Genomic DNA, 55,925 nt, shown 5'->3' with positions numbered 1-55,925 from the left:
CGCGTGATGGCGAGCCAGCCGCCGACGAGGGTCGCGGCCGCGCCCGCCGAGAGCGCCCAGGAGGCGGTGCTCCCCTGGCCGAGGTTGGTCCAGGCCAGGAAGACCGCGGCGACGACCACGGTGAGCAGCCCCGCGCGGGTCGCCAGGCGGCGCGCACGCTCGCGGATACCCCCCTCCGTCTTCAGGGCGACGAAGACGACTCCGTGCGTGAAGAAGAGCAGGAGGGTCGTCGCTCCGCCCAGGAGCGCGTAGGGGTTCAGCAGGTCCAGGACGGTGCCGGTGAAGTTGTGGTCGGCGTCCATCGGGACGCCCTGCACGATGTTCGCGAAGGCCACGCCCCAGAGGAAGGCGGGCACCGCGGAGCCGACGACGATCATCGTGTCGAAGCGCCGCTTCCACTGCGCCTCCGGACGCTGGTGCCGGTACTCGAACGAGACGCCGCGGGCGATCAGCGCGAGCAGGATGAGCAGAAGCGGCAGGTAGAACCCGCTGAAGAGCGTGGCGTACCACTCCGGGAACGCGGCGAACAGGGCGGCGCCGGCGACGATCACCCACGTCTCGTTCAGGTCCCACACCGGGCCGATCGTGTTGATCAGCACGCGGCGGTCGGTGTCGTCGCGCCCGAGGAACGGGAGCGACATGCCGACGCCGAAGTCGAACCCGTCGAGGACGAAGTAGCCGATGAAGAAGAACGCGACGATCCAGAACCAGAGAACGGCGAGATCCATGAGGGGTGCCTCCTAGTAGACGGTGCCGACGAGCTGCGGGCGACCGCTCTCCTCGTCGACCTCGGGAGCGTCGTCGGGGCCGGCCTGCGCGGCCCGCTTGATCAGGCGGAACTCGACCACGGCGAGCGTGCCGTAGATCGCGGTGAAGGCGAGCAGCGAGATCAGGACCTCGAGGCCGCTCACTCCGGGCGAGACTCCGTCGGCGGTCTTCAGCAGTCCGAACACGAGCCACGGCTGGCGGCCCATCTCGGTGAAGACCCAGCCCACGATCATCGCCATCAACGGCAGCGGGGCGGCCCAGATCGCGACCTTCCACATCCACTGCTTCGGCTCGCGGCCCTTCCGGGTGAACCAGAGGCCGGCCGCGGCGATGCCGATGGCCAGGACGCCGAGGGCCATCATCCAGCGGAACGACCAGTAGGTGACCCAGATGATCGGCGTGTAGTCGCCGGGTCCGTAGACCTGGGTGTACTGCGCCTGGAGGTCGTTGATGCCTTCGACCGTGCCGGTGAAGGTGTGCGTCGAGAGGAAGGAGAGCAGGTAGGGGATGCGGATCGAGAACAGCTCGCTCGAGCCGTCCGGCGTGCCCCAGGTGAAGACGGAGAAGGAGGCGTCGACGCCCGTGGAGGTCCTGTAGAGCGCCTCCGCGGCCGCCATCTTCATCGGCTGCGTGTCGACCATCGCGAGGCCGAGCGAGTCGCCGGTGAACAGGGTCAGGCCGCCGCTGACGAGCATCATCCAGGCGCCGAACCTCAGCGCGGGGCGCATGGTCTCGAGGTGCTGGTTCCGCGAGAGGTGGTAGGCCGCGACGCTGATGATGACGGCGGCCGAGACCATGAAGCAGGCGAAGATCGTGTGCGGGAACGCGGCGAGAGCGACCTTGTTGGTGAGGAGCGCCCAGATGTCGGTGAGCTCCGCGCGGCCCTTGGTCTCGTTGATGCGGAAGCCGACCGGGTTCTGCATGAACGCGTTCGCGGCGATGATGAAGTAGGCCGAGAGCGTGGTGCCGAGCGTGGTCAGCCAGATGGTGGCCAGGTGCAGCTTCTCGGGCAGCTTGTCCCAGCCGAAGATCCAGAGGCCGATGAAGGTCGCCTCGAGGAAGAAGGCGAGCAGGCCCTCGAACGCCAGCGGGGCCCCGAAGACGTCGCCGACGAAGCGGGAGTAGTCGCTCCAGTTCATCCCGAACTGGAACTCCTGGACGATCCCGGTCACGACGCCCATCGCGAAATTGATCAGGAAGAGCTTCCCGAAGAACTTCGTCATCTGCAGGTAGTGCACCTTCCCGGTGCGCACCCAGCAGGTCTGGAAGATCGCGACGGTGAGCGCCATGCCGATCGTGAGCGGCACGAACAGGAAGTGGTAGATCGTCGTCAGACCGAACTGCCATCTCGACAGCAGGAGCGGGTCCAGGAGTTCGTTCACAGCTCCGAGAGTAGGTCGGCGGAAGGGGTCCGACGGCCTCCGATCCCAGTACTGGGGCGGATGTGCGGCCTTCCGCGAGCTCCTGGCGGCACCCTTTCCGGGGTGGCCCCGGACGCCCCTCCGAGCGCTCCCGCCGACCGGTCGCTCGACGTCGAGACAGTCCCTCTCGACGTCGAGGGAGTCCCCCGCGCGGCGACTGCGGAGCGGGGCTCGCCTCCGTCGGACCAGCCGCCGCCGGCCTCTCGACGCCGAGCGATCAGGCGGGGGACGGAGCGCTGAGACTTCCTCTCACGGGCCTTCAGCGGATTCCCAGGCGCACATCCGCGCGATCGGCTCTGGGAATCCGTTCACTGCGCGACGCCATCGACGGACTCGCCCGGTGAAGAGACTCCCGGAGCCGATGCCGATGTGCCGTCGGCGGGCGCCCCGCGGTCAGCCGGCGTCGACGCGCGAGCGGGAGCCGGAGAACCAGGCGGGCGCCTGGAAGCCGTACTTCAGCACGGGCAGGTCGCGGGTGAGGCGCCAGTAGCCCAGCGCCGCCGCGACGCCGATCCCGCAGACCAGGAGCGGCACGACCGGTCCGATGACGTCGAGCCAGCGCTCGCCGTCGAAGAGCAGCAGGGTGCTCGTGGCGAGCGAGACGAAGAGGACGTGCACCACGTACACCGGGAGCGTGTTGCGGCCGATGAAGGTGATCCAGCCCGCGCCGCGCCGGTTCGAGAGGAAGCGGGCGACCACGAGCCCGGCGAGGACCGCCAGCACGCTCACCAGGACCAGCCCGATCGTCAGCAGCGGGAAGCGGGCGCGGACGGCGAGGATCACGCCGGCGAGCACGAGGAACAGCACGCCGAAGCCGACTCCGCTGAGGATCCCGCGGCGCTCCACGAACGCGATCACCGCGTTCCGCAGGTAGAGGCCGAGCAGGAAGAACATCAGGTAGCGGGCCATGCCGTCCCAGGCGATGTTCCCGGTGCCCTCGGAGGTGCTGGAGCGGACGGCGTACCAGACCACGGCGATCGCGGTCGCGATGCCGATCTGCACCCGCCAGTCGATCCGGCCCTGCGCGAGCTTGGCGGCCACGAAGAAGATCGTGAGCGCGTAGAGGAACCAGAGCCCGTTGTGCGGCATCACCGGCTGGAGGAGCAGCGCGAGCGGATCGGACTCATCGGTGCCGCCCGGGTTGGGCACCACCAGGAAGAAGAGGAACCGCACCACGGACCAGAGCAGGAAGGCCCAGACCAGCAGGCTCAGCCGCGAACGCCAGAGCTCCGGCCACGACCGGGTGAGCACGGAGCCGGCGAACAGCCCCGAGGCGAGGAAGAACAGCGGCATCCGGAAGGTGATGAGGAGGAGGTTGATCTCGTTCCACGAGTCGGGGGCGATCCCGGCCGTCGTGGTCCACTGCACGGAGTGGGCCAGGGCGACCAGGATGATCGCGATGCCCTTCGCCGTGTCCACCCAGGTGATGCGTGCGCGTGCCATGAGTCCTCGTCGTGATCGTCCATCGGAAGTCGGCCGGCGGCGACGATGGCGATGGCGATGTGCAAGTGTTGCACGGCTGTGCATCCTCTGTGATGTTCTGCACGGATCCGATCACGGCGATCCGGTGACGGAGAGACGGCCACCGGGTGCGCGGGTCCTCGGACGGCCGCATCGTGGACGACGCGCCCCCGCCGATGCCCGAGGATCGAGCCATGACTCGAGCGACGCCCTCCGGCTCCGCCCCCGGCCCCCGCCGCATCCGCCTCCGCCTCCTGGTCGCGCTGCTGGTGCTCGCGCTGGTCCTCGCCGGCGCGGGCATCGCCCTCTCGCTCGCCTCGCGGAGCGGAGGCGCGGGCGCTCCGGCCGCGAGCTCCCCCGACCCCGGCCCGACCTCCTCCGTCGACATGGCCGAGCGCGTCGCCGGTCTCGAGAAGCGCTTCGCCGCCGGGTTCCCGCAGCACAGCATCGTCCTCACGGGCAGCTCCACGATCGGCCGCTGGACGACCTCCAAGGAGGACCTGCGTCCGCTCGAGACCTACAACATCGGGATCGGCGGCACGACCGTCGCCGATCACCTCGCGTGGCTGGACCGCATGGTCGCCCCCTTCGATCCCCGCGCCGTGATCGTGTACGTGGGAGCGAACGACATCAGCGGCGAGGAGGGCTCGCGCACCGGCGCCCAGACCGCCGGCGCCGTCGTCGAGTACCTCCAGCGCGTGGAGGAGGTCGCCCCCGACGCCGAGCTGTTCTACGTCGAGATCGCGGAGACGCCCGCCCGCGCCTCCGTCGGCGCCGAGGTCCGCGCCGCCAACACCGCGGTCAGCGCCTACGCCGAGACGGACGACCGCGTCACCTTCGTCCCCACCGCCGACGCGCTCGTCACTCCAGACGGCTCTGTCGACCCCTCCCTCTTCGTCGACGACGGCCTGCACTTCGACGAGGTCGGCTACGCCCGGTTCTCGGAGGCGGTCCGCGCGGTGGTCCTGCCCGCTCTGGAGTGAACCGGCGGGCCGACGCGCTGCAGCCCCGCTCGACGTGAGCGGCCCGGGGACACCGCGCCCGGAGCCCCCAGTGTTGACCCTGAAGGGGGACACGGCCCCTCCGCCGCGCGCGCCTATCCTGGCCCCGCGTCATCGCCGACAGCGCCCTCTGCACCGCCGCAGACCGCCGCTCGCTCAGCAGCGCCGACCGTCTCGGAGTCACCGATGCCCCGCTCGAGGATCCGCCCCCGCGGTCTCGCCCTGCTCACCGTCCTGGCGATCACGGCCGCCGCGCTCGTCGCCGGGCCCGCGGGTCCGGCGTCCGCCGCTCCCGTCGTGCCCGCCGGCTTCACCGACTCGCGGGTGGCGGCCGTCCCCGCGCCGACCGCCCTCGCCTTCACGACCGACGGGCGCACCCTCGTCTCCTCGCAGACCGGAGCGATCCGGGTGATCCGCGCCGGCGGCCTGGTCGCCACTCCGGCCCTCGACCTGCGCTCGAAGGTCTGCGCCAACGGCGAGCGCGGTGTGCTCGGCCTCGCGGTCGACCCGGCACCGGGCTCGCGCACCGTCGTCGTCTACTACACCGCGAAGGGCTCCGACTCCTCCTGCCCGACCAACGCCGGCGGCACGGTGAACCCCGCGGGAGCCCCGCGCAACCGCGTCTCCTCGTTCCAGCTCGGCACCGACGACCGCATCGACCCGGCCTCCGAGCGCGTCCTCCTCGACGGCATCTACTCTCCCGCGAGCAACCACAACGGCGGCGACCTCACCATCGGCAAGGACGGCCTGCTCTACGTCAGCGTCGGCGACGGCGGCTGCGACTACCGCGGCGGAGTCGGCTCGCCGGGCGGCAGCGGCTGCGGCGGCCGGAACGACGCCGCCCGCGACCCGAACATCCTGAACGGCAAGATCCTCCGGATCACCCTCACCGGCGGCGTCCCGGCCGGCAACCCCTACCTGGGCACCGGGACCGCCTCCTGCCGGCTCGCCCCGGCCGCCGAGGGCCTGCGCTGCCGCGAGACCTTCGCGAGCGGCCTGCGCAATCCGTTCCGGATGGCCTTCGACCCGAACGCGACCGGCACCGTCTTCCGCATCAACGACGTGGGCCAGGACGCCTGGGAGGAGATCGACCAGGGCGTCGCCGGCGCCGACTACGGCTGGAACACCCGTGAGGGCCACTGCGCGAAGACCGGCTCGGCCTCGAACTGCGGAGCCGCGGCGCCCGCCGGGCTCACCGACCCGGTCCACGACTACGCGCACAGCAGCGGCTGCGCCTCGATCACGGGCGGCGCCTACGTCCCCCGCGGCGTCTGGCCGGCCGCCTACGACGGCGCGTACCTCTTCGGCGACTACGTGTGCGGGAAGATCCGGACCCTCGGCCGCACCGGCGCGGCCGGCGACCTCGTGACCGGCCTCGGCGGCAGCAGCGCCGTCGCCATGGCCTTCGGTCCCTCGCGCGGGACCCAGGACCTCTTCTACACCAGCTACGCGAACGGCGGCGAGGTCCGGCGCCTCGCCTACACCGCCGCGGCGAACCGCGCCCCGACCGCGACCCTCACCGCCGCCCTCTCCTCCGGCGCGGCTCCTCTCGCCGCGCGGCTGAACGGCTCGGGCAGCAGCGACCCGGAGGGCGGTGCCCTGACCTACCTGTGGTCGTTCGGCGACGGCACCCCCGACCGCATCACGACCGGCCCGACCTTCACCCACAGCTACGCCGCCGGCAGCTGGACCGCGTCCCTCCGCGTCCGCGATCCGAAGGGAGCCGTCTCCGCACCCGCGACGACGAGGATCACCTCGGGCGACAGTGCCCCGACGGTGAGCATCACCGCACCCGCCGACGGAGGGGTGTTCGTGACGGGCCGGAGCTACGGCCTCCGCGCCACGGCGACCGACGCCGAGGACGGCGTCCTGCCCGCCTCGGCGCTCACCTGGACCGTCCAGCGCCGCCACGCTCAGCACACGCATCCCTTCCTCGGGCCGCTGACGGGGAACGACCTCTCCTTCGTCGCCCCCGGCCCGGAGGACCTCGCCGCCGCCGCGGACAGCGACCTCCTGATCAGCGTCACGGCGACGGACTCGAGCGGAGTGTCGACGACGGCGACGCGGACGTTCTCCCCGCAGAAGGTCTCCGTCACCCTGGCCACCGCTCCCGCCGGCCGGACGGTCGTCGTCAACGGCACCGAGGTCGCCGGAGGCACGACCGTCGTCTCGTGGGCGGGCTCGGCCCTCCAGCTGGAGGTCCCGGACCAGACCGACGCGTCGGGCACGGCCTACCGGTTCTCGTCCTGGTCGGACGGCGGCGCCGCCTCGCACAGCGTCGTCACTCCCGGGAGCAGCACCACGCTGACGGCGACCCTCGTCGCCGCCGGGCTCCCCGGCGCGCCGACCGCGGTCACCGCCACGGCGGGCTCGGACGGCACGGCGACGCTCGCGTGGTCGCCCCCCGCGGGGACCGGTGGCTCGGCGGTCACTGGCTACCGGGTGTCGCGCGACGGGTCCGACACGAGCGGAGCCGGAGCCTGGAGCGCCGTGGTCGCCGCGACCAAGCGCTCGCAGACCTTCACGAAGCTGGTCCCGGGCCGCAGCTACACCCTCTCGGTGCAGGCGGTCACGGCGAACGGCACCGGCCCGGCGGCCTCCGCGCTCGTCGCCGTCCCCTGACCGCCCGGCGTCCACCGGCCTCCCGGGCGCAGCCCTGCCGCCGCCCAGCCGTGCGCCCCTACGATCGAGCCATGCCGAGCATCCGGAGCCGCCGTCGGCCCCAGCCCCCGATCGAGTCCCCGGCGGGCGGGGGCGCCCGGTGAACGACACCCTCACCGGGATCCTGGACTTCGTCGTCAGCGTCCCCCCGGTCTGGCGGACGCTCCTCGCCGGACTCGCGATCTTCTTCGAGACCACGATCCTGGCGGGCCTCGTCGTCCCCGGCGACACGATCGTGATCGTCAGCGCGACCGGCGTGACCAGCCCGCTGCAGTTCGCGGCGCTGGCCGTCACGGTCGTCATCGGCGCCCTCTGCGGCGAGTCCGTCGGCTTCTACCTCGGCCGCTGGTTCGGGCCGCGGATCCGCGCGTCGCGCCTGGGACGCCGGCTCGGCGAGAAGAACTGGCTGAAGGCCGAGCGCTACCTCGCGCGGCGCGGCGGGTTCGCCGTGTTCCTCTCGCGATTCCTGCCGGTGCTGCACTCGCTGATCCCGCTGACGGTGGGGATGAGCGGGATGCGCTACCGGACCTTCATGGCCTGGACGATCCCGGCGTGCGTGCTCTGGTCGTCCGCCTACGTCGGCGTCGGCGCGGCCGCGGCCGGCAGCTACCGGGAGCTCTCGGAGAGCCTGCACGGCGCCGGCTACGTCTTCGTGGGCGTCATCGTCGTCTTCGCCCTGCTCGTGCTCCTCGGGAAGAAGCTCCTGAACAGAGCGGAGGCACGTCACCTCGACGAGTGACGCGCCTCCGGGCGTGGATCCGGGGAGGATCAGTCGACGAGACCCGCCGACTTCAGCCACTCGCCCGCGATCGCGGACGCGGACTTCTGCTCGTTGACGCTCTCGGAGTTGAGGGCGACGAGGTCGTCCGCCGTGAGCTTCGCGCTGACCGCGTTCAGCACCTCGGCCGCGTCGTCCGTGATCTTGCTCGAGACGATCGGCACGACGTTGTCGGCCACGAACAGTCCGTCCGGGTCCTCGAGAGCGACGAGGTCGTTCTTCTGGATGTTCGGGTCGGCCGTGTAGACGTTCGCCAGCTGGATCTGGTCGCTGGTGAGCGCGTCGACGGTGGTCGATCCGCCGCTGTCCTCGATCGCCTGGAAGGTGGTCGTGATGCCGTACTTCGACTGCAGGGTGTCGGGCCCGTAGGGCCGCGTCTGCAGCTCGGAGTTGCCGCCGACCACGATCGGGTCGGTGACGTTCTTGAGCGACGCGATGTCGGTCAGGTCCCACTTGTCGGCGAAGGCCTGGGTGACGGTGTACGAGTTCTGGTCGCTGGCCTCGGCGGCGTCGAGGGCGCGGAGGCCGTCGGGCAGCGCGTCGCCGAGCGCGGAGTACACGTCGTCGGCGGTGGTGGCCGTCGCGTCGGGCTCGAGCGCCTGCAGGAGGCTGCCGTCGTACTCCGGGAAGACGTCGATGGATCCGCTCTCGATCTCGGGCAGGTAGATCTCGCGCTGGCCGATGCGCAGCTGGCGGTCGACGGTGAAGCCGTCGTTCTCCAGCGCCTGCGCGTAGATCTCGGCGAGGATCTCGTTCGAGTAGTAGTCCTGCGAGCCGACCACGATGGTCTCGCTGCCCGCAGTCGCACCCGATCCCTCATCGAGCGGATCGCTCGAGGAACACCCTGCCAGTGCCACGACGGCACCGACCGCGAGTGCGCTGAGCGCGACACGGCCCTTCGTGAAATGTGCTGTGAACATTGCTATTTCCCTTCTTCGATGGGGATTCCCATCACCGCGCGTCGTCGGGGCGACGAGGCGCGGGAACCTGTGCGGCCGGCGGTGCCGGCCAGGCCGAGCACGACTCCGCGCGGCACGGCGAGCCGCTGGAGGAGGGCGAAGAGGATCTCGCTGAGGAGCGTCAGCACGATCACCAGGATCGAGCCGGCGAGCATCTGCGGGTAGTCCCCCGACTTCACTCCGCGGAAGATGTACTGCCCGAGGCCGCCGGCGCCGATGTAGTCCGCGAGCGTGGCGGTCGCGATGATCTGCAGCGCCGCCGAGCGGAGCCCGCCGATCAGCAGCGGCAGCCCCAGCGGGATCTCGACCTTCGTCAGGATCTGCCACTCGGTCATGCCCATCGAGCGCGCCGCGTCGACCGTGCGGCGGTCGACCGCCTCGAGCCCGGAGTACGCGCCGGCGAGCACCGACGGGATCGCGAGCACGACGAGGGCGATCACCGGAGCGCCGAGGCCGAGCCCCAGGCTCATCGCCGCGAGGACGAGCACGCCCAGCGTCGGCAGGGCGCGCAGGCCGCCTGCGACCGGCACGGCTATGCCCTTGCCGCGCCCGGTGTGCCCGATCAGGTAGCCGATCGGGATCGCGATAGCGGCCGCGATCACGAGCACCAGCAGGCTGATGCCGACGTGCTGGGCGACACGGGTCGGGATCGCGTAGACCCCGGTCCAGTGCGCGGGGTCGGCGATCCAGGCGAAGGCCTCGGCGATGAGGTTCACGACGTCACCGCCCTCTCGACCGCGACCGGTCTGCGCGAGCGGCGCGTGCGGTCCAGAGCCGTCCAGGGCATGAGGAGACGGCCGATCAGCACCAGCAGTCCGTCGAGCACCAGCGCGAGGACGATCGTGAGGACGATGCCCGTGACGATCTCACCGGTGATGCCGCGCTGGAAGCCGTCGGTGAAGAGCAGGCCGAGGCTCTGGATCCCGAGCACCGCGCCGACCGTCACCAGGCTGACCGTGCTGACCGTGACCACGCGCAGGCCCGAGAGCAGGACCGGACCGGCCAGCGGGAACTCGACCCGCCAGAAGCGCGCCCAGCCGGAGTAGCCCATCGCGGTCGCCGACTGGCGGACGTCGTCCGACACCGCGCCCAGTGCGTCCGAGGTGGTGCGGACCATCAGCGCGACGCCGTAGAGGGTGAGGCCCGTGATCACGTTGGCGGTCGAGCGGAGCGGGATGCCCAGCAGGACCGGCAGCAGGATGAACATGGCCAGCGAGGGGATGGCGTAGAGCACGCCGAGCCCTGTCAGCAGGGTGCCGCGGCTCCAGCGGTAGCGGTTCGCGAACCAGCCGAACGGCAGCGAGACGAGGAAGCTGAGCAGGATCGGCGGGACCGACAGGGCCAGGTGCGCCAGCAGGTTCGCGACGATCGCGTCCGTGTTGTTGACGACCCAGTTCACGCGGCGGGGCCGTCCTGCGCGCGCAGCACTCCGGTCGGGCGCCCGTCGCCGTCGACCACGATGCGGGCGCCGTCGCGCTTCTCGATCCGGAGCGAGCGCTTGCCGCGGTCGGCGCCGACGAAGCCGGCGACGAACTCGCTCGCGGGGTTCGCCAGGATCTCGGCGGGCGAGCCCTTCTGCGCGATCCGGCCGCCCTTCTCGAGGATGACGACTTGGTCGCCGAGGAGGAACGCCTCGTCGATGTCGTGGGTGACGAAGACCACGGTCTTGTCGAGCTCGTCCTGGAGCCGCAGGGTCTCGCGCTGCAGGTCGGCGCGCACGAGAGGGTCGACCGCGCCGAACGGCTCGTCCATCAGCAGGATGTTCGGGTCGACCGCCAGGCCGCGCGCCACCCCGACGCGCTGCTGCTGGCCGCCGGAGAGCTGGCTGGGGTACCGGGCGGCGAGCGCACGGTCCAGTCCGACCGTGTCCATCAGCTCGAGCGCGCGGGCGTGCGCCTGCTTCTTGGCGACCCCGTTCAGCCTCGGCACGGTCGCGATGTTGTCGATGACCTTGCGGTGCGGCAGGAGGCCGGAGTTCTGCATCACGTAGCCGATGCGGCGGCGGAGCGCGACGGCGGGCAGGGACGAGATGTCCTCGCCGTCGATCTCGATGGTGCCGGAGGTCGGCTCGATCATCCGGTTGATCATGCGGAGGATCGTGGTCTTCCCGCAGCCCGAGGAGCCGACGAAGACGGTCGTCTGCCGGGAGGGCAGCACGAGCGAGAAGTCGTCGACCGCCCGCGTGCCGTCCGGGTACTGCTTGCTGACGTTGCGGAACTCGATCACGAGGCCGCCCGCCGTCCGGCGGTGTGCGCGCCGATCTGTCCCTGGTCCACGACTGTGCCCGCTCTCGCTCCGCGCGTCCGGCCGTTGCACGGCCCGCGGCCCCGAACGGGGCCAGGCGGCAAGGAAAACACCAATAGCAGCCGCCTGCCAACCCGGACCGCGAAGTGTTGCGGGATGTTCCGGGAGCGACTAGGGCCTTGACAGTCCTAGCCGGTCAGGACTCCTCGACGGCTCCGTAGTGCGAGGTCATGTAGTGGCGCAGCAGCGAGCGGCTCTCGTCGATGAAGCGCTGGTCGCCGTTGGGGTCGATGAGGAACGCCCGCGTGAGCAGCGCGTCCGCGACCTCGATGGTCACCTCGAGGCGGAAGGACAGCTGCGCGCCGCCCGGGAGGCCGTACTCGGACGCGAGGATCTCGGCGAAGCGGCGGGCGAAGAAGCCGGCCTCGAACGCCTCGCCCGCGACCTCGGGGGCGTGGATCGTGTCCACGAAGCGGATGGAGCGGAAGCCCGGCTCGTTGCGGTGCATCTCGCAGAAGGCGTCGATCGCGCAGTCGACCGCGCCCCACCAGTTGCCCGGGTGGGTGTCGCGGATCTCGGTGATGACGCGGCGGCGGAAGCGCTCGAGGGCCCGCTCGCGCAGCGCCTGGAGGACGGCGATGCGGTCCGGGAAGTAGCGGTAGACCGTGCCGATCGCGGCTCCCGCGCGCTCGGCGACCATCGCCGTGGTCAGACGGTCGAAGCCGACCTCGTCGACGACGGCGGCCGCCGCGTCGAGCAGCGAGGCGAGACGGGCGGCGCTGCGCACCTGCACCGGCTCGTTGCGGACCTGGGACGATTCACCGAACGGTCGATCGACGAGGTTTCCAAGAGGCACGGCGGGCTCCTTCGGTCGTGGTTCCTACAATCGTACGCACGGCGACCGCCGGTCGGGGTCGTCTCATCGAAAGTCCCTCGTGTTTCGCGCCCCCGGAAGGGCGACGGCTCCGCGGGTCCGATCCACCCGGGAGAAACCATGTGCGGACGCTTCGTCCTCTCGCAGACCACCGCCGACCTGGTGGCGCTCTTCGACATCGACGAGCCGGGCGCCGACCTGCCGGAGCCGTCCTGGAACATCGCGCCGACCCAGCGGATCGCCGTCGTCGCGGAGTCGATGAAGGGGGTCGAGGAGGGCAGCCCGCCGCGGCGCCGGCTCGCCGGAGCCCGCTGGGGCCTGGTGCCCCGCTCCGCCGCCGACCCGTCCGCGGGGCCGCCGCTGTACAACGCGCGGATCGAGTCCGTCGCCGAGAAGCCGTCGTTCCGCGAGTCCTACGCCTCCCGGCGCGCGATCGTGCCCGCCTCGGGCTGGTACGAGTGGCGGGTCGGCGCGGACGGGGCGAAGGCACCCGTCTACGTCTCGCCGGGCGAGGGCTCGCTCCTCCTGTTCGCCGGTCTCTACGAGTGGTGGCGCTCGGCCCAGCCGGGCTCTCCGTGGCTGCTCTCGGCGACGGTCCTCACCCGCCCCTCCGCCGGGCCGCTCGCCGAGGTGCACGAGCGGATGCCCGTGCTGCTGCAGCCGGAGCTGATCGAGGACTGGCTGGACCCGGCGTCCCCCGGGGACGGCGAGCTGCTGCGCGCGGCCGCCGAGGGCGCGGCCGAGCTGGCCGAGGAGCTCGAGGTGCACGGCGTCGGCGCGGCCGTGGGCTCCGTCTCGGCGAACGGCCCCGAGCTGATCGAGCCCACCGGAGCCTGACGATCGCGTGAGAGCGCGATCCGCGGTCCGGCATCCGGTCTGACAGACTGGGCGGATGCCGCTGACGCCCGAGAGCAAGCCCCTGAGCGCAGGCAAGGCGGAGGTCATGCACCGCGCCGCCCGCCTCGAGGACCGACTCCACTCCTTCCGGATGAGGCGCGTGAAGCGCAAGGGCTACGTCCCGAGGGTCATCCCCTACACCGGCTACGGCTCGACGACGCAGCTGCGCGTCCTGGCCCGCGTCCTCTACACGCGGCCGACCCCTCCCGGGGTCGAGGAGGTCCGCCCCGTCGAGGGCGTGCGCGGCTGGCGGAGCTTCACCAGCGTCTTCGTGAGCGGGGCCGTCGTGACCGTCGAGGCCGACGGTCAGACCCACCGGGTGACGGCCGACCGCGGCGGAGTCGTCGACGCGGACCTCCCGATCACGCTCGAGCCCGGCTGGCACACCATCACCTTCTCGACCGCGGGCTCGAAGCCCGTCGAGGCGCCCGTCTTCATCGTGCGTCCGGAGTCGCGGCTCGGCGTCGTGTCGGACGTGGACGACACAGTCATGGTCACCGCGCTCCCCCGCCCCTTCGTCGCCGCCTGGAACACCTTCGTGCTCGACGAGCACGCCCGGATGCCCACGCCCGGCATGGCGGTCTTCCTCGACCGCTTCGCCCGGCAGTACGAGGGCTCCCCGGTCATCTACCTCTCCACCGGCGCGTGGAACGTCGCCCCGGCGCTCACCCGCTTCCTCTCGCGGCACCTGTACCCGGCCGGAGCGCTCCTCCTGACCGACTGGGGCCCGACGCACGACCGCTGGTTCCGCAGCGGCAAGCAGCACAAGGAGATGAACCTCCGCCGACTCGCGGCCGAGTTCCCGGACGTGCGCTGGCTGCTGGTCGGCGACGACGGGCAGCACGACGAGGAGATCTACTCCGACTTCGCGGACGAGCACCCCGACAAGGTCGCGGCGATCGCGATCCGCCAGCTCTCCACCGGCGAGGCGGTGCTCGCGGGAGGCCGCTCCAAGGCCGAGGACCGCTCCCTGACCAGCGGCACGACCTGGGTCTTCGCGCCCGACGGCGCGGGCATCTCCGAGCAGCTGACGGAGCTCGGCATCCTCTGATCCCGCACCGGCTCCGGGAACGACGGAGCCGTCCGCTCCCCGGGGGGAGGGACGGCTCCGGTCGATCGGCTCGGACTACGCCTGGTGGGCGGCCTGCAGGTCGAGGGTGATGGTGACCTTCTCGCCGATGAGCACGCCACCGGTCTCGAGGGCCGCGTTGTAGGTCAGACCGAAGTCGGTGCGGTCGATGGTGGCCTTGGCGGTGAGGCCGGCCTTGTAGTTGCCGTAGGGGTCGGTGCCGAAGCCGCCGAACTCCACCTCGAAGGTGACGGGCTTGGTGGTGCCCTTGATGGTGAGCTCGCCGTCGACGAGGAAGTCGTCGCCGTTCGGGCGGACGGCGGTCGAGACGAAGTGGATCTCCGGGTACTTCTCGGCCTCGAAGAAGTCGCCGGTGCGGAGGTGGCCGTCGCGGTTGGGCTCGTTGGTGTTGACGGAGGCGACCTCGGCGGTGGCCTCGACCTTGGAGTCGAGCGGGTTCTCGCCGGTGGTGAACGTGGCGGTGAAGCGCTCGAACTTGCCCTTGACCTTGCTGATCATCAGGTGGCGGACGCTGAACGCGACCTCGCTGTGGGTGGGGTCGATGACCCAGGTGCCGGCCTTGTAGCCGGGGATGGTGACGGTGTCGGTCATGGTTTCTCCTCGAGTGTGACGGTCGTCGCGGGGAGAGCGTCCCCGTCCGATGTATGCAAGCGCATCGACGTCGATCAGTATTCCATGTAGCGACAACTATTTCATCCACGTTCCGTCGAAGGATCGGCGGACACCGCGTGAACACGGAGCGCCGCACCCCGGACGGGGGTCGGAGACGCTCCCCGAGCAGTCGTCAGCGGTCGGCGGGAGCCGGGTTGCGGATGCCGAGGAGGGAGACGACGCCGCCGGCGACCAGGAGGGCGGAGGTCGCGACGGCGGCACGGGAGAAGCCCTCGACGTCGAGCGAGTCGCCGACCACGAGCGAGGTCGCGGCGATGGCGACCAGCCCGGCGATGCGCGAGACGGCGTTGTTCACGGCGGAGCCGACTCCGCTGTGCCCGTCCTCGACCGCGCCGAGGATCGTCGAGGTCAGCGGGGCGACCGTCACCGCGAGGCCGAAGCCGAAGAGGAGGATCCCCGGCAGCAGCTGCGTGGCGTAGTCGGCGCCCTCGTCGACGAAGGAGAGCAGGAGGAACCCGGCCGCGGCGATCAGCGGTCCGACGCCCATGAAGAGCCGCGGGCCGAACCGCGCCGACAGCGACCCGGAGACCTGCGAGAGCAGGAGCAGCAGGATCGTCGGCGGGAGCGTCGCGAGCCCGGCCAGGGTCGCCGAGAAGCCCAGGGTCTGCTGCAGGAACAGGCCCAGCGCGAAGAAGCCGAAGGAGAGCGCGCCGTAGACGAACGCCGTCGAGACGTTGCCGACGGTGAAGTTCCGCGACGCGAAGAGCGACAGCGGCAGCATCGGATGCGCCGCTCGCCGCTCCCACACGACGAACGCGACGAGGGCGGCGACTCCCGCGATCAGGGCGGTCAGCACGAGCGGATGCTGGATCCCGAGCCGCTCCTGCTCGATCAGCGCGAACACCGGCCCTCCCAGGCCGATCACCCCGAGCACCGCGCCGACGCCGTCGATCGGCACCCGGGTCCCCGAGTCGACCGCGCCGAGCCTGCGCAGCAGGACCAGCGTCACCGCGATCGGCAGCAGGTTGAGCGCGAAGACGTACCGCCACGAGCCCGCGTCCACCAGCAGGCCGCCGAGCACGGGCCCGGCGATCGTCGCCGTGCCGGTCCAGGCCGTCCACGCACCGATGGTCCGGGCCTGCGCGGCGCCGTGGACGGTCGCGATGATGAGGGCGAGCGAGCTGGGCACGAGGATCGCGCCGGCGGCACCCTGGAGCATCCGCGCCACGATGAGGACCTCGGCGGTGGGGGCCAGCGCGCACAGCAGCGAGGTGACGCCGAAGCCGATCAGGCCGATGGTCATGCTGCGGGCCCGGCCGATGCGGTCGGCGAGCGAGCCGGCCACGAGGATCAGCGCGCCGAGCGTGATCAGGTACCCGTCGACCACCCACTGCTGCACCGCGAGCCCGCCGCCGAGCTCGCGGGTGATGGCGGGCAGGGCGACGTTGACGACGGTGCCGTCGAGGAAGGCGACGAAGGAGGCGAGGACGGCCACCACGAGCACCGCGCGGCGGCGCGTCCCGGCGGGGTCGGCGGAGGCGGTCATGCTCGGGCTCTGGTCACCCGCTCACCGTACCGGCGGCCGCCGCCCCCGGGGCCGGGAGGGCGGGCATCCGGGCCCCCGAGCGCGGCCGCACGACGGATCCAGACTCGTCGCCTACTCTCGTAGCCATGTCTGCGCAAGGAACCGCCCGCGGCGGCGTGCTCGCCCGGGTCCTCGGGATCGTCGGAGCCAGCCTCGCCGGGGGCCTGCTGATCACGGTCGGGGTCACTCCCGCCCTCGCCGTCACCGGTCTCGCCGAGAACAACCCGATCGGGCTGTTCGAGACGGTGCCCGAGTACCTCGAGCTCGGCCAGCTGGCCCAGAAGACCGAGATCTACGCCAAGCGCACCGACGGCTCGGACGAGCTGCTCGCCTCCTTCTACGCGCAGAACCGCGAGGAGGTGGCCTTCGACCAGGTCAGCCAGTCCGTGAAGGACGCGGCGGTCTCGACCGAGGACCCGCGCTTCTACGACCACGGCGGCGTCGACCTGCAGGGCACGATCCGCGCGGTGCTCAGCAACATCGTCGGCGGTGACCTCCAGGGCGGATCCTCCATCACCCAGCAGTACGTCAAGAACGTCCTCGTGCAGAAGGCGGAGTCGCTGAGCGCGACCGACGAGGCCGCCTCGGAGGCCGCCTACGAGGAGGCGACCGCGACCACTCCGAGCCGCAAGCTCAAGGAGATGAAGCTCGCCGTCGACCTCGAGAAGAAGTACAGCAAGGACGACATCCTCCTCGGCTACCTCAACATCGCGGGCTTCGGCGGCCAGGTCTACGGCATCCAGGCGGCGGCCGAGTACTACTTCTCGACCAGCGCGGCCGACCTGAGCCTCGCGCAGGCCGCCAGCCTGATCGCCACGGTCAACAACCCCAACGGCCTCAGGATCGACCAGCCCGAGAACATTCCGGACAACAAGGTCCGCCGCGACTACGTCCTCGACCAGATGCTGCAGGAGGGGAAGATCTCGCAGGCCGACCACGACGCCGCCGTCGCCGAGGAGGTCGTCCCCGCGATCACGCAGACGCCCACCGGCTGCCAGACCGCCGGCAACGCGGCCTTCTTCTGCGACTACATCACCCGCGTCGTCCAGAACGACCCGGCGTTCGGCGACGACGCGGACACCCGCCTCGCGAACTTCCAGCGCGGCGGCTACAAGATCTACACGACGCTCGACCGCGACCTGCAGGACACCGCGGCCAACGCGACGAACAACGCCGTCCCCAAGGTCCCCACCCTCGACACCAACATCGGCAGCGCGACCGTCTCGATGGAGGTCGGCACCGGCCGGATCCTGGCGATGGTGCAGAACAAGGACTACGACGCGGCCGGCGCCGTCAACGGCGCGAACTTCTCCGCCGTCAACTTCAACACCGACACGGCCTACGGCGGCTCCGCCGGGTTCCAGGTCGGATCGACCTACAAGGTGTTCACGCTCGCGCAGTGGCTCGCGAGCGGACGCACCCTGAACGAGACGATCAACGGCCGCGAGCGCACCTTCTCGGGCTTCCCCGCCAGTTGCGCGCCCGGCGGCGAGCTCGACACCTCCTACGAGGTCAACAACGACGACAGCGAGAACGGCAGCTACAGCGTGCTGACCGGCACGATGCAGTCGATCAACACCGTCTACGTCTCGATGGCGCAGCAGCTCGACCTCTGCGCGATCCGCGACCGCGCGGTCGGCTTCGGCGTGAAGGCGGCCGACGGCGGCGAGGTCGACTACAAGCCGTCCGCCGTCCTCGGCTCGGACACGCTCATCTCCCCCCTCTCGATGGTCACCGCCTTCGCCGGCTTCGCCAACAACGGCACCGCCTGCTCCGCGATCGCCATCGACGCGATCACCGACGCGACCGGCGCCGCCGTCCAGCCGCCGACCTCCACCTGCAACCAGGCCCTCAGCCCCGAGCTGACGGCGGTCGCGAACTACGCCCTGCAGCGCGTCGTCACCGGCGGCACGGCCGCCCAGTCCGACCCGGACGACGGCATCGAGCACATCGGCAAGACGGGCACCACCGACAACGCGGAGTCGACCTGGATGGACGGGGCGAGCTCGCGCGTCGCGACCGTGGTCTGGGTGGGCAACATCGACGGCCACACCTCGATGCGCGAGGTCCGCTTCCCGAACTCGGAGCTCGAGAGCCGCCCGTACGCCTCCAACATCCGCCACTACATCTGGAACTCGGTGATGACCCGCGCCGACCAGAAGTACGGCGGAGACGACTTCGAGGAGCCCAGCAGCGCCCTGCTGAACGGCCGCCAGATCGCCGTGCCGACCGTCTCCGGCCGCTCGGTCGACGACGCCACGGAGGCGCTGGAGGACCTCGGCTTCGACGTCGAGGAGGGGGCGACCATCGACTCGTCGCTCCCGGCCGGCGTGGTGGCGGGCACCGACCCGGCCGCGGGCACGACCGTCGCGCGCTACTCCGACATCGCCCTGCTGATCAGCAACGGCTCGCAGGTCCCGGCTCCCGCCACCCAGGCACCGGCTCCGGCTCCGACCGGCACGGGAGTCCCCGCGACCGAGGCTCCCCCTGCGACTCCCACGGCGACCCCGACAGCGACAGCCACGGCGACTCCGACGGCGGAGGTCGAGGAGTGAGCTTCGACGCGGACTTCCTCGGCGTCCCCGCGGGTGCGCCGCGCCTGAGGGTCGAGCGCCCGGTGCGGCTCCTGCCGTACACGCACTTCGAGGTGCTGCTGGATCCGGAGCGGCGCCTGGCCGTCTCGACGGCCGTGAACATCGACGGCGCGCGCCTGGTCGAGCTCGGCCGAGGCGACGACTGGCACCTGGACGACCGCATCCCCGCCTCCGAGCAGACCGGGCCGGAGGTGTACGCCCGCAACGACCTCGACCGCGGCCACCTCGTCCGCCGCCGCGACCCCGTCTGGGGCGACCGGGACGAGGCCGCCGCGGCCAACCGCGACAGCTTCTGCTACACGAACGCCGCGCCCCAGGCGAGCGGCTTCAACCAGTCGCAGGAGCTGTGGCTCGGGCTCGAGACCCTGGTGCTCGAGTACGCGCAGACCTGGCGCACGCGCCTGAGCGTCTTCACCGGGCCCGTGCTCGCGGACGACGACCCAATCTACCGCGGTACGGGCATCCCCCGCCGCTTCTGGAAGATCGCGGCCTGGAGCCCGGACGGATCGACGCTCGCGACGAGCGCGTACCTGCTCGACCAGAGCGAGCTCGTGGAGCGCGTGCGCGAGGGCCTGGTGCCGCTCGGCGGCTTCAGGACGTTCCAGCTGCCGGTCGCCGCGATCGGCGAGCTGACAGGCCTCGACGTGGACCTCCTCGCCGGGGCCGACGTGCTCGGCTCGGCAGGACTCCGGCCGGAGCCGTGGCGCGAGATCGTCGAGCCGTCCGACGTGGCGAGCGGCCTCCTCCCCCGCTGAGGCTCCGCCGGGGGCAGGATGGGCGGATGAGCACCCCCGTCCTGGTCGAGATCACCTCCGGCGCCGTCGTCCTCCGCGACCCGGAGGGTCCGCTCGTCCGCGTCGACGAGGCGGGCTACCTCCGCGGCGACGGGGTCTTCGAGACCGTCGCGGTCCTCGACGGACGTCCCCGCGCGCTCGGCGAGCACCTCGCGCGGCTGGCCGGATCGGCCCGGGCCGTCGGGCTGACGATCCCGGAGGCGCCCCTCTGGTCCCGAGCGGTCGACCTCGCCGTGGCGGAGCACGACCGGGTCGACGACCTGACGGTCCGCTTCATCGCCGCCCACGGCTCGAGCGACTCCGCCCGGTGCACCGTGCGCGCGGCTCCGACTCCCGACTCGAGCGCGCTCCGGGAGAAGGGCGCGGCCGTCGTCGTGCTGGACCGCGGGTACGCGAGCGGTCCGCTCGCGCCGTGGCTGCTCCCGGGCGTCAAGACCACCTCGGGCGCCGTCACCCGGGCGGCGCTGCGCGAGGCGGCGTCCCGGGGCGCGGACGACGTGGTCTGGCGCACGAGCGACGGGCTTCTCCTCGAGGGGGCGACGTCGAGCCTGGTGCTCCTCGGCGACGGGGTGCTCGCGACGCCGCTCTCGGACAGCGTGCTCGCCGGCACGACGGTCGAGCGGGTCCTCGCGCTGGGCGAGCGCCGCGGGCTCGCGTCGTCGCGCCGCGAGCTGCCGGTCTCGGCGCTCACCGGTGCCGATGCGGCGTGGCTGGTGTCGAGCACCCGGCGGGCGATCCCCGTCCGCTCGGTCGACGGCGCACCGCTCGCGATCGACGCGGGCCTGACGGCGGCGTTCGAGGCGGGGCTGCTCGCCGGCTGATCGCGTCCGCGGCTCGGACTCCCTGCGCGTCAGGCCGCTGCGGCCAGCGCGCGGGAGGTGTGCGGGCCGACGCCGGCCTCCTCCGCGTCGCCGAGATCGGCGAGCGTGTCGACGTCCAGCCTCAGCGTCGACGAGCCTGGCAGCACGACGACGGCGCAGCCCGCGTCGCGGTGCCGGGCCAGAGAGCCCGGGCCGAACGCCGGAGCGACGAGGGCTCCGGCCGCCAGCAGGAGCGCCGTGGTGCCGCTCCCCTCGCGGTCCGGGACGACGGCCGGGAGCGACCGCGTCGCGAGCGCCTCGGAGAGGTCCGACGGCAGCAGGGCGGGCAGGTCCCCGGTCAGCACGATCACCGGGGCGCCCGGCCGGCGGTGGAGGGCGGCCTCGGCTCCCCCGGACACGGCGGCGTCGAGGGTCCCCGGGTCGGGCACCACCACCAGCTGCGGGTGCTCCGCCCGTGCGCGGTCGGCCGCACCGGCGTCGGAGGTGACCAGGAGAAGGCTCGCCACCGGCTCCGCGGCGGCCACGGCGGCGAGCGTGTCCAGGAGGAACGCCTCGGCCAGCGCCGCGCGGCCCGGCACGTCGAGGCGCGTCTTCGAGCCGCCGCGGCCCTTGAACACGACGACCGCGCTCCAGCCGGTCACGCGCGCTCCTCGCGCGAGGCTGCTCCGGCCGCGAAGCCCTCGGCGAAGGCCTCGTCGGCGCCGAGGCGGAACATGTCGTCGGGGCCCGTGCGGGTCAGCGTGCGGGCACCCGGGCTCTCGATCCCCGTCACCAGGCGGGCGAGCCCGCGGACGACGGCGACGGGGCGACCGCTCGCCTTGCCCTTCACCAGGTCGCCGAGTGCGGCGATCTCGTCCGCCACGGCCGGCATGGTCACTCCGAGCGTGCGCCCCAGGGCGTCGACTCCGCCGCGGAGGTCGTCGATCACGAGGACGCCGGCGGCCCCGATGGCCGCGTCGGTCTGCCCGACCCGCCACGCGCGGCCCAGGGTGTCGCTGACGAGCACGCCCACCTCCACGCCGAGCCGCTCCCGGAGGCCCGCGCAGAGGGCCCGCGCCGAGGCGTCGGGGTCGACGGGGAGGAGGAGGACCGTCCCCTCCGCGACGTTGCTGGCATCGACTCCGGCCGCCGCCTGCACGATCCCGAGGCGGTTCTCCACGATGCGGGTGACGCCGGAGCCGTGCGCCCGGGTGGCGACGACGCGGACGGTCTCGGCCGTGATCGCGTCCTCGCGGTCGGCCGCGGCGACGACGCGCCCCTCCGCCTTCGAGACGATCTTGCTCGTGACCACGAGGATGTCGCCGTCCGCGGGCCGGTCCTCCTCGGCGGCGGCGGCGACGGCCGCGAGGATCAGCTCGAGCAGGTCGTCACCGGGAGTCACCTCCGGGATGCCGTCGAGGGCCCAGGCCTGCACGCGCGTCTCGCTCACCGGTCCATTCTCCCGGCTGCCGCGGGCGCACGGGTCCACGGCCCGGGATCGCCCGGGTGGACGATCGGCGGCGCCTCAGCCGGCGGCGAGGTACGCGGCGACCGCGGGCGGCACGTAGGGGGCGACGTCGCCGCCGAGGGAGGAGACCTGCCGCACCAGCGAGCTCGACACATGGGCGTGCGCGGGATCGGGCAGGAGGAACACCGTCTCGACGTGCGCGAGGTTGCGGTTCACGATCGCCATGGGGGTCTCGTACGCCACGTCGACCTGCGAGCGGATGCCCTTCACCAGGATGCTCGCGCCGACGTCGGTGCAGTAGTCGACGAGCAGGCCCATGCTCCACGAGGCGACGACGATCCGCCCCTCGAGCCCGGCCTCCGCGATCGACTGCTCGATGAGCGAGACGCGCTGGGCGATCGGCAGCAGCGCCGTCTTGGCGGGGTTGTGCACCACCACGACGTGCAGCTCGTCGACCAGGCGCGCGGCCCGCTCGATCACGTCGAGATGACCGAGGGTCACGGGGTCGAAGGAGCCGGGGACGACGGCGATGCGGGCCATGCCGACAGAGTAGCGGGCGGGCACCGCCTAGCTCTTGGCGAGGAACTCCCGGTCGCGGTCCTGCACGCGGCGCTCGAGCGCGGCACGGAGCCGATTGTGCGAGGCGAGGGACGGGTCCTCCGCGAGGAGCCGCTCCGCCAGCGCCCGCGCCTCCACGATCACGTCCGCGTCCTGCACCACCCGCAGCAGGCGGAGCGACGAGCGCCCGCCGGACTGCGAGTCGCCCAGCACGTCGCCCTCGCGGCGCAGCTCCAGGTCGACCTCGGCGAGCGCGAAGCCGTCGAGCGTCGCGGCGACCGCCTCCACCCGCTCGCGCGCGACCGTCCCCGCCTCCGCCGCCGTCACGAACAGGCACACCCCCGCGACGCCGCCGCGCCCGATGCGCCCGCGGAGCTGGTGCAGCTGCGAGACCCCGAACCGCTCCGCGTCGAGCACGACCATCATCGAGGCGTTCGGCACGTCCACGCCGACCTCGATGACCGTCGTCGACACCAGGACGTCGATCTCCCCCGCGGCGAAGGAGCGCATCACGGCGTCCTTCTCCTCCGTCGTCATCCGCCCGTGCAGCGCGGCCGACCGCCGCTTCCCGAGCAGCGGATGCGCGCGCACGCCCTCCAGCGTGGCCGCGACGGTCGTGAGCGGCGCGGCGGCGTCCTCCTCGGGCGGCTGCGCGCCCTCGGCGGGCTCCCCCGGCTCGATCGCCGGGCAGACGAGGTAGACCTGGTGCCCCGAGCGGATCTCCTCCTCGGCGCGCTCCCACGCCCGCGCGATCCACGCGGGGTGGTCGGCGAGCGGGACCACGTGGCTCGTGATGCCGGGGCGCCCGGCGGGCAGCTCGCGGATGGTCGAGGTGTCGAGATCGCCGAAGACCGTCATGGCGACGGTCCGCGGGATGGGCGTGGCCGTCAGCACCAGCACGTGCGGCGGGGTGGCGCCCTTCCGGCGCAGGGCGTCCCGCTGGTCCACGCCGAAGCGGTGCTGCTCGTCGATCACGACGAGGCCCAGGTCGTAGAAGGAGACCGCGTCGCCGAGGAGGGCGTGCGTGCCGACGACGATCTTCGCCGTGCCCGAGACGATCCGGAGTAGGGCCGCGCGGCGCTGCGCCGCCCCCAGCCCGCCGGTGAGGAGGGTCGGCACCAGCTCGGCCGCGAGCTCCGGGCCGAGGGTCCTCGCGATCGAGCGGAGGTGCTGTCCCGCGAGCACCTCGGTGGGAGCGAGCAGCGCCGCCTGCCCGCCGCTCTCGGCCGTGGCGAGCATCGCCCGGAGCGCGACGAGGGTCTTGCCGGAGCCGACCTCGCCCTGCACCAGCCGGGTCATCGGGCTCTCGGCAGCCAGATCGGCGGCGATCTCGTGCCCCACCGCGGTCTGGTCGCCGGTGAGGGCGAAGGGCAGCGCGGCGTCGAAGCGCTCGAGCAGCCCGCCGGGGCCGGGCACGCGGGCGGTCGCGGGGCTGCTGCGCGCCGAGGCCCGGCGCTCGAGCAGGGCGAGCTGCAGGAGGAACGCCTCGTGGAAGCGGAGCGTCTCGCGCGCCTGCGCCTCCTCGCCCTCCCGCTGCGGGCGGTGGATCAGCTCCAGCGCCTCGCCGAGGCCCAGCAGCGAGCGGCCGGCGCGCACCTGCTCGGGCATCGGGTCGGGCACGTCGCGCAAGCCGTCCAGCAGCACGCCGATCGCGGCCTGGAGCTGCCAGCTCGAGATCGCGCTGGTCGCCGGGTAGATCGGGATCGGCCGCTCGGCCCAGTCCTTCGCGAGCTCACCGCCTCCCGTCTCCGTCGCGGCGGCCTCCTCGTCGTCGAACAGGCGGTAGTCGGGATGCGTGAGCTGCGGGGTGTCGCGGAACATCGAGACCGTGCCCGCGAAGATCCCGCGCACGCCGCGGTGGAGCTTCGCCGCGCGCCAGGGCTGTCCGAAGAACGTCAGCGAGAGCGTGCCCGAGCCGTCCGAGATGACGACCTCGAGCAGGGTGCCGCGCCGGTTGCGCATCGGCCGCTCGCGCACCTCGCGCACCTCCGCCACGATCGTCACGCTCTCTCCCACGGGGAGACGCGAGAGCGCCGTCAGCTCGCCCCGCTTCGCGTAGCGGCGCGGGTAGTGGCCCAGGAGCTCGCCGACCGTGCGGTACCCGAAGGCCTTCTCGACCGCGGTCGCCGTGCGCGGCCCGATCAGCGGCGCGAGCGAGGCGTCGAGGGGGTCCGGGATCACCTAGCGATCATAGGTCGGACCTCGGACGCGCGAGCCGGGCGACCGGGTCCAGCGCCGAGCGCGGCACGACCGACGCGAGCACCCGACGACCGGCACCCGCGGAGCCGCGGAGCGCGGCGGCCACGGCGGTCGCGTCGTCCCACGCCTCCGACTCGCTCGCGGACGGCGAGTAGCGCCGGCGCTCGACGCGCTCCCGGAGCCCCTGCAGACGTGCCGCCGCTCCGGGGTCGAGGGCGGGAGCCATGCGGGCCTCCTGCGCGCGCGGAGACTCCGTGTCCTCCACGGGGACGCCCAGGTCGCGGGCGGTCGCCAGCAGCTCGGCCCACGCGGCCTCGACGGAGCCGGAGCGCGCGGACCGGCGCCGCAGCGCGCGCTGGACGGCGCGCATCAGCCAGGGGACGAGCACGAGCAGCAGGAGCAGCACCCAGAGCGTGGCCGCGGGAGCCGCCGTGGTGCTCGAGGCGCCGACGGCACCGGGGGTCGGCGTCGCCGACGCGGCCGTCGGAGTGGGTGTCGCGGCGGGAGCGCTGGTCGCACCGGGCGCGGTGGTCGCGGTCGAGCCCGGGGCGGTGGGGCCCGAGGACGCCGTCGCGCTCGGCAGGGTGTAGGAGGCCGGAGCGCCGCGGCTGGGCGTCGGCTCGAAGGGCAGCCAGCCGACTCCCTCGAAGTACAGCTCGGGCCAGGCGTGCAGGTCGGAGGAGAGGACGCGGTAGGTGGTCAGGTCGCTGCCGCCGGAGGGCACGACGGAGCCGGGCTGGTAGCCGATGGCGAGCCGCGACGGGATCCCGAGCTCGCGCGCCATCACCGCCATCGCCGAGGCGAAGTGGACGCAGTAGCCCTCCTTCGTCGTCAGGAACGCCGAGAGCACGCCGACTCCGTCGCCGTCGTAGCCCTCCTCCGCGGGGGTGTCCTCGGAGTAGCGGAACTCGGACGAGCGGAAGTACGTCTGCAGCGCGCGCGCCCGGTCGTAGGCGGTCGGAGCCTCCGCCGTGACCTCCTCGGCGGTGGTGCGGACGATCTCGGGCACGTCGTCGGGGAGCGAGAGGTACCGGTCGACGCCGGACGGCGCGGGCGCGGCGAGCAGCTGCTGCGGGTCGGGCTCGAGCCGCAGCGCCTGCACCTGGTAGTCGTCTCCGGAGCGGGTCGTCGCGTCGCCGCGGATCGAGCCGTCCTGCACGTCCTGGAGCCAGCCGTCGCCGACGCCCGTCAGCGACGAGACCGGATACGGCACGGGGAGCCACTGGCTCCGCAGCGTCTCCACCGAGACGTCGACCTCCTCCGCCTCGCGCGGCACGCTCTCGGAGAGCCCCTCGGGCGCGATCGGCGCCTCGATCGGAGCGGTCTGCTCAGTCTCGCTCGGCGCCCAGTCGTCACCGTCGAAGTCCGAGACGGTCAGCACGCGGAGGTAGACGGGCAGGTCGGAGTCGGTGGCGTAGCGCAGCACGGTCACGGGGTTCGGGCGGCGCAGGTCCGCGCCGAGAGCGACCACCGGGTCGATCGCGCCGTTGAAGAGGATGCCGGAGACGCCCGAGGGGGCGGTGGTGCGCGCGTAGCCTGCCGCCGACCCGGCGACGACTCCCGCGCCCAGGACGACGACGGTCACGGCCGCGAAGGCGGGCAGCACGGCCGCGGCCGCGCTCGGGCCGCTCGGGCGGCGAGGGGCGGCCGTGGCGGCGAGCACGCCCGCGTAGGCGAGCGCAGTGACGACGAGGCTCGCCCAGGACACCTCGGAGGGGTCCACGATCGCCGGCACCGCGAGCAGCGCCGCAGGGAACAGACCGGCCAGGGCGGGGAGGCGGACGGAGAAGGCGAACAGGTCGGCCGCCCAGGCGAGCACGACCACCCCGCCGATCAGGAGGAACGAGATGCCGTCGTCGGCGATGGCCGGGAGCCCCTGCTGGGCGATGGACTGGAAGCCGCCCTGCGCGAGCGCCTCCGCCTGCGCGACGGCGCCGGGCGTGGGGATCACGAACAGCAGGGCCCGACCGGGCACGAACATCGCGGTCAGCACGCCGACCATCGTCAGCGTGCCGAGGATCGGCGGGACGACGGGGTGCACGCGCAGAGCCCGGGCGGCGGCCGGGACGCCGAGCACCACGGCGACCGCGCTCGCGAGGAGCACCAGCCAGTCGACGCCGACGAGGAGCCGCCCGATCCCGGCGGCGGCGGCCGTGATCGCGAGGAAGAGCAGACCGCTCAGAGGAGCCGACCCGGCGCGCGGATCGCTCTCGACGCGGCGGCTCACGCCACCACCCGCAGAGCGAGAGCCTGCGCCCACGCCTCCTCGACGGAGGCACTCGGGTCGACGGACACCGCGTACCAGCCGAGCGAGGCGAGAGCCGCCTCCTCCTCAGCGGTGCCGGCGACGACGAAGGCGATCGCGGGGCGCGACTGCGCGGCCAGGGAGCCGAGGGCGTCGAGGTCCGACTCGAGGAGTCGGGTGAGGACGGCGAAGACCGGTCGCACTCCCCCGGTGTCGCGCATGTCGGCCGAGATCCGGGTCACCGCGTCGACCGACTCGCGCGAGGGCGCCAGCTCGGCCAGGCGCAGCAGCACGTCGTGCGCCACCTCGCGCTCGTCCTCCGAGTGCTCCGGCTCGCCGTCCGCACCCGTCTCGACGAGGTGGGTCTCGAAGCCGCGGTCGAGCAGGTGCACGGCGAGGGAGGCCGTCATCGACACCGCCCACTCGAGCCGGTCGTCGCCGCGCCGCTCGAGCACGCGCTCGGCCCGGGTCTCGAGGAGGATCCACGCGTGCGGATCGGTGTTCTGCTCGTCCTGGCGGACCATGAGCTCACCGGAGCGGGCGCTCGCCCGCCAGTGCACCCGGCGCATGGCGTCCCCCGGGCGGTAGTCGCGCGGGATCACGTCGTCCGTGCCGGCGCCGGCCGTCGCGTGCGCGACCGGGCTCGATCCGCCTGCTCCGTGCGCGTCCAGGACGTCGCTCTGGAGCGGCACGACCCGCGGAGTCACGACGAACGGCTGCGCAGCCCCCACGACGCTCTCGCGGAGCGCGAGCCCGAGGCCGTCGCCGCGCACCAGGCGCAGCGGGCCGATGCGGTGGATCCCGCGCCGCTCGGCGGGCAGACGGTAGCGGGCGCGCACGCGGCCGCCCGACGGGACGCCCGGCAGCCCGAAGACGCCCTCGGCGACCGGCCGGCCGACGACGACCCCGCGCTCCACGCGCTCGAGCCGGTCGTGGGCGCGCGCCCCGCTGCGGACGGCGCGGCCGCGGTTCTCGAGCAGCACGTCGACCTCCACCACGTCGCCGGCCGCGACGGTCTGGGGAGCGAAGCGGCGCTGCACTCGGAACGACGCCGGCGCCAGGAGCAGGGAGACGAGCGCGCCCAGGGGCAGGCCCAGCAGCACCAGGCCGACGAACAGCAGCTCGCGGAACTCTGTCAGCGGCGCGATCACCACTCCCGCGACGCCCAGCAGAACGAGCGCCCAGCCGCGCAGCGTCAGCGCGACCCCGCGGAGCGCGGGCAGACCGCCGAGACGGGACGACGGCGTCTCGGCGGCGCGGGCCTCAGTCGCCACGGTTGCCGAAGGGGACGGGGGTGGCCGCGACGATGCGCTGCACGATCTCGGTGACCGAGTGCGAGGATCCGGCGCCGGAGCGGCCGGGGAGGCGCGTGGCGGGCAGGAGGCGGTGGCCGAGCACGGGGACGGCGAGCGCGTCGACGTCGTCCGGCACCACGAAGTCGCGGTCGCTGAGGGCGGCGAGAGCCTTCGCGGCGGCGATCAGCTGGAGCGTGGCGCGCGGGCTCCCCCCGAGCCGCAGCTCGGGGTCGACCCGCGTGGCCTGCATGATCGCCACCACGTACTCCTGCACGGGTGGTGCGACGTACACGGAGCGCACGTAGGCCATCATCCGCTCGAGCTCGGCGAGGCCCACGACGGGCCGCAGCTCCTCGAGGGGGCTGGCCGAGTCGCGGGTGCGGATCATCTCGAGCTCGGCGCGCTCATCGGGGTAGCCGAGCGAGAGGCGGGCCATGAAGCGGTCGCGCTGGGCCTCGGGCAGCGAGTAGGTGCCCTCCATCTCGACCGGGTTCTGCGTCGCGATCACGGCGAAGGGGCGCGGGAGGAGGTGGGTGGTGCCGTCGACCGAGACCTGGCGCTCCTCCATGCACTCCAGCAGCGCCGACTGCGTCTTGGGCGAGGCCCGGTTGATCTCGTCGCCGATCAGGATGTTCGCGAAGACCGGGCCCGGCTTGAACTCGAAGTCGCGGGTCGCCTGGTTGTAGACCGAGACCCCCGTGACGTCGGAGGGGAGCAGGTCGGGCGTGAACTGGATGCGCGCGACGCTGCCGCCGACCGAGGCCGCCAGCGACTTCGCCAGGACCGTCTTGCCGGTGCCGGGGACGTCCTCCATCAGGAGGTGCCCACCGGCGAGGAACACCGTCAGCGCCATCGAGACCTCGGCCGACTTGCCGTCGATCACGCGGGTGAGGTTCCCGAGGACGGCGCCGCAGTGCGCCGTGAACTCCTCGCGGGTCAGGGGCGTCTCGGGAGCCGCTCGGCGGCCGACAGCGGAGCGGGTGTCTTCGAGCGACGTCATAGCTAGGGATTCTCGCAGTCCTGACGGGAAAAGGGTCCAGGTTCCGAGAGTTCGCAGTGTGCCGCCAGGCGGGAGCGCGCGGCGGCCGCCGGACGCCGTGGGCAGGGGTGCCGCCCTATGCTCGATCCGGTGACCAGGATCATCGCCGGATTCGCCGGCTCGCTCACCCTCCGGGTCCCGCGCGCGGGCACCCGCCCCACCAGCGACCGCGTGCGCGAGGCCGTCTTCTCGGCCCTCGAGGCCCGGGACGCCCTCGACGGCGCGACGGTGGTCGACCTCTACGCGGGCTCCGGCGCCCTCGGGCTCGAGTCGGCCAGCCGCGGAGCGAGCGCGGTCGTCCTGGTCGAGCGCGACCCGAAGGCCGCCCGGACCGCGGGCGAGAACGCACGGGCGATCGTGACCGCGGCTGCCAAGAACAAGCGGCCCGCCCCGCGGATCGAGGTGGTGACCGGCTCGGTCCGCTCCTTCCTCGACGGGTCCCCGGCCCTCAACACGGACACGGTGTTCCTCGACCCGCCCTACGACCTCGGCGAGGACGACCTCGCCGCCGATCTCGCCGGCGTGCTGCCGCTGCTGCGCGAGGACGCGGTGGTCGTCGTGGAGCGGAGCTCCCGCAGCCCGGAGCCGCGCTGGCCCGCGGGTCTGGAGCGGGAGCGGAGGAAGGACTACGGCGAGACCACGATCTGGTGGGCTTCACCGGCGTCGCCCGTCTCGCCCGCTTCCTCCGCGGCCGGCTGACCGGCCTCAGCCCGCCGCGCCGTCCCAGCCGAGGTACGGGTCCCAGCCCCCGCGCCCCTCGAGCGCGACCCCGCCCAGGCGCACCTCCGGGTCCCCCTCGCGGACGACCCCGAGCGGGACGAAGCCCTCCGGCAGCGCCGCGGCGGGCGGGAAGCACGCGAGCATCGCGTGGTCCTCGCCGCCTCCCAGCACCAACGCCCTCGCCAGGTCGAGGTCCACGCCCTCCACGCCAGTGAGCCCGCGCGCGTGCACGTCGACCGCCGCGGCATCGAGGTCGATCGCCACTCCGCTCGCACGCGCCATCCGACGGGCGTCGAGCACCACGCCGTCCGAGACGTCCATCATCGCGGTGGCGGTCCCGCCCGCGGCCTCGCCCGCGGAGATCGGCGCGGTCGGGCGCAGCTGCGCCTCGAGGAGGGACGGATGCCGCTCGCGGAGCCGGGCGGCGAGGTCGGCCGACGGCTCCCCGTCCCGCCGCGCCTGCTCGAACAGCAGGCGCAGCCCGAGCCCCGCTCGTCCCAGCGGACCGGCCACGGCGAGCACGTCCCCCGGCCTCGCACCGCTGCGGAGCACCGGCGGTCGTCCGTCGAGCGAGCCGAACGCCGTGATCGAGAGCGTCAGCGTCGCGGAGGCGGACAGGTCTCCCCCGACGACTCCGCATCCCGGCGCCATCGCGGCGCAGCCGGCGGCGAGGCCGCCCGCGATCCCCTCCAGCACGTCGACGCCCAGCGACTGGGGTGCCGCGAGCGCGACGACGAGCCCGGTGGGACGGGCCCCCATCGCCGCGACGTCGGCGAGGTTCGAGGCCGCCGCCTTCCAGCCCAGGTCCGCCGGGCGCGACCAGGCCAGCCGGAAGTCGGGGCCGTGCACCATCATGTCCGTGGTCACCACGAAGCGGCCGTCGGGAGCGCGCAGCACCGCGCAGTCGTCGCCGGGCCCGACCAGGGTCTCCGCGCCCGGGCCGCCGAGCCGGGCCAGCACCCTCGCGAGCACCTCGCCCTCGCTGAGCTCGGCCAGGGTGGGACTCCGATCCTCTGCCATGGTTCACACGCTAGCGTTGACGGCGATGTCCCCCCGCCGACTCCGCTCCCCCCTTCTCGCCGCCGCCGCCGTCCTGCTGCTCTCGGGCTGCTCGGCCAGCGTCGCCCTCGAGCCCGCCGCCGATGCGACGAGCACCGGCTGCGCGGAGGTCTCGGTGCGCCTGCCCGACGTGGTCGCGGAGCAGCCCGAGCGCGAGACGAACGCTCAGGGCACCGCCGCCTGGGGCACCCCGGCCGCCGTCATCCTCCACTGCGGAGTCGAGGTGCCCGGCCCGACGACGGACCTCTGCGTGAACGTCAGCGGAGTCGACTGGATCATCGACGAGACGCAGAAGGACGAGGACATCTACACGCTGACCACCTACGGTCGCGATCCCGCGGTGGAGATCACCGTCGACCAGAGCCGCGCGTCCGGATCCTCCGCCGCGCTCGACCTGGCGAACGCCGTCTCCTACGTCCCGCAGACGCGCGAGTGCACCGACGTCTCGGACGCCGACACCCTCGATCCGACGGACACGCCCACCGGCTGAGCTTCAGCGTCAGACGCCGAGGGCTCGACTCGCTGCGGTGAGCGCACCATCGGAGGTCGCCCCCAGCTCGCGCGCGCGGGACGCGAACACGGCGGCCGCGGCCTGCAGCTCGCGCTCCAGCGCGTCCACGCCTCCCGCGACGACCGTGCCCGCCCGGCCGCGCGTCTCGACCAGGCCCGCCGACTCCAGCTCCCGGTAGGAGCGGGCGACCGTCCCCGCGGCGACGCCCAGCGTCTCGGCCAGCGCGCGCACCGGCGGCAGCCGCGTGCCGACCGGCAGCTCGCCCGCGGCGATCAGAGCGGTGATCTGCTCACGGATCTGCTCGAAGGGCGCCGCGGCCGCGCCCGCCTCGACGCGGAGCGCGAGCGCCGACGTCATCGGGCGGCGACCGGGACGCGGTCGAGCGCCGAGTCGAGCAGCTCGCTGATCAGGTCCGGGTAGTCCACGCCGCTCGCGCCCCACATGCGCGGGAACATCGAGACCGGCGTGAAGCCGGGCATGGTGTTGATCTCGTTGACGACGAAGCCGTCGGCGGTGAGGAAGAAGTCGACCCGGGCGAGGCCCTCGGCTCCGATCGCGTCGAAGGCGCGGATCGCGAGGGACCGCATCTCGGAGAGCTCGCCGTCGGTGAGATCGGCCGGGCAGACCAGCTCGATGCCGGACGCCCCGAGGTACTTCGCCTCGAAGTCGTAGAAGCCGCGGCCGGTGACGACCACCTCGCCGGCGACGGAGGCGCGGGCCGGAGCACCGCGGCGGCCGCCGAGCACGCCGATCTCTACCTCGCGGCCGACGATGCCCGACTCGATCAGCACCCGCGAGTCGTGCGCGAACGCCTCCTCCAGCGCGGCCTCGAGCTGCTCGCGCTCGTCGATCCGGCTGACGCCCACGCTCGAGCCGGCCCGCGCCGGCTTCACGAACGCGGGCAGGCCCAGCTCGTCGAGGGCCGAGGAGGCGTCGCCCGGGTCGGCGCGCCACTCCGCCTCGGTCACGAGGTACCAGGGCGCCACCGCGAGGCCCGCGGCCCGCAGCACCGTCTTGGTGAAGTGCTTGTCCATGCCGAGCGCCGACGCGAGCACGCCCGAGCCGACGTAGGGCAGCCCGACGAGCTCGAGCATCCCCTGGACGGTGCCGTCCTCGCCCCACGGGCCGTGCAGGATCGGCAGCACCACGTCGACCTCGCCGAGCGAGCGCGTCGCGCCGTCCTCGGTCGTCACGGTGAGCTCACGCGAGAGGGCCGACTCCGGCCAGCGCACACGGGAGCCGTCGTCCTCGACGCGGGGCAGCGACGCGGCATCGAGAGCGAACTTCTCAGGACGGTCCTCCTCGAGCACGAAGGCGCCGTCGGAGGTGATCCCGACGGGGATCACCTCGAAGCGGTCACGGTCGATCGCCCGCAGCACCCCGGCCGCCGTTGCGCAGCTGATCGAGTGCTCGCTGGAGCGCCCCCCGAACAGAACGGCCACGCGGAGCTTGCTGGTCATCGAGGTTCCTCTCACCCTGTGGCTCGTCCGAATCCGTGGTCAGGTGCGGCGCGATGTCCTTCGGATCGAGCGTACCGGCGAGCACCTGCGACACCTGCTCGACGATGGGCATGTCGACTCCCCTGGCGCGCGCCAGCTCGAGGACCGGCGCGACGGAGGCGAGCCCCTCCGCCGTCTGCTGCATCGACTTCACCACGTCGGTGAAGCTGTAGCCCTGGCCGAGCAGGCGCCCGGCCGTGTTGTTGCGCGAGAGGGACGAGCTCGACGTCGCGATGAGGTCGCCGAGCCCAGCGAGTCCGGCCATCGTCTCGGCCCGTCCGCCGTACGCGACCGCGAAGTCGGTCATCTCGGCGAGACCGCGCGTGATGATCGATGCCTTCGTGTTCTCGCCGTAGCCGACGCCGTCGACGATGCCGATCGCCACGGCGATGAGGTTCTTCAGCACGCCGCCGAACTCGGTGCCGATCACGTCGGTGTTGACGTAGGAGCGGAAGTAGCGGTTGGTCGCCGCGAGAGCCACCTCCTGCGCGGTGACGAGGCTCTCGGAGGCGATGACCGCCGCGGTCGGCTGCTCCTTGGCGATCTCGAGGGCGAGGTTGGGCCCGGAGGCGACGGCGATCCGGTCGAGAGAGACCGGCAGCATCTGCGCGATCACCTCGCTCATCCGCTGGCCGGTGCCCTTCTCGACGCCCTTCATCAGGCTCACCAGCACCGTGCGCTCGGTGAGGAACGGCGTGATCGCCTCGAGGTTGCTCCGCAGCGACTGCGACGGGATGGAGAGGTAGACGTGGTCCGCGCCCTCCAGCGCCTCCTCGATGCGCGGCGTGGCCCGGATGTTGCGCGGGAGGTTGATGCCGGGGAGGTAGTCGCTGTTGCGCTTGGCCTCGGTGATCTCGCGGGCCAGCTCGGCGCGGCGCGCCCACATCACGACGTCGGAGCCGCCGTCGGCGAGGATCTTCGCGAACGTGGTGCCCCAGCTGCCGGCGCCGAGGACGGCGACGCGGCGGGGCACGGGGATGGGCGCCTTCCTACTGCTCGGACTCAAAGCGACCCGTGCCCTTCTGGTTGTGCTCGGAGGGGTTCCAGCGCTTCTCGGGCGCCGCCTCGCCGCGCAGCTCCTCGAGCAGGGCGGTGATCGCCGCCATCACGACCGCGGAGGCCTCGTTGAGTGTGGCGGAGTCGAGGCTGCGTCCGCGGAAGGCGGACAGGTCGACGGGGTCGCCGACGATCACGTCGACGCGCTTGCGGCGGAAGAGGGTGATCCGCTTGGAGTAGCGGCCCATCAGCTGCTGCGCGCCCCAGTGCGCGACCGGGACGACAGGCAGGCCGTACTGCAGCGCCATCCGCACCGCTCCCGTCTTGCCGCGCATCGGCCAGAGCTCGGGGTCGCGGGTGAGGGTGCCCTCGGGGTAGATGATGACCGAGCGGCCCTCGTCCACGAGAGCCTTGGCGGTCTTCAGCGGCTCGCTGCCGCGGACCGAGCCCGAGCGCTCGACGGGGATCTGCCCGGAGCCGCGCAGGATCGAGCCGAGCACGGGCACCGAGAACAGCGAGGCCTTGGCGAGGAAGCGCGGTGCGCGGCCGGCGCGCCACAGGGTCCAGCCCGTGATGATCGGGTCGATCTCGCTGTAGTGGTTCGGCGCGAACACGAAGGCTCCGGTGCTCGGGATCTTGTCGCCGTTCCGGATCCGCAGGTCGACCGAGGCGGTCATCACGGGGATCACCGCCGCCGCGAGGAACCAGAAGATGGACGGACGGCTTCGCTCAGACACCCGCCCATCCTCGCATCCCGCATCGGAGGGGCCGCGTCCCCACGCCCGGGAGCAGCGGGGCCCCGCGGTGAGAGGAGCGGCCCGGCCGCCGGGTACGGTACCGGCACGCCCCGTCCGCGTCGCCGCCCGTCGCCGTGGGACGCCGTCGGCCGAGCGCTCGGCCGCCTCGCCGACTCGCCGATCGCGCAGTCCGGCCTGGTGCTCCTGCTCGTGTGGGGAGTCGTGCTGCTCGCCACGCAGGCCGGACGCGACGCGGCCGCGCTCGGCGACGGCCTCCTGCTGACGCTCGCGGTCCTCGTCGGCGGCTCGGCGGCCGTCGCCCTCGTGATCGGCGGGGTCGACGCCCTCTGGCGCGTGGCGGTGGCACCGCTCGCCCACGTCGAGGCGGAGGCGACCGGCGGCGTCGCGGTCCTCGGACGCGGCCGGCTCGGAGCGGGCCTCCGTCGTGTCGAGCCGCGGTTCCCGCTGCCGACGCTGCGGCCCTACGCGGTGGTCGTGCCGCGCCGCCGGGGACTGACCGTCTCCTTCGGCGACTGGGGCGTCGTCGTGCCCTGGGCGCGGATCGCGCGGCTGGAGCGGCGGTGGGTGCTGGTGGGCCTGCGTCCGCGCGAGGCCCTCGAGGTCGTCCTGGCCGGCACGCGGCGCGGACGCCTCACGCTGGTCCTGGTCGAGTCGCCCGGACCGCTGAGCCTCCGGCCCGCGCCGGAGACGACGCTCGCGCTCCTCGAGAAGCGGATCCGGGGACGCCTGGAGGAGGACGCGGAACCGCCCGCGTGGGGCGCGCCCGGGCGCGACAGGACCCCGGGCCGCTGAGGACGGTCGTCCTCAGCGGCACCGGGGTCCCGGTGGGCGGCTACGCGTCGAGCGAGAAGTCGGCGCCCAGCAGCTCGAGCTTGGTGAGGAAGTTCTCGTAGCCGCGGCTGATGATGCCGACGTTCGAGACCGTCGAGGTGCCCTCGGCCGAGAGCGCCGCGATCAGGTGCGAGAAGCCGCCGCGCAGATCCGGCACGACGATGTCGGCGCCGTGCAGCTTCGAGGGTCCCGAGATCACGGCCGAGTGCATGAAGTTGCGCTGCCCGAAGCGGCAGGCCTGCCCGCCGAGGCACTCGCGGTGGATCTGGATGGTCGCGCCCATCTCGACGAGCGCGTCGACGAAGCCGAAGCGCTGCTCGTAGACGGTCTCGTGCACGATCGAGACGCCCTTGGCCTTCGTGAGCGCCACGACCAGCGGCTGCTGCCAGTCGGTCATGAAGCCGGGGTGCACGTCGGTCTCGATGATGACCGGCTTGAGCTCGCCGCCCGGGTGGTAGAAGCGGATGCCGTCCTCGGCGATCTCGAACGCGCCGCCGACCTTGCGGAAGACGTTGAGGAAGGTGGTCATCTCCTGCTGGCGGGCGCCGCCGACGAAGATGTCGCCGTCGGTCGCGAGGGCCGCGGCCGCCCAGGAGGCCGCCTCGTTGCGGTCGAAGAGCGCGCGGTGGGAGTAGCCGGTGAGCCGGTCCACGCCCTCGATGCGGATCACGCGGTCGGTGTCGACCGAGATGATGGCGCCCATCTTCTGCAGGATGTTGATCAGGTCCATGATCTCGGGCTCGATCGCCGCGCCCGAGAGCTCGGTGATGCCGGAGGCGCGCACCGCGGTCAGGAGGACCTGCTCGGTCGCTCCGACGCTCGGGTAGGGCAGCGACACCTTGGCGCCGTGCAGGCCCTCGGGTGCCGACATCCGGATGCCCGAGGGCAGCTTCTCGACGACGGCGCCGAAGTTGCGCAGCACCTCGAGGTGGTAGTCGATCGGGCGGTCGCCGATGCGGCAGCCGCCGAGGTCGGGGATGAACGCCTCGCCCAGGCGGTGCAGCAGCGGGCCGCAGAAGAGGATCGGGATGCGGCTGGAGCCGGCGTGCGCGTCGATGTCGGCGAAGTGCGCGGACTCGACGTTGGAGGGGTCGAGGATCAGCTCGCCCACCTCGGCGCCCTGCTTCACCTTGACGCCGTGGACTTCGAGCAGGCCCTTCACGACGCGGACGTCGCTGATGTCGGGCACGTCGCGGAGGGTGGAGGCGGTCTCGCCGAGCAGCGCCGCGACCATCGCCTTGGTGACCAGGTTCTTGGCCCCCTTGAGCTCGATCCGGCCCACCAGCGGTCGCCCGCCGTTGATGGTGATCCGCTCGGTCGTCATTCCCACCCGTGCTCCCGACGCCTTGGCGTCCTGCAGGGCCTTGGCGTCCTGAAGAAGTGTGTTCACGCTATTTCACCGGCAATGTCTTGGGCCGCCAGCTCTCGCGGCGGGTCTCGAATTCGGAAATGAGCGCTTCGTCGCGCAGGGTCAGGCCGATGTCGTCCAGGCCCTCGATCAGGCGCCATCGAGTGTAGTCGTCGATCTCGAAGTCGAAGGTCTCGCCACCGGCGGTGACCGTACGCGCAACCAGATCCACCGTCGGTTCTATTCCCGGGGTGCCCTCGATGATCTCCCACAGCCGCTCGACGTCGGGCTCCGAGACGACGGCCGCGAGCAGTCCCTGCTTGCCGGCGTTGCCCCGGAAGATGTCGCCGAAGCGGGGGGAGATGACGACCCGGAAGCCGAAGTCGCGCAGCGCCCAGACGGCGTGCTCGCGGCTGGAGCCGATGGCGAAGTCGGGGCCGGCGACGAGGATGCCGGCGCCGCGGTAGCGCTCCTGGTTGAGGACGAAGTCCGCGTCCTGCCGCCAGCCGTGGAAGAGCGCGTCCTCGAAGCCGGTCTTCGTGATGCGGCGGAGGTAGATGCCGGGGAGGATCTGGTCGGTGTCGACGTTGGCGCGCTTCAGGGGCGCGGCGATCGCGGTGACGGTCTCGAACTTCTGCACGGTCAGACTCCTGCTCTCTCGCGGACCGGCTCCAGATCGGAGGGACTGGAGAGGGTGCCGCGCACGGCCGTGGCCGCGGCGACGAGGGGCGAGACGAGGTGGGTCTTCGCCCCCTTGCCCTGACGACCCTCGAAGTTGCGGTTGGACGTGGAGGCCACGCGCTCCCCCAGGACGAGCTGGTCGGTGTTCATCCCGAGGCACATCGAGCAGCCGGCGAAGCGCCACTCCGCGCCGAACGCGGTGACGATCCGGTCGATCCCCTCGGCCTCGGCCTCGAGCCGCACCCGGGCGGAGCCGGGGACGACCATCACGCGGACGCCGGGGGCCTTGGTGCGCCCCTCGACGACGGCAGCGAAGGCCCGCAGGTCCTCGATCCGCGAGTTGGTGCAGGAGCCCATGAAGACCACGTCGACCGGGATCTCCTTCATCGGCGTGCCGGGCTCCAGCGCCATGTACTCCAGCGCTCGCAGAGCGCTGGCGCGCTCGTTCGGATCGTCGAGGACGTCAGGGTCCGGTACCGCCTGCGAGAGCGAGACGCCCTGGCCGGGGTTCGTGCCCCAGGTGACGAACGGCTCGAGCGCGTCGGCGTCGATCACGACCTCGGCGTCGAACACGGCGCCCTCGTCGCTCGGCAGCGTCCGCCAGTAGGCGACCGCGGCGTCCCAGTCCTCGCCCGCCGGAGCGTGCGGGCGGCCGTGCAGGTAGGCGAAGGTCGTCTCGTCCGGCGCGACCATGCCGGCCCGCGCACCCGCCTCGATCGACATGTTGCAGATCGTCATCCGGCCCTCCATCGAGAGCGCGCGGATCGCGGAGCCGCGGTACTCGAGGATGTAGCCCTGGCCGCCGCCGGTGCCGATGCGGGCGATGACCGCGAGGATGATGTCCTTGGCCGTCACCCCCTCCTTCAGCGTGCCCTCGACCGTGATCGCCATCGTCTTGAAGGGTTGCAGCGGCAGCGTCTGCGTCGCCATCACGTGCTCGACCTCGCTCGTGCCGATGCCGAAGGCGATCGCGCCGAACGCGCCGTGCGTGGAGGTGTGCGAGTCGCCGCAGACCACCGTGACGCCGGGCATCGTCAGGCCCAACTGGGGGCCGACGACATGCACGATGCCCTGCTCGACGTCGCCCAGGGAGTGCAGGCGGACGCCGAACTCGCCGGCGTTGCGGCGCAGCGCGTCGATCTGGGTGCGGCTGATCGGATCCTCGATGGGGCGTCCGATCTCGAGGGTCGGCGTGTTGTGGTCCTCGGTGGCGATGGTGAGGTCCGGCCGGCGCAGCGGGCGCCCCGCGGCACGCAGGCCGTCGAACGGCTGCGGGCTGGTCACCTCGTGCAGCAGGTGCAGGTCGATGTAGAGCAGGTCGGGAGCGCCGTTCTCGCCCGCGACGACGACGTGGTCGTCCCAGACCTTCTCGGCGAGGGTGCGCGGCTTCTCGGCTCTCCTGCCGGTCCCTGCTCCACTCGACGCGGGCGCGGCTGTGCCGGGTGTGGTCTCGATCATGACGGTTCCTTCTCCTCCTGGAGTCGCTGCTCGGCCGGGCGAGGCACCGCGACGAGGGAGGCCGTCAGTTCGAGGTCTCGTCGCGGCACGGAAGGAGGTGCGGGCCACTCAGCATGGACCGAGAATAGCACCGCGCTCCCCCGCCTCCCGGGCGGGCGCGGCACGGAGTCGCCCGGCTCAGGCGCGGGCGTCGAGCACGGCGTCGACGACGACGACGGTGACGTTGTCCCGTCCGCCGGCCTCGACCGCCGCACGCACGAGCGCCTGAGCGAGGTCGGCAGGGTCGCCGGAGTCGCGGCGGGCGAACAGGGCGGCGATCCGCTGGTCGGAGAGCTCCTTCGTCAGCCCGTCGGAGCAGAGCAGGTAGCTGGCGCGCGGCACGACGGGCAGCGTCCAGACGTCCGTCTCGACCTCCTCGTCGGCGCCGAGGGCGCGGGTGACGATGTTGCGGTCGGGATGCGACTCCGCCGACTCGGGGGTGAGCAGGCCGGCCGAGACGAGCTCCTGCACGGCGGAGTGGTCCACCGTCAGCTGCTGGAGTTCGGCACCGTCCCAGCGGTAGACGCGGGAGTCCCCGACGTTGAACAGCGCCCAGCGGGCCGGGCCCGCGGGCTCGGGGAGCACGAGCATCAGCCCGGTCAGCGTCGTGCCGCAGAGCGCACCGCCCACGTCGAGCGCGCGCACGGCCGTGTTGGCGCCCTCCACCAGGTCGAACACCGCGTCCACCGGACCCAGGCTCGTCGGCCGGTTCTCGCGCAGCGCCTCGACGGCGGCTGCGCTCGCGAGGTCCCCTCGTGCGTGCCCGCCCATCCCGTCCGCGACTGCCAGGAGCAGCTCGTCGGCGAGGAGGGCGTCCTCGTTGACGCGGCGGACGGCGCCGACGTCGGTGCTGCTGCTGACGGCGAGCCGCAGCGCCCCCTGGGGCAGGTCGACCGTGGTCGTCGTCATCGCGGGATCACTTCTCCTCGGCGGAGGACCGGGCGTCGTCCGCGACGACCTCGGGGTGCCCGTCGTGCAGCTGGATGTGGCGGTGCTCGCGGCGCATCTTCGCCAGGCTCGCGAGCGTCGCGACGGTCATGCTCAGGACGATGACCACCAGCGAGGTGATCGTGTCGATGTCCCACACCGGCACGGGATCGCCGCCGTTGATGAAGGGCAGGTCGTTCTCGTGCAGGGCGTGCAGGACGAGCTTCACACCGATGAAGGCGAGGATGAACGCGATGCCGTACTTGAGGTACTCGAGCTTGTCGATGAGGCCGCCGAGCAGGAAGTAGAGCTGGCGGAGCCCCATCAGGGCGAAGATGTTCGCGGTGAAGACGATGAACGGGCTCTCCGTGATGCCGAAGATCGCGGGGATCGAGTCGAGCGCGAAGAGCAGGTCGGTCGAGCCGATCGCCAGGAAGACGATCAGCATCGGGGTGAAGAACGTCGTGCCGTTCTTGACCGTGCGGATCTTCGAGCCGTCGAACTCGTCCGAGATCCTCACGCGCTTGCGCAGGAGGCGGATGAGCAGGTTGTCCGTGCCCTCGTCCTCGTCCTCCTTGCCGAACGCCTGGTTCCACGCCGTGTAGACCAGGAACGCGCCGAACAGGTAGAAGATCCAGCTGAAGCTCTCGATGAGCTGCGCGCCGAGGAGGATGAAGATCCCGCGGAAGACCAGCGCGATGATGATGCCCACCATCAGCACCTCCTGCTGCAGCTTCGCCGGCACCGCGAAGCGCCCCATGATGATGACGAAGACGAACAGGTTGTCGATCGAGAGGCTGTACTCGGTCAGCCAGCCCGCGACGAACTGGCCCGCGAGCTCGCCGCCGCCGAGGATCAGCATCGCCAGCGCGAAGATCAGCGCGAGCGTGACGTAGAAGCCGACCCAGAGGCCGGACTCCTTCAGGCTCGGCACGTGCGGGCGCTTGTAGACCAGCAGCAGGTCGGCGGCGAGGATCAGGCTCAGGACGACGAACGAGCCGATCACGAACCAGACGGGCAGATCGAGCATGAGGGCCTTCCGAGTGGGTGGGGGCCGAAAGTCTCTCCCCGGGGAGCGGACGGCCGTGCCGGTCCGCGTCACCCGTCCCGCCCCCGGCACCGCGCAGGGGCGGTGCGTACTGACGGGAGCGGAAAGGCGGGATACTCCCCTTCGCGGATGCGATCCTAGCGCCGATCCGGCGGGATGCGGCCCCGGGGAGACGGAGGGGGAACGAGGCGATCGGCGCGATGCGTCGAGCGGGTGCCGCGTGGCGAGCACCCGGGTGTTAAACGAGAAGAACCCCCGGTCAGACCGGGGGTTCTTCTCGTGTTGCCGTGGTGACCCCAGCGGGATTTGAACCCGCGTTACCGCCGTGAGAGGGCGACGTCCTAGGCCGCTAAACGATGGGGCCGCGTTTTTGCAACTCGAAGAGTGTTGCACACGGATCCGCATCGACGCAAATCGAGCGCCCGGCCCATCCGGTCTCCGCTCGGCCCCGGCCTTGCCCGCCGCCCGCCGAGGCGGTTGGCTCGGGGCATGAGACTGACGAAACTCGAGCACGCCGCCGTCCTGATCGAGGAGGACGGTGCCCGGCTGGTGATCGATCCGGGGTCCTTCACCCGGCCCGTCGAGGGGACGGCCGACACCGTCGCCGTGGTGCTCACCCACGAGCACGCCGACCACTGGACCCCGGAGCAGCTGCAGCGCCTGCGCGACGCGGCCCCGTCGCTGCGGATCCTCGGCCCGGCCGGGGTCGCCGCCGCCGCCGAGGGCTTCGACGTCGAGACGGTCGCCGACGGCGACCTGGTGACGGTCGGCCCGTTCGAGCTGCGCTTCTTCGGCGCCCGCCACGCGGTGATCCACCGGAGCATCCCCGTCATCGACAACGTCGGCGTCCTCGTCGACGGCCGCGTCTACTACGCCGGCGACTCCTTCACCGTCCCCGAGGGCGTCGACGTCGAGGTCCTCGCGGCCCCGTCGGGCGCGCCGTGGATGAAGATCGCCGAGGCGATGGACTACGTGCTCGAGATCGCGCCGCGGCACGCCTTCGCGACCCACGAGCAGGTCCTCTCGGAGGCGGGACGCGCGCTCGGCCACGACCGGCTCGGCTGGGCCGTGCGCGAGGGGGGCGGGGAGTACCACGCGCTCGAGCCCGGCGACGTGCTCGAGCTCTGACGCCGGGGACGACGACGGCCGGGTCGGGGGCGAGCCCCGGCCCGGCCGTCGTCGCGATCCGCTAGCGGATCAGTAGTACTCGCCCTGGCGGTAGTCCCAGGAGTTGAACTGCTCGGCGAGGTTCAGCATGATGCGCTCGTAGTCGAGGCCGCGGCGGATCAGCACGGGGCCCGGGGTGATCGAGCGCTCGCCGCCCTGCACGGGGATGAGGGCGCCCGAGGCGTCCACCATCGAGACCATGACGCCCTGCTCGTGGCGGGAGTCCTCGTCCTTGTCCGGCTGGATCGAGGAGACGTAGGAGTCGGCCGAGATGATGACGTCGGCCTCGTTCTCGATCCGCTCGCCGATGTTCGCGACGCGGCCGCGGTTGCCCACGCCCGAGGGGTTGGCCGAGCTGGCGAAGGTGAGGGTGCGGTCGCGCTCCCATATGGTGGCGACCAGCTGCTCGGCCGGGCGGCCGAAGCGGATGACGAAGCAGCTGGTGCCCCGTCCGTCGCGGACCAGCTCGCGGGCGTCCTCGTCGATCAGGTCGACGGCCTCGGCCTTCCACGGGAGGATGCAGCCGAGCAGGACGTCCTGGTCCCAGTGCTTCTGGTAGAAGGCGAGGACCTCCTCGTTGAGCTCGGCGAGCTCGGTGAGCTGCTCGATGCTGGAGCAGAGCACGACGCCCGGCTTGTTGCGGTTGCGCTGCTTGGCCGAGAACTTGCGCTCGAGGCCCGCTCCGTCGGTCGTCATCAGGATGTAGCCGACCTTGGTCGCGCAGACGACCAGTCCACCGGGGGCGTAGAGCGCGTCCACCGCTTCCGCAGGAGCCTGCTCACGCCATTCGATCACCGTCGTGCTGGTCATTCTTTCCCTTTCGTGGTGTCCAGAGACGCCATGGGCGGGGCCCCGGCCGAGCGGAAGCCTAGCGGATCGCCTCCCGTCGTCCGCGGCGGTGATGCCGCGAACGGACGCGCACCGGGCTCCGGATCGACTCCGGTGCCCGGTGCGCGCCCGTCCGCGCCGCGCGCGCCGACGGGACGGCTCAGGCGAGGGCCGTGAGCGAGCCTCGCGCGAGCGTGTTGACGGTCAGATGGAAGCCGACCAGCGAGGCCGGAGTCGACTCGTCGACCGGCAGCGTCGGCACTCCGAGCGCGTGCACCGTGAAGAGGTAGCGGTGCGGGCGGTCACCGGGCGGCGGGGCCGCACCGGCGTAGGCGAGCGACCCGAGGTCGTTGAGCGCCGGGCGCCCCACTTCCGTCGAGCCGGCGGCCAGCTCGGTGACCTCCTTCGGGATGTCGACCAGGACCCAGTGGTGGATGCCGCCGAGGGTCGGCGCATCGGGGTCGAACACGGTCACGGCGTACGACTGCGTGCCCTCGGGGCCGGCGCTCCAGCGCAGGGACGGGCTGGTGTCGCCGCTCCCCTGGGCCTCGGCGAGCCGCTCGCCGTCGGTCACGTCGTCGCTGGACACCTCCAGGGGCGCCGTCGCGGGCAGGAAGTCGAGCGGGTGCGGGGGCGTGCTCCTGGTCAGATCGGTCATGTCGTTCTCCTTCTCTCTCAGTCGGTGACTCGGCCGCGGACGCCGTCGAGCCAGTAGTCGGAGTGGCGGTCCGCGGTCGCCGCGTCGCGGAACGAGTACGTCTTCAGCAGCCAGCGGAAGCGGGTCTTGTCGCGGTCCTGGACGTCGACGAGCTGACGGCTGTGCAGGCCGTCCTGGTTCGCGATGATCAGCAGGTCCGCGTCGCGGATCCGGTGGTACTGCTCGCTGACCTTCGAGAGCGCATCGCGGAACTGCCAGAGCGCCCACAGGTGCGGCAGGTCGTCCGGGTCGGCCGGCACCGTCCGGGTGTCGTAGTAGCGGAAGCTGTGCTCGTTCTCGAGCAGAGCGTGCTGGTCCGACACGATCTGGTTCTTGTTCTGGGCGCGCGAGAGCTCGTCGAACGGGGTGATGTAGACCGCCTCGCGCAGGAGCGCCTGGTTCTCGGGTGAGATGAAGCGCAGGATCTCGCGGCCGTCGACGTACTTCGTGTAGACGAGGTCGGTCTCGGGCGTGCGCAGTCCCAGGAGCGAGATGAAGTCGGCGCGCACCGGGTGCGCGGTCCGCTCGTTGTGCCAGTACAGCTCGCCGTCGGTCTTCTGCGTCTGGGTGTTCGAGAAGCGGTTGTCGGCGTAGACGTCCTGGAAGAAGTCGCCGTTGTTGCGGGTGGCGTACGCGAGCAGCGGCGAGCCGAGGTACTGCGACTGCAGCTCGAGCAGGCCCTCGCCGACGAACGTCAGCTTCTTGCGGTACTTGTCCTCGAGCGCGTCGTCCTGGTCGAGCCAGGGGATCTCGTCGTCGACCGGGTTGTTCGAGATCAGGTGCGCGTAGGTGATCTTCTCGTCGCGCTCGCGCCGGATGCGGGCGAGCGCGTCGACGAAGCCCTGCGGGACGTCGCCGCTGTCGATCAGCGCGGCGATCGCGTCGCGGAAGCGGTCGTAGTCCTTGTAGGGGTCGATGGCGACCGCCAGCAGCGACTGCTGGAGGGTCGATCTGTCGGAATCGGAGAACGTGTAGATGGGCTGCATTGCTTCACTCCTTGCACGTGGATGAGGGACGCCGCCGGCGGGCTCGTCCCGGACTTCCTCTGTCACTCCGCTTCCGCGGTGACGGCCCTCCTCGCCTGTCGTCGCATCGAGACGGCCCCGATCGTCTGCGCGAGGACCGCGAGGACGACGAGGACGATGAGGGTCGGCGCGGTCCCTCCCGTGAGGGGGACGAGTATCCCGGCGCCGACGAGCAGGACGGCCTGGAGGATCCCCTGGTTGCGCTCCAGTCCGCGCATCACCGCGACCCGGGCGCCGTCCTCGAGCCCGTTCATCGCCGGCGCCAGGGCGATCATCGTCGCGGGCCGCACGAAGCCGCCCGCGATCCCGAGCAGGGCCAGGCCGGCGATCGCGGCGCCGAGCACCCCGAGGGTGGTCAGGGCGAGGCCCAGCACCTGGGTGAGCGCCGTCAGCCGGAAGACCAGGGGCGTGCCGGCGATGAGCGGCGAGAGCCGGGCGGCAGCCAGGCCGGCGAGCGTGTAGAGGCCGAGCACCAGGCCGAACGCGGGCAGCGTCAGACGCAGCTCCTGGAACAGCAGCAGCGGGATCACGAAGGTGTAAGCGGCGAGCAGGACGGCGCGGTTCACGGAGTAGTAGAGGGACCAGAAGCGCACCGCGGCGGGCAGGACGGCCGGCCGCACGGCGCGCGCCGCCACTCCCGAGGCGGCGTTCGCGCCGAGCGGCAGGCGGGCAAGGAGCACCACGGCCAGCGCGGCGCACGACACGAGCGCGCTGAGGAGGAACGGCAGCCGGTCCCAGAGCGCGAGCGAGGCGGCCCCGAGCACTCCCGCGCCGAAGGAGGCGAGGAACATTCCGCTCTGCACCCGCGTCTCCTGGCGGCGAGCATCGGCTCCGGCGCGCAGCGAGGAGGCCAGCGCGGCGTCCCGCCCGGCCGTCAGCGAGAAGCCGCAGCCGGCGAGCAGCTGGCTGATCACGACGGCGACCGGATCCGCGTCCAGCACGATCACGACGAGGCCCAGTGCCTTCACGCCCTCGCCGACGACGAGCGCGCCCGCCGAGGACAGGCGGCGTGTGAGCGGCGAGAGCGGGCCGTCGGCGAGCGCCGCCACCACTCCGTAGAGCGCCAGCAGCAGCGCCACGGCCAGGATCGGGTAGCCCCGCGCCAGCAGGAACACCGCGACCACGGGCAGGTGGAAGTAGGCGCGCGAGACGATCCGGTAGACCGTGATCAGCCCGGCGGCGCTGCGGCCGCGCGGGGCGTCCCCGCGCCCGAGGTCAGACAAGGGAGGGCACGACGACGCGCAGTGCGTCGGCGCCCACGTCGCCCTGACGGACGATCGACGCGCCGCCCACGAGGGAGACGATCGTGCTGCTCATCGTGGAGTCGGGGGCGGTGGTGCTGCGGATCAGGTAGTCGCTGTCGCCGCCGAGGTGCTCCGCGGCGAGGTCGAAGTCGACGAGTCCGGTCGACACCGTGCCGCTGATGTTGGCGGAGGTGGCCGCGAGCGGCAGGCCCGCGAATATCGAGAGCAGGTTGATCGGGGCGCTGAGGTTGTGCACGACCGACACCGTGTCCTGGCCCGAGGTGACCCAGTCCGGGACGACGGGCTTGCGGCGCAGGATGACGTTCAGCGGCCCCGGCCAGAACGCTGCGACGAGCGCGTCCATGTCGGCCGTCTCCGGGGCGAAGGCCCAGGTCGCCCAGTCGCGGGGCGCGGAGACGAAGAGGGTGAGCGGCTTCGCGCCGTCCCGCTTCTTCATGTCGTAGAGGCGGAAGCAGGCGCTGCGCGAGAAGGGGCTGGCGAACACGCCGTAGTTCGTGTCGGTCTGCGCGATGACGGTCGCGCCCTCGCGGAGCTCCTGCCCGACGCGCCGGAGCTCGTCGAGATCGGTCGCGTCGATGATCTGTGCCGTCATGGGTAGTGCTCCTGCTGCGCTCGGGCGCGTCCGGGCGGGGCCGGATCGCGTCGCTGTCGTGTGGCCCGCTGACGGCGGCGCCCCACGGAGGGCGCCTGGCGGGTCGGACGGCGGAGGCCGTCCGGATGCGGGTGACCACGGAGGAGAGATGCGGCTGCGTCCTCCCCCCGAGGACGTCTGCCCGGTGAAAGTAGCACGGTGCGCATCCGGCCCCTTCGTGTTCGCGACGCTGCATGACGAAAGAAGTCGTCGACGTCGGGGAGCAGGGTCGGGGATCGGTATGTTCCGCTGACGCGCCGCATCTCCGCGGCGTTCTCCCGGCTCCGCGGATCCGCGCGATCGTCCGTCTGGCGGCGCACCACGGCCGGGGCTGGACGGCTCGCGGCGACCCGGTCTCCGGGCCCTCCCGCTCCTCGACAGAAGGACCGCCCATGACCGACTACTGGCCCGCGCTCCTCATCCTGCTCACGATCGTGGCCGTCGTGGTCCTGATCGTCGTGCTGAAGGTCGAGCCGGTGATCGCCCTCCTCGTCTCGGCCCTCGGGCTCGGCCTCGTCTCGGGGCAGGGCGGCGAGGGGACTGTGACCGCGATGACGTCCGGATTCGGCGCGGTCCTCGGCGACATCGGCCTGCTGATCGCGCTCGGCCTGCTGCTCGGATCGCTCCTGGAGGCGCTGGGCGTGGCCCCGCTGCTCGCCCGCTGGCTCGTGAAGCGCTTCGGTCGGCGCGCGCTCCCGGTCGCCTACGCGCTGACCCTGGGCGTCGCCTTCCCCTCGATCTACTCCGACGTGCTGGTCGTGATGAGCGCACCGCTGACTCGTCTGGCCTCGCGGGGGCTCGGTGCCGGTGGCTACGGGCTGCTGGCCGGCTCCTCCATCGTCGGGATGATCGTGGGCGTGGTCTTCGTCGTCCCCGGAGCCGCCGCGCTGGCCACGGCAGGCATCGCGGGCGCTCCCCTGCCGTCGATGGTCGCCATCGGCGCCCCGCTGGGCATCGTCACCATCGTGCTGACCGTGCTGGTGTACAGCGCCCTGGTGAAGCGCGGCGGCTGGCGGGACGAGCGCGACCTCGAGGGCGGGGCGGTCCCGGGGCCCGCTCTCGAGCCCGAGGCGGGCGCGGCCACGGGAGGCACGGCGCTCGCGACGCGGCGGGTGCCGCTCGCGCTGGCCGTCGCTCCGATCGCCCTCACCATCGTGCTGATCGCCGCGAACTCGCTCACCCAGCTGGCCGAGCTCGACGTCCCCCTCCTGCGGTTCCTCGGCGACGCGCACATCGCGCTGCTGGCCGGCTTGGTGCTGGCCTACGCGACGGCACTGCGGACGCTCCCGAAGGGCGCCGTGGCCACGGCACTGGGCGGAGCACTGACCCGCAGCGGCCCGATCGTCGTCCTGACCGGGGTCAGCGGCAGCCTCGCCGCCGTGGTCGGAGGAACCGGGGTCGGCGACGCGCTCGCCGGCGCCTTCGACGGGCGGGCCCTCTCGCCGATCCTGCTCACCTGGGTCGTCGCGGCCGTGCTGCACGCGGCGATCGGCTCGGTCTCGACGGCCGCGATCACCGCGGTCGGCATCGTCGCCCCGCTGATCCCCGTGCTCGACGTGAACCCGGCGCTGATCGCCCTGGCCGCCGGCTCCGGCGCGCTCTTCCTCGGGATGGTCAACGCCAACGCGTTCTGGCTCTTCAAGTCCGTGCTCGGCCTCACCGTGCGGGGCACGTTCACCGCCTACTCGCTGACGCTCTCGATCGCCTCGGTGATCTCGCTGCTGGCGCTGCTGGTGGCGGGAACGTTCGTCTGAGCGTCGGCCGGCCCCCACGAGGCCACGCTCGCGAGGTCGGCGCCGAACTCGACCCGGAGGCGCACGGGCGCGCCCCCGCGCAGCACGCCCGGCAGCCAGAGGCGGGCGTCATCCCACATCCGCTCGAACGGCACCTCCTCGACCGGGACGAACGCGGCGGCTAGCTCGCTCGACTCGGTGACCTCGCCGGTGACGCGGCGGCAGAGGAAGACGTGCGAGCGCTGACTCCACGCCGGCCGGTGGGGGAAGGAGTAGTCGAGCACGCCGCGCGGCTCCAGGTCGGCCGGGAGGGCGACCAGCCCCGCCTCCTCCTCCAGCTCGCGGACGGCCGCGTCGACGGGCGACTCCCCGGGCTCGAGCTTGCCGCCGGGGGCGACCACGCGGCCCTCGCCGAGGCCCCTGCGCTTGCAGCCGAGGAGCACCTCCGCGCCCCGCGGGCCGTCGCGGAGGACGTAGACGACGCAGACCTCGGGCAGCCCCACCGCGCACCTCCGCTCCGACGGGCCGGGGGCCCGGCACCGCCGTCGTAGGCTAGCCCGGTGACGACGACCGCGCTCGAGCGCTTCCAGGCCCTGCTGCGCGTCGACACCGTGTCCCACTCGGACGAGTCGGCGACCGACTGGAGCCGCTTCCACGCCTTCCGGGAGCTCGTCGCCGAGCTCTACCCGGCGCTGCACGCGGCGCTGGAGTCCGAGACCGTCGCCGGCCACTCCCTCCTCTGGCGCTGGCGCGGTGAGGAGCCGGGCGAGCCGGCCGTGCTGATGGCCCACTACGACGTGGTCAGCGTGACGGCGGCGGAGTGGTCGCACGACCCGTTCGCGGCCGAGACGGTCGTCGCCGCGGACGGCCGCACCTCCGTCGTGGCGCGCGGCGCCCTCGACGACAAGGGCTCCCTCGTCGCCCTCCTCGAGGCGGTCGAGGCGGCCGTCCTGCGGGGCGAGCGGCCCCGGCACGACGTGTACCTCCTCTCCACGCACAACGAGGAGACGGCGGGCGACGGCGCCCCCTCGGTCGTCGCCCTGCTCGGCGCGCGCGGGGTCCGCCCGCGCCTCGTGCTCGACGAGGGCGGGAACGTGCGGCGCGGCATCCTGCCCGGCGTCACCACCCCGATCGCCGTGATCGGCGTCACCGAGCGCGGGATCATGAACCTCGAGCTGACCTGCCGCGACGTCGGCGGCCACGCCTCCGCTCCGCCGCCCCCGCCCGGGCTGCTCGCCACCCAGCGGCTCGCGAGGGCGATCCACCGCCTGACCGAGAACCCGTTCCCCTCGACCCTCCCGGAGCCGATCGCCCAGCTGGTGCGCGCGGCGGCCGACCACGCGGACGCGGCCCACGCCGTCTGGTACGCCCGCCCGCACGAGCACCCGGACGCCGTCGTCGGCGCGCTCGCCGCCCACTCCAACCGCTCGGCCGCGATGCTGCGGACGACGGTCGCGATCACCGAGCTGCGCGGCAGCACCGGAGCGAACGTCCTCGCCTCCAGCGCCAGCGCCACCGCGAACGTGCGGATCAACCCGGGCGGCACCGTGGCGGGCGTGGTCGAGCGCATCCGCGCCGTCATCGACGACCCGGAGGTCGAGGTCGAGGTGAAGGTCGCCCACGAGCCCTCCCCCGTCTCCCCCACCGGCGAGCGCGGCGACGGCGGGCCGTACGACCTGCTCCGCGCGGTCGTGCAGGAGTCGTTCCCGGAGGCGGTCGTCGCTCCGTACGTGCAGACCGGCGGCAGCGACGCGCGGCACTTCCACGCGATCAGCGACCACGTCTACCGCTTCATCCCGTTCGAGATCAGCCCGCGGCAGCAGCTCGGGATCCACGGGGTCGACGAGTCGGTCGAGGCCGACCAGTTCGAGCGCGCGATCGCCTTCTACGCGCGCCTGCTCGCGCGGCTCTGAGCCCGGCGTCGGGACCGCCGGGTCGGAGGAGGACATCGGAGCGGCGTCCCTGGCACAACCTGGGAGAACCGTTCGATGACGCGCCGACCGGTGTTGGCCCGGAGTTCACCCCGCGATGATGGACTGATCGCAGCGGGGTCGCCTCCGCTGGAGCAGTGCGCAAGTGCCGACGCCGGGTCGCGTGATCCGGCTCCCGCCGATCGTGGAACCCGAGGATCATGTCCCTCCGCCAGGCCGAGTACCCCCGGCCCAACCACTTCATCCTTCACCTGAGCGACACCCACTTCATCGCCGGAGACGGCGGCCTGTACGGCTCCGACGTCGACAGCGAGGCCCAGCTGCGGCTCCTGTTCGACGAGCTGGAGGCGTCCGGCGGACGTCCGGAGGCCGTCGTCATCACGGGTGATCTCGCCGACAAGGGCGAGCCGGAGGCGTACGCGAAGCTGCGCGCCGTCGTCGAGCCCGCGGCCGCACGCCTCGGCGCCGAGGTGATCTGGGTGATGGGCAACCACGACGACCGCGGCGCGTTCCGCTCGGGGCTGCTCGACCAGCTCCCGACCACGCAGCCGGTCGACCGCGTGCACGACGTCAACGGGCTCCGGATCATCGCGCTGGACTCCACCGTGCCCGGCGCCCACTACGGCGAGATCTCGGACGCGCAGCTCGACTGGCTGGCGGAGGAGCTCTCCAGCCCGGCCCCGCACGGCACGATCCTCGCGCTGCACCACCCGCCGGTGCCGAGCGTGCTCGACCTCTCGGTCCTCGTGGAGCTGCGCGACCAGCCCGCCCTCGCGGAGGTGCTCGAGGGCTCCGACGTCCGCAGCATCATCGCGGGCCACCTGCACTACTCGTCGACGGCGATGTTCGCCGGCATCCCGGTCTCGGTCGCGTCGGCCACCTGCTACACCCAGGACCTCAACGTGCCGGTCGGCGCGACACGCGCCCGCAACGGCGCCCAGGCGTTCAACCTGATCCACGTCTACGACGGCACGGTGCTGCACTCGGTGGTGCCGATCGGCGCCTCGACCGAGGTGTCCTACGTCTCGGCGAACGAGACGCAGCGGATCCTCGCGGACCACGGCGTCGAGATCGCCGCGGCGACGGCGGCCCCCGTCGCCCGGGACGAGGAGCTCTACCCGCCGCTCGTGGAGCGGGTGGGCGTCAGCGCGTAGCGACGCGACGGGGCGTCGGGGTCGCCCCGACGCCTCCGGGCGCCGCGTCGACCGCGTCCTCGGACACGGCCGGCGGTATCAGCGCCCGCCGGCGCGGTCCCGCGCGAACAGCCATCCGGCGAACGCCAGCGCCGCGGCCAGCGCGACGCCCACGCCGACGCCCGCTCCCACTCCGATGCCCGGGAACACGAGCGAGCTCGCCAGGCCGAGAAGCAGCCCGGCAACCGCTCCCCCGACGGCCCAGCCCACGGTCAGTCCTCGCGCTCCCACGGAGCCGGGATCGGGTAGTACTCCTCGAGGAACCCGATGACGGCCTTGGTGCGCGCCTCCGCCGAGATCTCGGGGAAGCTGCCGTCGTTGAGGCAGAAGAAGTCGACTCCGCGGTTCTTGAGGAGCTTGCGCATGTCCTTCAGCCCCTGGTGCATCGTCGTGTCGACGTACTTCACCGAGGCGTTCTCCTGCACGACCGCGCGGCCGGTCATCAGCGCGTAGTAGTGGTAGAGCGAGTTGGTGACGGAGACGTCGCTCGCGGAGCGGAAGCGGCTCGCGGCGGTCGCGGTGAACTCCGGCTCGAACTCGGCCTCGAGCTCGGCCATCACGGTCTTGCGGAGCGGCGTGGCGGCGTGCTCGAGGTGACGGGTCGTCATCGCGCCGAAGCGCTCGCGGAGCAGGCGCCGGTTGACGCGGGCCGCGTTCTCGAAGCCGCTGCGGGAGGCGTTGGAGTCGCCCATGCCGATGCGCGTCGTCGCCTCGATGAACTTCGTGATGCCCCCGGGCGAGAAGAAGATCGACGGGTCGACCGGGCGCCCGAAGAACATGTCGTCGTTGGAGTAGAGGAAGTGCTCCGCCAGCCCCGGGATGCGGTGCAGCTGGCTCTCGACCGCGTGGGAGTTGTGCGTCGGCAGCACCGAGAGGTCGCGGAAGTGGTCCTCGCTGCGCACGAGGGTGACGTCCGGGTGCTCGTCCAGCCAGCGCGGGCGCGGGGAGTCGGTGACGATGTAGATGTGCCGGATCCACGGCGCGTACATGTAGACGCTGCGCAGGGCGTACTTGAGCTCGTCGATCTGGCGGAAGCGCGCCGGAGCGTCGTCGCCCTCGCCCACCACGTAGCTCGCCATGCGGGCCGCACGGGCGCGCTGGAACTCCAGGTCGGTGCCGTCGACCCACGAGAAGACGATGTCGACCTCGAAGCGGATGTCGCTGACGAGCGGCTCGAACATGCCCTCGAACGTCGGCCAGGTGCGGCCGTACGCCTCGACGTGGGCGTCGATGGCTTCGGCGACGGGGAGGCTGTTGCGCATGAGCGCGTTCTCGGCGGGAGTGATGATCTCCTCCTCGCCCACCTTCCACAGCTCGAGGCGGACGCCGCTGCGGGCGCCGTAGCGCAGCGATCCCGTCGAGGAGACGCGCGGGCGGAAGAGCTTGAAGACGGAGGCGCGCGGATACGGCGCGAGCACGCCCTCGGCCAGGAGCTGCGGCGGGGTGCCCCGCTTGTCGACCGTCTTGGCGTAGAAGGGCTCGGTCGCGAAGGCGCGCGCCAGCAGCGTCGCCAGCTCGGCGCCGAGCACGCGGTCCACCGCGAGGAAGGGCGAGCCGTCGGTGCCGCGGATGAGGCGGTAGGGGAATTCGGCGGCGTCGAGGACCTCGCCGATGGCGATCAGATCCTCGGTCCAGGCCGCACGGGGCGTCGTACTCGAGTTCACCAGCGAGAACAGGCCGGCATGGACCACGACGTCGTCGCGGTCGAAGTGGCGCGGGCGCAGGAGCGGTGACGGAAGAGCACGGACGGAAGGCATGATTCACATTATCCGCCGTGGATTTCGTCCGTGTGACCGGGCCGTCGGCTTGACAGCGACCGCGGGGCCGCACGGTCAGCGCGAGAGCGACCCCAGACGGTCCCCCGCCTTCTCCGCGGCCTTCGCGGCCCGCCTGGCGCGGTGCCGCTCCTCGGCGGCGACGACCCCCAGCGCGAAGGCTCCCTCCCCGCTGCGATCGGCCTCCTCCAGGATCAGCGCACGGGCGGCGAGCGCGTCGCGCTCCTCCCCCAGGGCGTCGGCGAGGTCCTCGCCCGCCTCGGCGAGCGAGCGGCGCCGGGCGCCGACGGCCTCGGGGACGACCGCCCGCCACGCCTCCACGGTGTAGCGGAGCCGCTTCGCCGCCTTCCGCAGGTCGTGACGAGCCTCGAGCGAGCCGCCGGCCGCCGCGGAGCCCGCCGCGGAGATGCGCGCGAGGTCCTTCGCGACGGAGCGGCGCACCAGCGCCGTCGCGCTCGAGCCCGCCCGCGCGGTGCGGGGCGGATCCGCGAGCAGGGCGTCGAGCGAGGCGAGGAGCGCGAGGTAGCGGCCGCCGCGCAGAGTGCGGTCGACGCGGCGCAGCGCCGAGGCGTGCCGGTGCTCGATCTCCTCCAGCAGGGCGGTGGGGGTGCTCGGGGCGCCCTCGACGGCCGCCAGGGAGGTGCGGAACCGCTCGGCGAGCACCTCCTGGTCGCGGGCCGCGCCGAGGACCCCTCCCAGCCAGCGCAGCTCGTCCCGCACGGGGTCGGTCGCCGCACGGTCGAGCACGGAGCGGGAGGCGGCGAGGACGGACCGGAGCCGGCGCGCGAGCACGCGCATCCGGTGCAGGGCGTCGTCGGCCTCGAGGCGCACCCGCGGGTCGACGGCGCGCAGCTCGCGCAGGAGCGAGCGGACCGCGGCGAGCGCCGCCTCCCCGCCGTTCCGCGGATCCGGGACCGCCTCCTCGATCGGGCCGCCGGTGGCCCGGGCGAGCTTGGAGGCGCTGGCGGCCGGGCGGGCGCCCGCGGCGAGGAGGCGCTGCTCGATCGCGTCGAGGACCCGCTCGCCCTCGTCCCCAGGGACGTCGACGAGCTCGACCTCCCACTCCCTCCAGCGCCGCTCGCGGCCGGTGCGCTGGTCGCGCGCGGTCACCAGGTCGTCGGCGATCTCGGCGAGCTCCCGCCCGTGGGAGTCGAGGGCGCGGGTGATCGAGCGGACCGTCTCGAGCAGCGCCAGCGGCTCGAGCGGCGCGCGCCCCACCTGCCCGAGCACCGGCTCGCGGACGGCGGACGGGACCGTGCGCGAGGCCGTGAGCTCCGCGTGGATCTCGGTGCGGCCGGAGGAGCCGGGCAGCTTGACGTGCCAGCCCTGGTCGGATCCGCCCTCGCGGCGGCGCAGCGTGATCCGCGCCCGGGACAGAGCGCGCTCGGCGGTGTCGAAGTACTCGGCGCGGAGGGTCACCGGCTCCTCGGTGCGGACGCTCGCGACGCTCCCGGTGCCGGTCAGGTCGGGCAGCCGGGTGCCCGCGTCGACGTCGTACTTGCGCTCGACCTCGGTCTGCACTCTCCGCGCACCGCCCGCCCGGGACGTCGCCGACTCGTTCTCCGCACCGCTGGCCATGCTCCATTGTGATCACGCCCGGCGCCGCTGCGGCACCCCGGGCGGCCAGGGGCGCCCTCGCCCTAGGCTGGAGCGATGACCGCGCCCGTTCCGCCCGTCGCCCGCCGCGTCCCCCTCGAGCGCCGCCACCACGGCGACGTGGTGGTCGACCACTACGAGTGGCTGCGCGAGAAGGAGAGCCCCGAGGTGATCGCGCACCTCGAGGCCGAGAACGCGTACACCGAGGCGGTGCTGGCTCCTCTCGCTCCGCTGCGCGAGCGCCTGTTCGAGGAGATCCGCTCGCGGACGAAGGAGACCGACCTCTCGGTCCCCGTCCGGGAGGGCTCCTGGTGGTACTTCTCGTACTCCTACGAGGGCCGCCAGTACGCCGTGCACTGCCGAGCGCCGATCAGCGGGCCGGACGACTGGACGCCGCCGTCGATCGCCGAGGGCGGTCCGCTCGAGGGCGAGCAGGTCGTCCTGGACGGCAACGCGGAGGCGGAGGGGCACGACTTCTTCTCGCTCGGCAGCTTCGACGTCTCGGCGGACGGCCGACGGCTGCTCTTCGGCACCGACGTCGAGGGCGACGAGCGCTACACCCTCCGCATCCGCGACCTCGAGACCGGCGAGGACCTGCCGGACGTCATCGAGGGGACCGGCGGCGGAGCGACCTTCGGCGCGGACGCGCGCTTCGTCTTCTACCCGACCGTCGACGAGTCCTGGCGCCCCGACACGATCTGGCGGCACGAGGTCGGCGCCGGGACCCCGGACGAGGTCGTCTTCGCCGAGCCCGACGAGCGCTACTGGATCGGCGTGGGCCTCACCCGCAGCCGCCGCTTCCTCGTCATCGAGATCGGCAGCAAGATCACGAGCGAGTGCCTGCTGCTGGACGCGTCCGACCCGAC

General features: G+C 72.7%; 52 protein-coding genes and 1 tRNA gene (2 of these 53 cut by a window edge). 16 read left to right on the top strand and 37 right to left on the bottom strand.

The genetic code is table 11. The features are described 5' to 3' along the window. The 3 genes from cydB to C5C30_RS01570 all read right to left on the bottom strand — a co-directional run. Window positions 1-728, bottom strand: the 5' portion of a protein-coding gene (gene cydB, locus C5C30_RS01580) for a cytochrome d ubiquinol oxidase subunit II (protein WP_104223117.1). Its footprint begins 277 nt before the window's first position; the window shows 728 of its 1,005 coding nt (coding positions 1-728); its start codon is at window positions 726-728; its stop codon lies off the left edge, out of view. A gap of 12 nt (window positions 729-740) precedes the next feature. Beyond that, window positions 741-2,150: a cytochrome ubiquinol oxidase subunit I gene (locus C5C30_RS01575; protein WP_104333036.1), complete on the bottom strand. Its 1,410-nt coding sequence runs from the start codon at window positions 2,148-2,150 to the stop codon at window positions 741-743. 432 nt (window positions 2,151-2,582) lie between these two features. Continuing rightward, window positions 2,583-3,632 (bottom strand): acyltransferase family protein, encoded by a 1,050-nt coding sequence (locus C5C30_RS01570; RefSeq protein ID WP_181131414.1) that lies wholly within the window; start codon window positions 3,630-3,632, stop codon window positions 2,583-2,585. Window positions 3,633-3,844: 212 nt separating this feature from the next. Here C5C30_RS01570 and C5C30_RS01565 point away from each other — a divergent pair, with 212 nt between their 5' ends. The 3 genes from C5C30_RS01565 to C5C30_RS01555 all read left to right on the top strand — a co-directional run bounded on the left by C5C30_RS01565 (window position 3,845) and on the right by C5C30_RS01555 (window position 8,051). Continuing rightward, entirely contained in the window at window positions 3,845-4,633 is a 789-nt protein-coding gene (locus tag C5C30_RS01565) for a GDSL-type esterase/lipase family protein (RefSeq protein WP_181131412.1), read from the top strand. A gap of 204 nt (window positions 4,634-4,837) precedes the next feature. Then, window positions 4,838-7,273 carry a PQQ-dependent sugar dehydrogenase gene (locus tag C5C30_RS01560; RefSeq protein WP_104333034.1) on the top strand — a complete coding sequence of 812 codons (2,436 nt, stop codon included), beginning with the start codon at window positions 4,838-4,840 and terminating at the stop codon, window positions 7,271-7,273. A gap of 139 nt (window positions 7,274-7,412) precedes the next feature. Continuing rightward, on the top strand, window positions 7,413-8,051 hold the full coding sequence (locus C5C30_RS01555) for a DedA family protein (protein ID WP_104223112.1): 639 nt from the start codon (window positions 7,413-7,415) through the stop codon (window positions 8,049-8,051). 29 nt (window positions 8,052-8,080) lie between these two features. Here C5C30_RS01555 and C5C30_RS01550 read toward each other — a convergent pair whose 3' ends face one another. The 5 genes from C5C30_RS01550 to C5C30_RS01530 all read right to left on the bottom strand — a co-directional run bounded on the left by C5C30_RS01550 (window position 8,081) and on the right by C5C30_RS01530 (window position 12,149). Continuing rightward, entirely contained in the window at window positions 8,081-9,010 is a 930-nt protein-coding gene (locus tag C5C30_RS01550; RefSeq protein WP_104223111.1) for an ABC transporter substrate-binding protein, read from the bottom strand. 2 nt (window positions 9,011-9,012) lie between these two features. After that, window positions 9,013-9,765, bottom strand: a complete 753-nt coding sequence (locus C5C30_RS01545) for an ABC transporter permease (RefSeq protein ID WP_104223110.1) — start codon at window positions 9,763-9,765, stop codon at window positions 9,013-9,015. Then, entirely contained in the window at window positions 9,762-10,448 is a 687-nt protein-coding gene (locus C5C30_RS01540; protein WP_104223109.1) for an ABC transporter permease, read from the bottom strand. The genes C5C30_RS01545 and C5C30_RS01540 overlap by 4 nt, the downstream gene beginning before the upstream one ends. Further along, window positions 10,445-11,275, bottom strand: coding sequence for an ABC transporter ATP-binding protein (locus tag C5C30_RS01535; RefSeq protein ID WP_104333033.1), 831 nt, complete (start codon window positions 11,273-11,275; stop codon window positions 10,445-10,447). The genes C5C30_RS01540 and C5C30_RS01535 overlap by 4 nt, the downstream gene beginning before the upstream one ends. Before the next feature lie 214 nt (window positions 11,276-11,489). Beyond that, window positions 11,490-12,149, bottom strand: coding sequence for a TetR/AcrR family transcriptional regulator (locus tag C5C30_RS01530; RefSeq protein WP_104223107.1), 660 nt, complete (start codon window positions 12,147-12,149; stop codon window positions 11,490-11,492). A gap of 138 nt (window positions 12,150-12,287) precedes the next feature. On the opposite strand from C5C30_RS01530, the gene C5C30_RS01525 reads away from it, so the two are divergent. Both C5C30_RS01525 and C5C30_RS01520 read left to right on the top strand, forming a co-directional pair. Next, the gene (locus C5C30_RS01525) at window positions 12,288-13,004 is read left to right on the top strand and encodes an SOS response-associated peptidase (protein WP_104333032.1); all 717 of its coding nucleotides are present in this window, start codon (window positions 12,288-12,290) and stop codon (window positions 13,002-13,004) included. Window positions 13,005-13,059: 55 nt separating this feature from the next. Then, window positions 13,060-14,115 (top strand): App1 family protein, encoded by a 1,056-nt coding sequence (locus tag C5C30_RS01520; RefSeq protein ID WP_244230626.1) that lies wholly within the window; start codon window positions 13,060-13,062, stop codon window positions 14,113-14,115. A 75-nt stretch (window positions 14,116-14,190) separates the two neighbouring features. Here C5C30_RS01520 and C5C30_RS01515 read toward each other — a convergent pair whose 3' ends face one another. Then, window positions 14,191-14,745: a YceI family protein gene (locus C5C30_RS01515; protein ID WP_104223105.1), complete on the bottom strand. Its 555-nt coding sequence runs from the start codon at window positions 14,743-14,745 to the stop codon at window positions 14,191-14,193. A 193-nt stretch (window positions 14,746-14,938) separates the two neighbouring features. Continuing rightward, window positions 14,939-16,312, bottom strand: coding sequence for a DHA2 family efflux MFS transporter permease subunit (locus C5C30_RS01510; RefSeq protein ID WP_104333031.1), 1,374 nt, complete (start codon window positions 16,310-16,312; stop codon window positions 14,939-14,941). A 125-nt stretch (window positions 16,313-16,437) separates the two neighbouring features. On the opposite strand from C5C30_RS01510, the gene C5C30_RS01505 reads away from it, so the two are divergent. The 3 genes from C5C30_RS01505 to C5C30_RS01495 are packed head-to-tail and all read left to right on the top strand — an operon-like array spanning window position 16,438 to window position 20,560. Continuing rightward, window positions 16,438-18,906: a transglycosylase domain-containing protein gene (locus tag C5C30_RS01505; protein ID WP_104309747.1), complete on the top strand. Its 2,469-nt coding sequence runs from the start codon at window positions 16,438-16,440 to the stop codon at window positions 18,904-18,906. Further along, window positions 18,903-19,700 (top strand): DNA/RNA non-specific endonuclease, encoded by a 798-nt coding sequence (locus C5C30_RS01500; protein ID WP_258065752.1) that lies wholly within the window; start codon window positions 18,903-18,905, stop codon window positions 19,698-19,700. The genes C5C30_RS01505 and C5C30_RS01500 overlap by 4 nt, the downstream gene beginning before the upstream one ends. Window positions 19,701-19,726: 26 nt before the next feature. After that, the gene (locus tag C5C30_RS01495) at window positions 19,727-20,560 is read left to right on the top strand and encodes an aminotransferase class IV (protein ID WP_104262532.1); all 834 of its coding nucleotides are present in this window, start codon (window positions 19,727-19,729) and stop codon (window positions 20,558-20,560) included. 29 nt (window positions 20,561-20,589) lie between these two features. Here C5C30_RS01495 and cofC read toward each other — a convergent pair whose 3' ends face one another. From cofC to C5C30_RS01460, 7 genes are all read right to left on the bottom strand, one after another. Next, window positions 20,590-21,201 (bottom strand): 2-phospho-L-lactate guanylyltransferase, encoded by a 612-nt coding sequence (gene cofC, locus C5C30_RS01490; protein ID WP_104225626.1) that lies wholly within the window; start codon window positions 21,199-21,201, stop codon window positions 20,590-20,592. After that, window positions 21,198-21,989, bottom strand: coding sequence for a coenzyme F420-0:L-glutamate ligase (locus tag C5C30_RS01485; RefSeq protein ID WP_258065751.1), 792 nt, complete (start codon window positions 21,987-21,989; stop codon window positions 21,198-21,200). The genes cofC and C5C30_RS01485 overlap by 4 nt, the downstream gene beginning before the upstream one ends. Before the next feature lie 75 nt (window positions 21,990-22,064). Next, entirely contained in the window at window positions 22,065-22,547 is a 483-nt protein-coding gene (gene coaD / locus C5C30_RS01480; protein ID WP_104233800.1) for a pantetheine-phosphate adenylyltransferase, read from the bottom strand. A 27-nt stretch (window positions 22,548-22,574) separates the two neighbouring features. Next, window positions 22,575-24,746, bottom strand: a complete 2,172-nt coding sequence (locus tag C5C30_RS01475; RefSeq protein ID WP_374955294.1) for an ATP-dependent DNA helicase RecG — start codon at window positions 24,744-24,746, stop codon at window positions 22,575-22,577. Window positions 24,747-24,753: 7 nt separating this feature from the next. Then, window positions 24,754-26,991 (bottom strand): DUF3488 and transglutaminase-like domain-containing protein, encoded by a 2,238-nt coding sequence (locus C5C30_RS01470; RefSeq protein ID WP_104333030.1) that lies wholly within the window; start codon window positions 26,989-26,991, stop codon window positions 24,754-24,756. Beyond that, window positions 26,988-28,283, bottom strand: coding sequence for a DUF58 domain-containing protein (locus C5C30_RS01465; RefSeq protein WP_104223099.1), 1,296 nt, complete (start codon window positions 28,281-28,283; stop codon window positions 26,988-26,990). Before C5C30_RS01465 ends, C5C30_RS01470 begins: the two co-directional genes overlap by 4 nt. Then, window positions 28,273-29,304, bottom strand: a complete 1,032-nt coding sequence (locus C5C30_RS01460) for a MoxR family ATPase (protein WP_104225624.1) — start codon at window positions 29,302-29,304, stop codon at window positions 28,273-28,275. The genes C5C30_RS01465 and C5C30_RS01460 overlap by 11 nt, the downstream gene beginning before the upstream one ends. Window positions 29,305-29,433: 129 nt before the next feature. On the opposite strand from C5C30_RS01460, the gene C5C30_RS01455 reads away from it, so the two are divergent. Beyond that, window positions 29,434-30,042, top strand: a complete 609-nt coding sequence (locus tag C5C30_RS01455; protein WP_104223136.1) for an RsmD family RNA methyltransferase — start codon at window positions 29,434-29,436, stop codon at window positions 30,040-30,042. 6 nt (window positions 30,043-30,048) lie between these two features. Here C5C30_RS01455 and thiL read toward each other — a convergent pair whose 3' ends face one another. Continuing rightward, complete coding sequence (gene thiL, locus C5C30_RS01450; protein ID WP_104225623.1) at window positions 30,049-31,083, bottom strand: thiamine-phosphate kinase; 1,035 nt, start codon at window positions 31,081-31,083, stop codon at window positions 30,049-30,051. A gap of 25 nt (window positions 31,084-31,108) precedes the next feature. Here thiL and C5C30_RS01445 point away from each other — a divergent pair, with 25 nt between their 5' ends. Continuing rightward, a complete protein-coding gene (locus C5C30_RS01445) occupies window positions 31,109-31,612 on the top strand; it encodes a DUF3515 family protein (protein ID WP_104223096.1) in 504 nt (167 codons plus the stop codon). A gap of 9 nt (window positions 31,613-31,621) precedes the next feature. Here the strand turns inward: C5C30_RS01445 and C5C30_RS01440 are convergent, their stop codons facing one another. The 4 genes from C5C30_RS01440 to C5C30_RS01425 are packed head-to-tail and all read right to left on the bottom strand — an operon-like array spanning window position 31,622 to window position 34,865. After that, entirely contained in the window at window positions 31,622-31,990 is a 369-nt protein-coding gene (locus tag C5C30_RS01440; RefSeq protein ID WP_104223095.1) for a GntR family transcriptional regulator, read from the bottom strand. Next, the gene (locus C5C30_RS01435) at window positions 31,987-33,093 is read right to left on the bottom strand and encodes a D-alanine--D-alanine ligase family protein (RefSeq protein WP_104223094.1); all 1,107 of its coding nucleotides are present in this window, start codon (window positions 33,091-33,093) and stop codon (window positions 31,987-31,989) included. Before C5C30_RS01435 ends, C5C30_RS01440 begins: the two co-directional genes overlap by 4 nt. After that, entirely contained in the window at window positions 32,990-34,105 is a 1,116-nt protein-coding gene (locus tag C5C30_RS01430) for an NAD(P)H-dependent glycerol-3-phosphate dehydrogenase (protein ID WP_181027083.1), read from the bottom strand. Before C5C30_RS01430 ends, C5C30_RS01435 begins: the two co-directional genes overlap by 104 nt. A 16-nt stretch (window positions 34,106-34,121) precedes the next feature. After that, entirely contained in the window at window positions 34,122-34,865 is a 744-nt protein-coding gene (locus C5C30_RS01425) for a 1-acyl-sn-glycerol-3-phosphate acyltransferase (protein WP_244229445.1), read from the bottom strand. Window positions 34,866-35,063: 198 nt separating this feature from the next. On the opposite strand from C5C30_RS01425, the gene C5C30_RS01420 reads away from it, so the two are divergent. Beyond that, window positions 35,064-35,678, top strand: a complete 615-nt coding sequence (locus C5C30_RS01420) for a hypothetical protein (protein WP_104233771.1) — start codon at window positions 35,064-35,066, stop codon at window positions 35,676-35,678. Window positions 35,679-35,718: 40 nt separating this feature from the next. Here the strand turns inward: C5C30_RS01420 and murA are convergent, their stop codons facing one another. The 6 genes from murA to C5C30_RS01390 all read right to left on the bottom strand — a co-directional run bounded on the left by murA (window position 35,719) and on the right by C5C30_RS01390 (window position 41,582). Further along, window positions 35,719-37,041, bottom strand: a complete 1,323-nt coding sequence (gene murA, locus C5C30_RS01415) for a UDP-N-acetylglucosamine 1-carboxyvinyltransferase (RefSeq protein WP_181067970.1) — start codon at window positions 37,039-37,041, stop codon at window positions 35,719-35,721. 67 nt (window positions 37,042-37,108) lie between these two features. Beyond that, window positions 37,109-37,705 (bottom strand): 3-isopropylmalate dehydratase small subunit, encoded by a 597-nt coding sequence (leuD, locus tag C5C30_RS01410; protein ID WP_104223089.1) that lies wholly within the window; start codon window positions 37,703-37,705, stop codon window positions 37,109-37,111. Window positions 37,706-37,707: 2 nt separating this feature from the next. Next, window positions 37,708-39,204, bottom strand: a complete 1,497-nt coding sequence (gene leuC, locus C5C30_RS01405; RefSeq protein ID WP_104223088.1) for a 3-isopropylmalate dehydratase large subunit — start codon at window positions 39,202-39,204, stop codon at window positions 37,708-37,710. 177 nt (window positions 39,205-39,381) lie between these two features. After that, complete coding sequence (locus C5C30_RS01400; RefSeq protein WP_104223087.1) at window positions 39,382-40,152, bottom strand: PP2C family serine/threonine-protein phosphatase; 771 nt, start codon at window positions 40,150-40,152, stop codon at window positions 39,382-39,384. 7 nt (window positions 40,153-40,159) lie between these two features. Further along, window positions 40,160-41,200, bottom strand: a complete 1,041-nt coding sequence (locus C5C30_RS01395; RefSeq protein ID WP_104333029.1) for a TerC family protein — start codon at window positions 41,198-41,200, stop codon at window positions 40,160-40,162. 306 nt (window positions 41,201-41,506) lie between these two features. Then, window positions 41,507-41,582, bottom strand: a tRNA-Glu gene (locus C5C30_RS01390). 125 nt (window positions 41,583-41,707) lie between these two features. Here C5C30_RS01390 and C5C30_RS01385 point away from each other — a divergent pair. After that, complete coding sequence (locus tag C5C30_RS01385; RefSeq protein WP_104333028.1) at window positions 41,708-42,346, top strand: MBL fold metallo-hydrolase; 639 nt, start codon at window positions 41,708-41,710, stop codon at window positions 42,344-42,346. A 69-nt stretch (window positions 42,347-42,415) separates the two neighbouring features. Here C5C30_RS01385 and C5C30_RS01380 read toward each other — a convergent pair whose 3' ends face one another. The 5 genes from C5C30_RS01380 to C5C30_RS01360 all read right to left on the bottom strand — a co-directional run bounded on the left by C5C30_RS01380 (window position 42,416) and on the right by C5C30_RS01360 (window position 46,792). Beyond that, a complete protein-coding gene (locus C5C30_RS01380; protein ID WP_104333027.1) occupies window positions 42,416-43,195 on the bottom strand; it encodes an L-threonylcarbamoyladenylate synthase in 780 nt (259 codons plus the stop codon). 178 nt (window positions 43,196-43,373) lie between these two features. Continuing rightward, the gene (locus tag C5C30_RS01375; RefSeq protein ID WP_104223083.1) at window positions 43,374-43,871 is read right to left on the bottom strand and encodes a YbhB/YbcL family Raf kinase inhibitor-like protein; all 498 of its coding nucleotides are present in this window, start codon (window positions 43,869-43,871) and stop codon (window positions 43,374-43,376) included. Between the two features lie 17 nt (window positions 43,872-43,888). After that, window positions 43,889-44,896, bottom strand: a complete 1,008-nt coding sequence (locus tag C5C30_RS01370; RefSeq protein ID WP_104223082.1) for a TauD/TfdA family dioxygenase — start codon at window positions 44,894-44,896, stop codon at window positions 43,889-43,891. Between the two features lie 62 nt (window positions 44,897-44,958). Next, window positions 44,959-46,158, bottom strand: a complete 1,200-nt coding sequence (locus C5C30_RS01365) for a hypothetical protein (protein ID WP_104333026.1) — start codon at window positions 46,156-46,158, stop codon at window positions 44,959-44,961. Beyond that, complete coding sequence (locus C5C30_RS01360) at window positions 46,151-46,792, bottom strand: L-threonylcarbamoyladenylate synthase (RefSeq protein ID WP_104225616.1); 642 nt, start codon at window positions 46,790-46,792, stop codon at window positions 46,151-46,153. Before C5C30_RS01360 ends, C5C30_RS01365 begins: the two co-directional genes overlap by 8 nt. Window positions 46,793-47,223: 431 nt before the next feature. Between C5C30_RS01360 and C5C30_RS01355 the strand changes: the two genes are divergently transcribed. Beyond that, window positions 47,224-48,585, top strand: coding sequence for a GntP family permease (locus tag C5C30_RS01355; RefSeq protein ID WP_104225615.1), 1,362 nt, complete (start codon window positions 47,224-47,226; stop codon window positions 48,583-48,585). On the opposite strand, the gene C5C30_RS01350 is transcribed toward C5C30_RS01355, so the two are convergent. Next, the gene (locus C5C30_RS01350) at window positions 48,513-49,067 is read right to left on the bottom strand and encodes an 8-oxo-dGTP diphosphatase (protein WP_181128716.1); all 555 of its coding nucleotides are present in this window, start codon (window positions 49,065-49,067) and stop codon (window positions 48,513-48,515) included. The genes C5C30_RS01355 and C5C30_RS01350 overlap by 73 nt on opposite strands. Before the next feature lie 57 nt (window positions 49,068-49,124). On the opposite strand from C5C30_RS01350, the gene C5C30_RS01345 reads away from it, so the two are divergent. Continuing rightward, window positions 49,125-50,477, top strand: a complete 1,353-nt coding sequence (locus tag C5C30_RS01345; protein WP_104333025.1) for a M20/M25/M40 family metallo-hydrolase — start codon at window positions 49,125-49,127, stop codon at window positions 50,475-50,477. Between the two features lie 218 nt (window positions 50,478-50,695). Beyond that, window positions 50,696-51,649 (top strand): phosphodiesterase, encoded by a 954-nt coding sequence (locus C5C30_RS01340; RefSeq protein WP_104237890.1) that lies wholly within the window; start codon window positions 50,696-50,698, stop codon window positions 51,647-51,649. Between the two features lie 78 nt (window positions 51,650-51,727). Here the strand turns inward: C5C30_RS01340 and C5C30_RS17500 are convergent, their stop codons facing one another. The 3 genes from C5C30_RS17500 to C5C30_RS01330 form a co-directional block, all read right to left on the bottom strand. After that, window positions 51,728-51,898, bottom strand: coding sequence for a hypothetical protein (locus tag C5C30_RS17500; RefSeq protein WP_159939285.1), 171 nt, complete (start codon window positions 51,896-51,898; stop codon window positions 51,728-51,730). A 2-nt stretch (window positions 51,899-51,900) separates the two neighbouring features. After that, window positions 51,901-53,445 carry a stealth family protein gene (locus tag C5C30_RS01335; protein WP_104233778.1) on the bottom strand — a complete coding sequence of 515 codons (1,545 nt, stop codon included), beginning with the start codon at window positions 53,443-53,445 and terminating at the stop codon, window positions 51,901-51,903. A 75-nt stretch (window positions 53,446-53,520) separates the two neighbouring features. Continuing rightward, window positions 53,521-55,041 carry a CYTH and CHAD domain-containing protein gene (locus C5C30_RS01330; RefSeq protein ID WP_104333024.1) on the bottom strand — a complete coding sequence of 507 codons (1,521 nt, stop codon included), beginning with the start codon at window positions 55,039-55,041 and terminating at the stop codon, window positions 53,521-53,523. Window positions 55,042-55,116: 75 nt separating this feature from the next. Between C5C30_RS01330 and C5C30_RS01325 the strand changes: the two genes are divergently transcribed. Next, a protein-coding gene (locus C5C30_RS01325; RefSeq protein ID WP_104333023.1) for a S9 family peptidase crosses the window boundary here: on the top strand, window positions 55,117-55,925 show its 5' end (the start). The gene runs 1,312 nt beyond the window's last position; the window shows 809 of its 2,121 coding nt (coding positions 1-809); it begins with the start codon at window positions 55,117-55,119; its stop codon lies beyond the right edge, outside the window.

The organism is Rathayibacter sp. AY2B5 (assembly GCF_002931645.1).
In the GTDB taxonomy this organism is placed as follows: domain Bacteria; phylum Actinomycetota; class Actinomycetes; order Actinomycetales; family Microbacteriaceae; genus Rathayibacter.
This window is presented reverse-complemented; position numbering and strand designations above follow the sequence as displayed.

Excerpts from the sequence above, each read along its gene's own strand:
- C5C30_RS01570 (WP_181131414.1), bottom strand. The coding sequence starts at position 3,632 with ATGGCACGCGCACGCATCACCTGGGTGGACACGGCGAAGGGCATCGCG.
- C5C30_RS01565 (WP_181131412.1), top strand. The coding sequence starts at position 3,845 with ATGACTCGAGCGACGCCCTCCGGCTCCGCCCCCGGCCCCCGCCGCATC.
- C5C30_RS01560 (WP_104333034.1), top strand. The coding sequence starts at position 4,838 with ATGCCCCGCTCGAGGATCCGCCCCCGCGGTCTCGCCCTGCTCACCGTC.
- C5C30_RS01550 (WP_104223111.1), bottom strand. The coding sequence starts at position 9,010 with ATGTTCACAGCACATTTCACGAAGGGCCGTGTCGCGCTCAGCGCACTC.
- C5C30_RS01525 (WP_104333032.1), top strand. The coding sequence starts at position 12,288 with ATGTGCGGACGCTTCGTCCTCTCGCAGACCACCGCCGACCTGGTGGCG.
- C5C30_RS01520 (WP_244230626.1), top strand. The coding sequence starts at position 13,060 with ATGCCGCTGACGCCCGAGAGCAAGCCCCTGAGCGCAGGCAAGGCGGAG.
- C5C30_RS01515 (WP_104223105.1), bottom strand. The coding sequence starts at position 14,745 with ATGACCGACACCGTCACCATCCCCGGCTACAAGGCCGGCACCTGGGTC.
- C5C30_RS01510 (WP_104333031.1), bottom strand. The coding sequence starts at position 16,312 with ATGACCGCCTCCGCCGACCCCGCCGGGACGCGCCGCCGCGCGGTGCTC.
- C5C30_RS01505 (WP_104309747.1), top strand. The coding sequence starts at position 16,438 with ATGTCTGCGCAAGGAACCGCCCGCGGCGGCGTGCTCGCCCGGGTCCTC.
- C5C30_RS01495 (WP_104262532.1), top strand. The coding sequence starts at position 19,727 with ATGAGCACCCCCGTCCTGGTCGAGATCACCTCCGGCGCCGTCGTCCTC.
- coaD (WP_104233800.1), bottom strand. The coding sequence starts at position 22,547 with ATGGCCCGCATCGCCGTCGTCCCCGGCTCCTTCGACCCCGTGACCCTC.
- C5C30_RS01460 (WP_104225624.1), bottom strand. The coding sequence starts at position 29,304 with ATGACGTCGCTCGAAGACACCCGCTCCGCTGTCGGCCGCCGAGCGGCT.
- thiL (WP_104225623.1), bottom strand. The coding sequence starts at position 31,083 with ATGGCAGAGGATCGGAGTCCCACCCTGGCCGAGCTCAGCGAGGGCGAG.
- C5C30_RS01445 (WP_104223096.1), top strand. The coding sequence starts at position 31,109 with ATGTCCCCCCGCCGACTCCGCTCCCCCCTTCTCGCCGCCGCCGCCGTC.
- C5C30_RS01440 (WP_104223095.1), bottom strand. The coding sequence starts at position 31,990 with ATGACGTCGGCGCTCGCGCTCCGCGTCGAGGCGGGCGCGGCCGCGGCG.
- C5C30_RS01435 (WP_104223094.1), bottom strand. The coding sequence starts at position 33,093 with ATGACCAGCAAGCTCCGCGTGGCCGTTCTGTTCGGGGGGCGCTCCAGC.
- murA (WP_181067970.1), bottom strand. The coding sequence starts at position 37,041 with ATGACGACCGAGCGGATCACCATCAACGGCGGGCGACCGCTGGTGGGC.
- leuC (WP_104223088.1), bottom strand. The coding sequence starts at position 39,204 with ATGATCGAGACCACACCCGGCACAGCCGCGCCCGCGTCGAGTGGAGCA.
- C5C30_RS01400 (WP_104223087.1), bottom strand. The coding sequence starts at position 40,152 with ATGACGACGACCACGGTCGACCTGCCCCAGGGGGCGCTGCGGCTCGCC.
- C5C30_RS01395 (WP_104333029.1), bottom strand. The coding sequence starts at position 41,200 with ATGCTCGATCTGCCCGTCTGGTTCGTGATCGGCTCGTTCGTCGTCCTG.
- C5C30_RS01385 (WP_104333028.1), top strand. The coding sequence starts at position 41,708 with ATGAGACTGACGAAACTCGAGCACGCCGCCGTCCTGATCGAGGAGGAC.
- C5C30_RS01380 (WP_104333027.1), bottom strand. The coding sequence starts at position 43,195 with ATGACCAGCACGACGGTGATCGAATGGCGTGAGCAGGCTCCTGCGGAA.
- C5C30_RS01375 (WP_104223083.1), bottom strand. The coding sequence starts at position 43,871 with ATGACCGATCTGACCAGGAGCACGCCCCCGCACCCGCTCGACTTCCTG.
- C5C30_RS01370 (WP_104223082.1), bottom strand. The coding sequence starts at position 44,896 with ATGCAGCCCATCTACACGTTCTCCGATTCCGACAGATCGACCCTCCAG.
- C5C30_RS01360 (WP_104225616.1), bottom strand. The coding sequence starts at position 46,792 with ATGACGGCACAGATCATCGACGCGACCGATCTCGACGAGCTCCGGCGC.
- C5C30_RS01355 (WP_104225615.1), top strand. The coding sequence starts at position 47,224 with ATGACCGACTACTGGCCCGCGCTCCTCATCCTGCTCACGATCGTGGCC.
- C5C30_RS01340 (WP_104237890.1), top strand. The coding sequence starts at position 50,696 with ATGTCCCTCCGCCAGGCCGAGTACCCCCGGCCCAACCACTTCATCCTT.
- C5C30_RS01335 (WP_104233778.1), bottom strand. The coding sequence starts at position 53,445 with ATGCCTTCCGTCCGTGCTCTTCCGTCACCGCTCCTGCGCCCGCGCCAC.
- C5C30_RS01330 (WP_104333024.1), bottom strand. The coding sequence starts at position 55,041 with ATGGCCAGCGGTGCGGAGAACGAGTCGGCGACGTCCCGGGCGGGCGGT.